Origin of the sequence: Clostridium tetani (genome assembly GCF_900167265.1) — a bacterium.
Classification (GTDB): domain Bacteria; phylum Bacillota; class Clostridia; order Clostridiales; family Clostridiaceae; genus Clostridium_G; species Clostridium_G tetani.
On sequence record NZ_FUWT01000019.1, the window covers coordinates 1 to 45,546 of the forward strand.

The following is a 45,546-nucleotide window of genomic DNA, read 5'->3' on the forward strand; positions in this document are numbered from 1 at the left end:
CCTCAAATTACTTATGTAGAAAAAGTTGAAGTAGATGGAGAAGAATTAAAAGTTAGAAGAGCTTGGGAAGATGGATACGAAAATATAAGAGTTAAAACACCAGTTCTTTTAACAGCAATAAAAGAACTTAATGAACCAAGATATATGCACGTAGCTCATATATTTGGAGCGTTTGATAAAGAAATAAAAACTTGGAATGCAGACTTTTTAGAAGTAGATAAATCCCTTCTTGGACTAAAAGGATCTCCAACAAAAGTTAAGAGATCAACAACAAAAGAAGCAAAGGGAAAAGGCGAAGTTATAAGCCTAACTCCAAAGGAAGCAGCACAATGTGCAGTAGCAAAACTAAAGGAAAAGCACTACATCTAATAAAATAGGAGGGATAAAGAATGAATATAGCAGATTACAAAGGTGTTTGGGTATTCGCTGAACAAAGAGATGGCGAACTTCAAAAAGTTTCACTTGAACTTTTAGGAAAAGGAAGAGAAATTGCAGACAAACTAGGAGTAGAGTTAACAGCTCTTCTTTTAGGAAATAAAATAGATAGCATAGCAGAAGAATTAGTAGCATATGGAGCTGACAAAGTAATATATGCACAAAATCCACTACTAAGTCACTATACAACAGACGGATATACAAAAGTTATATGTGATCTTGTAGCTGAAGAAAAACCTGAAATAATTCTTGTAGGGGCAACATATATAGGAAGAGATTTAGGACCAAGAGTTGCAGCAAGACTAAGAACAGGACTTACAGCAGATTGTACAGCACTTGACGTAGAAGAAGGAACTAACAATCTACTAATGACAAGACCAGCTTTTGGTGGAAATCTTATGGCCACAATAGTTTGTGGAGAACATAGACCACAAATGTCTACAGTTAGACCTGGGGTTTTTGAAAAACTTAAAAAGGATGCAGGAAGAAAAGGCGAAATCAAAAAGATAGAAGCTAAATTAGAAATGTCAGATATAAGAACAAAGGTAGAAGACGTTGTAAAAATAACTAAGAATGTTATGGATATAGGAGAAGCTGAATTCCTAGTAGCAGGTGGTAGAGGAATAGGTTCAAAAGAAAACTTTAAAATGTTAGAAGAACTTGCAGAACTTCTTGGGGGAAATGTAGCAGGATCAAGAGCTGCTATAGACAACGGATGGATAGATAAAGATTACCAAGTAGGACAAACAGGAAAAACTGTAAGACCAATGGTTTATATAGCAGTAGGTATATCTGGAGCAATCCAACATTTAGCTGGAATGCAAGACTCAGATTATATAATTGCTATAAATAAAGATGAAGCAGCTCCAATAATGCAAATTGCTGATTTAGGATTAGTTGGGGATTATAACAAAATAGTACCTGAATTAATAGCTAAGTTAAAGGAAGAAAAAGAAGAAAATTAAAGTAAATGACCTCTTTAAAAGGGGTCATTTTTATATATAATTGTTAGTTGTGGTAAAATACATGTAAAGAGTTTTTAAAGGGGTGCAAGAATTATGAAGTGGACAGATGAACAGAAAAAAGCCATAACAACAAAAGATTGCAATCTTTTAGTAGCTGCAGCAGCAGGATCAGGAAAGACAGCTGTACTAGTACAAAGAATAATAGAAAAAATAATGGATGAAAAAAATCCAGTAGACATAGATAGACTTTTGATCGTTACCTTTACAAAGGCTGCGGCATCTGAAATGAAAGAAAGAATAGGGGATGCAATATCAGAAGAATTGGATAAAAATCCAGATTCTAAAATTTTACAAAGACAGTTAACACTATTAAATAGATCCAATATAACTACTATACATTCATTTTGTCTAAAAGTGATAAGAAACAATTTTCATATTATAGATATAGATCCTACTTTTAGAGTAGCAGATGAAACCGAAACAATACTATTAAAGCAAGAAGCATTAGAAGAAGTTTTTGAAAATGTTTATTATGATGGGAATTATACAGATGAATTTAAAGAATTACTTAATTCATTTGGAGGTAAAGATGATAGAAAACTTTCGGAATTAGTCCAAAATCTTTATAATTTTTCTCAAAGTCTTTCTTGGCCATTTAAATGGTTAAATGAAAAGGTTGAAGGTTTTAATATAGAAAAGGATTATGATTTTGGAAAATCTATCTGGGGTACTACGTTAAAAGAAAATATTAAAATAGAGTTAGAGGGAGTAAAAAATCAATTTCAAAGATCTTTAAATATATTAAAAGAATATGAAGAGGAATTAGTAGATTACATAGAAGTAATAGAAGAGGAATTAAATTATATAAAAAAATTACTAGGTGAGCATGAAGACAATAATATTATAGATGGTTTACTATGTTTTGATTTATCTAGACTTCCTGGGAAAAGGCTAAAAGGAGAAGTAAAAGATACGAAAGACAAAGCAATAAAAGTAAGAGATAAAGCTAAAGAAAGTATAAATAAATTAAAAGAAGATATTGGATTGGGATATGAAAATGTAGAAAAAAATATGAAAGATCTATATCCTAGAATGAAATGTTTAATAGAATTAGTTATGAAATTTACCATGGAATATGACAAAAGAAAAAGAGAAAAAAATATAATAGATTTCAATGACATAGAGCATTTTGCTTTGGAGATATTAACAGATTTTGATAAAGAAGAAAAAGTAAATCCATCATCTGTAGCATTAGAATATAGAAATAAATTTGAAGAAGTATTAGTGGATGAATATCAAGATAGTAACTTTGTACAAGAGGCCATATTAAATTCTATATCAAGACAAAATAATCTTCAGAGCAAAATTGAAGATGAAAAATTGATTATTCCTAATCTATTTATGGTTGGTGATATAAAGCAAAGTATCTACAGATTTAGACAGGCAAAACCAGAACTATTCTTAAGGAAATATAATAATTATTCAGAGGAAGTAAGTAGTAAGTATAGAAAGATCAAGCTATTTAAAAATTTTAGAAGCAGAAAAAACATAATAGAAGGTGTAAATTTTATATTTAAACAAATAATGAGTAAAAATGTAGGAGAACTAGAATATGGAGAAGAAGAAAAATTAAACTATGGAGCAGATTTTAAAGAGCTAGAAGAGGGTAAAGATTTAGAAAGAGATATAGAAATACATCTTATGGATAAGGAAGAAAATATAGAGCCCTACACTGAAGAACTAGGGTTAGAAGAGGAAGAAAATATAGATAATATACAACTAGAAGCTAGAATGGTGGGAAAAGTAATAAACAACCTCATAAAAGATGAAGAGAGTAATTCTTTTATGATTCAAGATAAATCTACTAAAGAATATAGGAAAGTACAATATAGAGATATTGTAATACTTATGAGAGCTACATCAGCTATGGCAAATGTATTTACAGAAGAGTTAAATAACGTGGGAATACCAGTTTTTGCAGATACTTCTTCAGGGTATTTTGAAACTATTGAAATAAAAACAATAATGTCAATACTACAAATAGTAGATAATCCAAGACAGGATATACCTATGCTATCTGTATTACGATGCCCTATATTTTCTTTTTCACCAGAAGATATTATAGATATAAGACTTATAAATAGGGATATAAGTATATATGAATGTTTAGAAAAAATAAAAAATAAAGAACCTTGCTTAGAAGAAGAAAAAGTATATATAGATGAAATAAATGAAGAATTAAAAGAAAGAATTATAAGTTTTCTAGAAAAATTAAATCTATGGAGAGATAACTCTATTCACATGAGTATAGATCAATTTATTTGGTATCTATATACGGAAACTGGATATTATGGATATGTAGGTGCTATGCCAGGAGGAGTCCAAAGACAAGCAAATCTAAGATTGCTATTTGAAAGAGCAAAACAATATGAAAATACAAGTTATAAAGGATTTTTTAATTTCATTAGTTTTATAAATAAGTTAAGAAATACTAGTGGAGATATGGGAAGTGCTAAAATATTAGGAGAAAATGAAAATGTAGTAAAAATTATGAGTATACATAAAAGTAAGGGATTAGAATTTCCAGTAGTTATTATGGCAGGAACAGGCAGAGGTTTCAATCTTCAAGATATAAGAAAAGATATATTATTTCACCATCAATTAGGATTTGGGCCAGAATATGTAGATTTAGATAAGAAAATAAAGTATCCAACTATTATGAAAAAAATTATAGCACAAAAGATAAAATTAGAAACTTTTTCAGAGGAAATGAGAATATTATATGTGGCTTTTACTAGAGCGAAAGAAAAACTTATAATAACAGGCTCTGTAAAAAACATAGAAAAATCCATGAGTGAATGGTGTTTTACAGGGGGAGAAGGAGGAAAAAGACTTCCAGAGTATGAGTTGATTAAAAGCAAAAATTACCTTGATTGGATTATGCCAACACTAACTAGACATATATGTTTTCAAAAGCATATAAGAAGGCAATTTCCTGAAATAGAAATAAAAAATGGAATAGAGGATAATTCATGTTGGAGTTTACAATTATGGCATAAAAAAGAATTGTTAGAAGATAAATTAGAAGAAACAAAAGAAAGAGATATAATAAAGGAAATAGAATGGAATAAAGAAAAAAGTTGTAAAAACATACATGAAGAAGAGGTAGAGAAAAGGTTAAATTGGAAGTATAAATATATAAAGGCTTCAGAAATACCTGCAAAACTATCTGTATCAGAAATAAAAAGTAGATTTGAACTACTAGATACAGGTAATTCTGACAACTTAATAGAAGAAAATATTTTTTTTAGAAAACCTCAATTTTTAGAAGAATTTAAAAAGTTTTCATCAGCAGAAATTGGAACTTTTACGCATTTAGTTATACAACATATAGATTTTCAAAGGACAAATTCCATAGAGGATATAGAAAATCAAATAGAAGAGCTTATTAAAAGAGAATTTTTAACAAAGGAGCAAGCTAAAGTAATTAATATCAAAAAAATATATAATTTTATAAAAAGCCCTATAGTAGATAGAATAAAGAAGTCGGATAATGTTAGAAGAGAAGAATCATTTTATATAGAAATGAGTAGCAAAGATTTAATTCCAAGTATATCAGAAGTATATAAGGATGAAAAAATATTAATACAAGGTGTTATAGATCTATATTTTCAAGAAGGAAACGACTTAATAATATTAGACTATAAAACGGATTATATAGAAGATATAGAAAAGACAAAAGAAAAATATTATTTACAGATAGATTATTATAAAAAAGCATTAGAAAAAATAACTGGGAAAAAGGTAAAAGAAAAATATTTATATTTGTTTAATATAGATAGATTGGAGAATATTTAGATTTAAAGGGATATTGTAACAAAAACTGCATATATTTATATAGAGATATGCAGTTTAATTTGTTTTAGAATGTAAAGAAGGTGATGAATTTATCATTAAACATTTTATTAGAAAAATAAAAATCTATATAGGGGAGGGAAGAAAATATTGAACTATACAGAAAAGATATTTCCTTTTACGAACATAGCTCATGATATAAAAACTCCTTTAAATATTATTAATAGTAGTATTCAGCTTATTGAACTTAATTTAAAAGAAGGAAAAATAATAGATGAAAAACTTATTTTAAATGAACAAATAAAAATATTACAACAAAGTTCTAAAAAATTAATAAAATTAATAAATAATTTTATTGATAATACAAACATAAAAGATTTTAATGAAATGAATATTGAATGCTGTAATATTGTTACTATAGTAGAAGAGAGTACATTATATTTTGCTGATTACTTAAAAAATAAGAACATAGAATTGATTTTTGATACTGATATAGAGGAAAAAGAAGTTGAATGTGACGTAGATAAAATAGAAAGTGTTATGTTCAATTTGATTTCTAATGCTACAAAGTTTACTCCAGAATACGGTAAAGTATGGGTAAATATACTAGGTAAAACAAACTTCATAGAAATTGTTGTAAAAGATACAGGCATTGGAATACCTAAAGATAAGATAGATAGAGTTTTTCAAAAATCCATACGGTTAGACAACTCTTTTAATGAAATTGAAGGTAGCGGAATAGGATTATATATAGTTAAGACAATAGTAGATATGCATGGTGGAAAGATTATTGTAAATAGTGAAATTGGCAAAGGAAGTGAATTTATTATAAAAATACCTGCAAAAATTAAAAGAAAAGAAGGTTTAAAACAGAAAATTATGTGATAATATTTTTCAATGTAAAGATTTGAAATAGTTAGCTTTGTAAAAAAGTTAATTAAAAATTAACAAAGAAAAATGCAAAGAAAAGGGTTACATAAATGCAAGTTTAGAAAATAAGCTTGCATTTGTTTGATTTACTGATATACTATTGTTATGTCAAAAACTAAGGTTTGGAATATGCTATATATTATAAGGAGGTGAAGTGTATATGAATAAGGATAAAGTATTTAAAATAACTGAAGACGTAATAGAAGAATGTTTAGAAGAAAGTATTGAAGCACCTAAGAAAGAAAACAAAGACTGTAGCTCAAATAAGAATTATATAGCTTTAGCATAAAGCTAATAAGGAAAAGGAGTGAAAAAAGTGCATGGAATATTTTTCTATGCCTAAAGTTTTTATGGATGAAGGATGTAATTTACAAAAGCTAAAACTATTATAAAAATCCCTGTGCAAAATTAAAAGCCAGGGATTTTTATTATTATATTTATATTCTATAAAATTATTTAAAACCCTGTGCATGGATAGCACAGGGAGTATATAGTATTAGCAACAATGATGGTGATGGTGCTTATGGCAACAGAAATGGTGATCATTACAGCAACAATGGCTAAGACATCTTATTATTGTACAAAGTACACAGAATGCAACTAAGATGCATATAATCCATGATATCCAAGGCCATATAAAACAACAACCAAACATTATCTCACCCCCTAAAGGCATGTAAACTATTTTATTGTCTTTTGTTGAGTATAGTATATTATATGAATATATACCATTACTGTTAATACTTTTTTTATTATCTTGGACAATATTAATCAAATAGCAACTAATTTTTTACAAGGCTTTTCTATAAGAAAGAAAGGTAATTCAATCATTATTTTTGTACCTTTATTTGGTTTACTATAAACATATATTTTACCATCTAAAATTTTTACAAATTTGTTTACGATAAAAAGACCTGCTCCCATGCCCTTATCCATTTCAGAAATGGAAGTAGATCCTTGGAAAAACTTATCAAAAATTTTGGGGAGTTCATCTGATGGTATTCCAATTCCAGTATCTTCTACGCATATATATATTTTATTATCTTTTTCCTTTATGGAAATTATTATTTTATCATTCTTATTAGTATATTTTACAGAATTATATATTAGGTTAAAAACTATTTTTTGTAATTTCTCTTCATCGCAGGCAATAAAACTTTTATCCATATGGTTAATAAATTCTAAGGAAACTTCTTTGCTTCTAATGGCGTTTTCAAAAGAATCTACAACATTTTTTACAGAAGAAACTAAATTAATGTTTGATAAATTTAAAGTGAAACAACAGGATTCTAACTTATTCAAATCCAATGTATTATCAATTATCTTCTTAAACACAAGGGAATTTCTATAAAAGTTTTCAAAGTATTCAGTTGCTTTTTCATAAGAAACACTGTTTTTATCCCTGGATTCAGCTTTTAAAAATTTAGAAAGCCCTACTAATGTATCTATGGTAGGATTAAGCTCATTTATCATATTTAATAACTCATTTGGATTATATCTACCTATTAGATTATAAAATTTAAGTATATCTAAATCTTCATGAAGTTCAGGGAATTTCATAAAGGACATTTTTATTACCTCCCAAATTATTTTGATTTAAATTAAGGAATATATGTTATATTCCACAAAATTGTGAAAATTCCTTCTATTATTGTAAGAATTTTATAAAAAATGGAAGGAATTTTTGTATATGTACATAAAAGGCTTTATTATATATAAAATTTTGTGTTATCATAAATAATTAGATAGAAGGAGGATTGAAATGAATATATATTTAGTAAGACATGGTGAAACAGAAAAAAATACACTAAAAAAGTATTATGGAAACTTAGATGTTGGCCTTAACGAAAAAGGAAAGATGCAATGTGAGTATTTAAGAGAAAAACTAAGAAATATAGAGTTAGATAAAGTTTATACAAGTGAAATGAAACGAGCCATAGAAACTGCTAATATAATACTTCAGGATAGGGAGTATAAAATAACAAAAGATAATAGGTTAAACGAAATGAATATGGGGGATTTTGAAGGGAAAGACCATAAAGAGTTAGAAAAATTATATCCGAAAGAATGGAACGCTTGGTGTGAGGATTGGAAGGAATGTTCACCGCCTAAGGGGGAAAGTTATAAAACATTTTATTATAGAGTAAAAGAATTTATAGAAGATGTTTTGAAAGAAGAGGTCGAGAATATATTAATTGTAGCCCACGGAGGAGTGATAAAAAGTATATATACTTATATACTAGGAGAGGATTTTGATATTTTTTGGAAAGTATCAAGTAGAAATGGAGAACTATCTTTGATAAAATATGAATATGGGAATTTATATTTAGAATTTAAAATTCCAGCAGGATTTTAAATGTAAAAAATAGTATTTAGGAGGAGTATAAGAAAATGAATTCAGGTAAAGTCGTATTAGTAACTGGAGGCTCTAGAAGTGGTAAAAGTTCTTTTGCTGAAGAACTTTTAAAAGATAAAGATGACGTTTTATACATAGCAACCTCCATAGTAACAGATGAAGAAATGGAGGATAGAGTAAAAAAACACAGGGAAAGAAGAAATTCATCCTGGGAAACCTATGAAGGATATTTGAATTTAGATAAGGCGATAGAAAATAGTGACAAAAAATATATCCTGTTAGATTGTATTACCATAATGACGACTAATATAATGTTTAAAGATGAAAAGGACCTAGAAAAGGTATCTATGGAGGAAATAGATAAAATAACTGGAAACATAAAAAAAGAATTCGATAAATTAATAGCTAAAGTAAGAGAAGAAGATAAAACTATTATAATGGTTACTAATGAAGTGGGTCTTGGATTAGTTCCTTCCTATAAGATAGGAAGAATATTTAGGGACATTGCAGGATTTGTAAATCAGCACATAGGTAAAAAAGCAGATGAAATTTATTTAGTTTGTTGCGGACAACCGATGAAAATAAAATAGGGAGATGACATTGTGAAATACATATATAATTTTTTATTAATGATACAATTTTTAACAAGAATTCCTGTAAAAAGGAGTTTACCCTGTGAAAAAGAGGATTTCAGAAGAGGAGCAGCCATGCTACCGCTAATAGGACTAATTGTAGGCTGCATTCAATGGGTAGTTTTTTATATTTTATCTAAAATATTCCCAGCAAATATAACAGCTATATTTATAATATTAGTAGGAATGGTGTTAATAGGAGGACTTCATCAAGATGGATTAGGAGACATATTTGATGGATTTTTCTCTTTTAAAGGTGACAAAGAAAAGATAATAGAAATAATGAAAGATAGTAGAGTTGGAACTTTTGCTGTACTAGCATTAATATTTGATATACTAATAAAATATTCAGCATTAAGTTTTATTATAGAAAATAACATGTCCTATGCAATAATAATTACACCTATAATGAGTAGATGTACACTAGTTTTTCTTTTCTTAATAGGTAAGAATGCTAAAAAAAATGGCACTGGAAATCTATTCATAGAAAATGTGTCAGTTAAAGAATTTATTATTAGTTTTATCTTTATGATAGTACCATCTGTATTATTAATAGGATATAAATATTCTGTAATAATAATTGTTGTAAGTTTTATAATAACTTTAGCGTTTTTAAATTTATGTAATAGGAAAATAGGGGGAATTACAGGGGATTGTTTAGGTGCTAATAATGAGATTGTGGAAATGTTTACTATGCTAGTTTTTGTTGCTTTGCTTTACATAAATTAAATATAAAAAAATGTTGACAAAATCAAATTCATATATTAGACTTATATTTGAAAAGTGAATATGAAAATATTCAGGTGCCATTTTAGGTTTAAAAGGGAATGTGGTTTAATTCCACAGCAGCCCCCGCTACTGTAATTGAGGACGAATCTTTCACAAACCACTCTTTCAAAAAGGGAAGGGGAAGGGAAAGACAAGGGTGAATCATGAGCCAGGAGACCTGCCTGTATATGAAAGATAAACTTTCGGCGGGAAAGTCTTTAGTAAATACGTAAAAAATCCGGTCTTTAGGCCGGTTTTATTTATAATGTTTATAAAGCAGGCTGAAAGGCCTGCTTGTTTTATTAAAAGCTGTGTTCTTCTAAAAGATCTAAAGAATGAATTGTCAACCTCCTAGAAGACAACCTTCTATCAAACTCAAGAACACAGCTAATTTTTTTACTAAAGATTAATAGAGAGGTGTTTAAATTGGCAAAAATAATGATACAGGGGACAGGTTCCTCAGTAGGTAAAAGTATTTTAGTAACAGCATTATGTAGAATATTTAAGCAAGATGGATATACTGTTTGTCCATATAAATCACAGAACATGGCTTTAAATTCATATATAACGTATGATGGAAAAGAAATGGGAAGAGCACAAGTATTACAGGCTCACGCTGCAGGACTAGAACCAGAAGCATATATGAATCCTATACTTTTAAAACCTACAGGGGATAAAAAATGTCAAATAATATTTAACGGCGAAGTTTATGGAAACAGTACAGCCATGGAATATCATAATATGAAAACTAAATTTGGTGAGAAGTTAAAAGATCAATTTAAAAATATAGAAGAAAAATTTGATATCGTAGTAATAGAAGGTGCAGGTAGTCCAGCGGAAATAAATTTAAGGGATAAAGATATTGTAAATATGGGCTTTGCAGAAATGGTAGATGCACCAGTACTATTAGCAGGAGATATAGATAGAGGTGGAGTTTTTGCATCTTTAGCGGGAACTATGCTTCTTTTAACTGAAGAAGAGAGGAATAGAGTTAAGGGAACTATAATAAATAAATTTAGAGGAGATATAGAAATTTTAAAGCCAGGCTTAAAAATGCTAGAAGATATTATAAAAATACCTACAGTAGGAGTAGTTCCTTATTTAAAATTTCAGCTAGAAGATGAAGATGGAGCTATTGATTTTAATAGAAATATTAATGCTCCTATAGATATAGCAGTAATAAAACTTCCACGTATATCTAATTTTACTGATTTTGATGCTTTAAAAGTAGAAGAAGATGTTTCAATTAGATATATAACTTCAAAAGAAGATTTTGGAAAACCTGATTTATTAATAGTGCCAGGAAGTAAAAATACTATAGAAGATTTATTGGCACTAAGAAAATGTGGACTAGAGGAAAAAATAAAAGAATATAGTAAAACAGGCACTATTATAGGAATTTGTGGAGGATATCAAATGCTTGGTAAAACTCTAAAGGATCCTTATAAAGTTGAATCAGAAGAATTAGAAACACAAGGTATGGGACTTTTAAATGTGGATACAGTTTTTGAAAAAGAAAAAGTAACTACTAGAGTAAAAGCTAATTCAGAGGATACAGAAGTTTATGGATATGAAATACATATGGGAATATGCAACTATAAAGAAGGAGCTAAGCCTTTATTTAATATATATGATGAAAATGGTAAAAAGGTTAATAGAAATGATGGTGCTATTAATGAAAAAGGAAATGTAATGGGAACATATATTCATGGAGTATTTGATGGAGTAGAGTTCAGAGAAAAAGTATTAAATAATATAAGAAAATCTAAAAATATGGAAGAAAGAAATGCAATAAATTATGAAAATCTAAGAGAAAAGAATTTAGATATGCTAGCTGATTTAGTTAGAGAAAATATAGATATGGATTACATATATAAAATAATTGGCATGTAAGAAAGAGGTGGTTTCCATTAAAACTCCAATTTTAATGGGATTAATTGATATAATAGTTGCAGTTTTATTAGACTTTGCAATAGGCGACCCGTATTGGTTTCCACATCCTGTAATATATATAGGGAAACTTATAAGCTATTTGGAAGAAGTGGGAAGAAAGCATTTTAAAAGTAATAAAGGACTTAAAACTTTAGGAGGATTAGTTGTTCTCACTATAGCTATTACATCCTTTGGAATACCATTTTTAATTCTTTGGATGGTAAAGGATAGTTTTTGGATATTCCATTTTTTAAATATAATTTTAATCTGGACAACTTTAGCAGCAAAGTCCTTAAAAGTAGAAGGAAAAAGGGTATATTACGCTTTGAAAAATGAAGATATTCAAGAGGCAAGGGAAAAGCTGTCTTACATAGTGGGAAGAGATACAAGAAATCTTACGGAAGAGGAAATAATAAGGGCTGATATAGAAACTATAATGGAAAATACTGCAGATGGTGTAATAGCTCCACTATTTTATGCAATGATAGGAGGAGCACCTTTTGCAATGATGTATAAAGGTATAAACACTATGGATTCAATGCTTGGATATATGAATGATAAATATATTCATTTAGGATTTTTCCCAGCTAAGGTAGATGATGTATTTAATTTTATACCAGCTAGGATTTCTGGTGTTTTAATATGCCTATCTGCACCAATAGTAAAGGGAAATATAATAAGAAGTTTTAAAGTAATGTTAAGGGATAGAAAAAACCATAAAAGCCCTAACTGTGCTTATCCGGAGGGAGCAGGTGCTGGGGTTATGGGTATACAGCTTGGTGGTACAAATGTTTATTTTGGTAAAGCAGTATATAAACCCACTATAGGAGATAGAATTAAAGATTTACACCATGAACTTATAAACGACAGTGTAAAGCTTATGTATGCTTCAGAGACGCTTATGGTTATTATATATGCTCTTACAGTTACTAGTTATAATTTGAGGTGATGACATTGAGACATGGAGGAGATATATACACTGATGGAATATTAAAAGGAAGGAAACTTATAGATTTTAGCTCTAATATAAACCCCCTTGGTATACCAAAAAGTTTTACGGAGAATATACAAGAAGCAATAGATAATTTAAATAAATACCCTGATATAAAATATAGAACCTTAAAAGGAAATATAGTAGAATATATAAATAAAAGTAAAGTTTTGTTTCAAAGAGATGAAAAAGTTATAGAAAATGGTTATATTGAAATAGTGGATGAAAATTCTATAGTTTTGGGAAATGGAGCAGCAGAAATTATAGATTTAGTTATTTCTACCTTAAAGAGAATAATGATAATAACACCATCCTTTGGTGAATATGAAGAAAACGCAGAAAAATATGGATGTGAAATACTTTATGTAAATTCTACAAAAAATATGGACTATGATTATGAAAGTATACTAAACAACCTAAATAGAGTAGATGGAATTATATTAGGAAATCCCAACAATCCAGATGGAAGGATTTTAAAAGAGGAAGAATTTAAACCTATATTAGATTACTGTGAAAAAAATAATAAGTTGGTTATTATAGATGAGGCTTTTATAGAATTCGTAGGAGATATGAGTAAAAGTTATGTAGAAAAAATAAAAAATTATAAATGCTTATTTATAATAAGAGCTTTGACAAAATTTTATTCTATGCCTGGAATAAGATTTGGATTTGGGATTAGCAGAGATAAAAAAGTTATAGAAGAGATTAAATCTCTGCAAAATCCTTGGAATATAAATGCTTTTGCAGAAGTGGCAGCAAAATATGTATTAAAGGATAAAGAGTATATAAAAAAATCCCTACAATGGATAACAGAAGAAAGAGAAACTCTTTTAGAAGAAATAAGAAAGCTAGGTTTTATAGAAAAAGCTTATAATAGCAATGGAAATTTTATACTTTGTAAATTAAAAAATATAGATTGTGAAGAATTATATGATCTTTGCCTAAAAGAAGATATTGTCATAAGAAAATGTGATAATTACAAGGGATTAGATAAGTCTTTTGTAAGAGTTGCAATAAAAGATAGACAAACCAATAAAATTTTAATAGATAAATTAAATAAAATATGGAGGGATTTTAAATGAAAAAGAATCTAACTTTTTTCATGGTGATTGCACTACTATTTACAATTACCCCAAATGTTTATGCTATGCATATAGCGGAAGGATTTTTACCACCTATGTGGAGTGGAGTATACTTTGTAATTTCCGCACCATTTATAATTATAGGTCTTAAACAAATAAGAGAAAGGGCAAAGGATAATAAAGATATTAAAATGCTTTTAGGATTAGTGGCAGCATATGCATTTATACTTTCTGCTATGAAAATTCCATCAGTAACTGGAAGTTGTTCTCACCCGACAGGTACAGGTCTTTCAGCAATAATTTTTGGGCCTTTTATATCAGCAATTGTAGGACTTATAGTATTAATTTTTCAAGCTATCTTACTAGCTCATGGTGGAATAACAACCTTAGGTGCTAATACATTATCAATGGGAATTATGGGACCTATAGTATCATATTTAATTTACAGAGGATTTAAAAATAAAAATCAAAAGGTTGCAGTATTTTTAGCAGCAACTTTAGGGGACTTATTTACGTATTTTATTACCTCAGTACAACTTGCTTTAGCATTCCCAGCTCAACAAGGAGGAATAGCAGCATCCTTTGCAAAATTTTTCTCAATATTTTCTATAACACAAATTCCTTTAGCTATAATGGAAGGAATATTAACGGTTATAATATTTGAATTTGTAATGAAATACGCATCAAAGGAAATAGAAGTATTAGGTGGTGTTAGAAAATGAAAAAAAGAACAATAAGTCTTTTATTAGTCTGTTTACTTTTAGTGGCTGGTTCTTATTTAGTTGGAAGCAGTAGAGGTGGAGAATTTGGTGGAGCAGACGATCAAATAGAAGATACAATAGCAGAAGTAAATGGAGACTATGAACCTTGGTTTGAAAGTTTTTGGGAACCTCCATCAGGAGAAATAGAAAGTCTTTTATTTGCATTGCAAGCAGCTATAGGTGCTGGATTTATAGGTTATTATGTAGGAAAGAAAAAAAATGCTAAAATTAATAATGGCGCTCTCCAAAAGGAGTAAGTTAACCCATAGACATCCAATTGAAAAAGTGATTATATCTATTATGCCAATAATAATAATTGGATTTACAAAAAATCCGATTATTATTGTTGGCAATATAATCTTTTTTGTGATAATGCATAAAATGGCAGAAAATAACATAAAAATAGTATTCAAGTTTACATCACATATAGCAGCCTTTGCTGCATTTTCATCTATAACCTTTATATTTGACTATGGTATTGCATATGTGGGTATAATACTTCTTAAAAGTTTATCTGCGGGATTATGTTTATCTTTTTTATCATTAACCACACCTATAGATCAATTATTATATCTAATTTCCAGAAATGAACATTTAAAAGATATATGCGATATAGCAAAATCTATGGAAAGATTTTTAGTCCTTATAAATGAAGAGTATAATATAATGTATCTATCTATGAAATCTAGAGGCGGATTTGGGAATTTTTCATCTAAAATAAAGGATACTGGAAAACTTGCAGCATTATTATTTGTAAATACAATGGAAAGATGGAAAAGTATAAAAGAAGGTATAAATAGCAGATGTTACATGGGATATATGCCTTATTTTGGAGAAGACTTTATCCTATCTAAGAAAAACTTGTACTTAGCATGTTCATATAATTTATTTTTAATAATTTCGATTTTATTATTTAACAATAGATTATAGATAGAGTATTATTTAATATAGAGTAATTTTATGGAGATGATAATTTTATGATAGGCGTTTTAGGAGTAAAAACTGAAGTAAAATTAGATATAAGAGAAAAACTTTCAATAATTCCTAAAAGATATGAAAGTTCACTGATGAAATTGAAAGAAAAGTGTGATGAAGTTGTAATTTTGAGTACTTGTAATAGAACAGAAGTATATTATAGCTATAAAAAACATAATGAAAATATAATTTCACACATATTTAAATGCTTAAATTGGGATGAAAACTATAAAAAATACACTTTTCACTATAAAGACGATGAAGCTATAAATCATCTTATGAGGGTTATTTGTGGATTTGATTCCTTAATATTGGGAGAGGATCAAATATTAAGTCAAATTAAACAGGCTTATGAAATAGCACTAAGTAGTAAGAGTGTAAACAGGGATTTAAATAAATTATTTCAAATGGCCATAACCTGTGGCAAAGAATTTAGAAATAAATCTCAATTATATAAAATACCTGTATCCTCTGCTTCAATAGCAGTAAATGAAGGAAGAAAACATGGAGGAAAAAACTTCATGGTACTAGGATATGGGGCAGTTGGAAGCCTAGCTGTTAAATACATATTGTCAGGTGAATTTGATAAATTGTACATAGTAGTGAGAAACCCTTCTGTTGTAGATTTAAGGGATGATAGAATGACTATAATAAATTTTAATGAAAGAGGAAAATATTATAAAGATGTAGATTGTATAATAAGTTGTACTTCAGCGCCCCACGTAGTAGTAGATGCCTTTGAACTTCCAAAACATAAAAATATAGTGGTATATGATTTAGCAGTACCAAGGGATGTAGACGAGGAAGTTAGATATATGAAAAATGTAAAATTATATGATATAGATAATATAAGCTGTATAAATGACGAAAATTGTAGCAAAAGAGAGGACATCATGAATAACAATTTATTTGTAATAGAAAAATATGAAAGAGAATTTGAGAAGTGGAGAAAAACTTCAGAAATATCTCCTCATATAGTTAATTTAAAGAAAAAAGGTGATGAAGTTTATAAAAAAAGATTAACCACCTTTAAAAATAAAAAGTATACGAAAGATGTAGACGCTTTAGCAGAAATTATGCTCAAAAGTACATCTAATGCGTATATAAATAAGGCTATTGAAGTATTAAAAGAAGAACAGTTGAAGGGAAGAGGAGAGGAGTGCTTGAGAATAATAGAAAAGATATTTTACTCCGCCCAATAGAATATTCTTTTATATCCTTACTATCTAATAAAATAAAAGTATTAATAGTAGGTGGAGGAAGAGCAGGTTTTATAAAAGCTAAGACTCTTAGTAATAATGGATGTAGGGTAAAAGTAATAAGCAAAAATTTCTCAAAAGAATTTGAGGAATTAAAAAAGCTTTCCAATGTGCAATTAATAAAAGATGAATATAAAAAGGATTATATATCAGAAAATCATCTAATAATAATTGCAGTTGAAGATGAGACCACTAATGAAATTATAAGGAAGCATTGTGATGAACAATGCAAACTATATTTGGATTGTTCACATTTTGAAAGAGGACTTTTTGTAGTACCTTGTCAAAGAAGTAGTAAAACAGCAACTTTTGGTATAAATACTAAAGGTGGAAGCCCAAAGACTGCTATATATTTAGCAGAGGAAATAAAGGATAATTTAATAAAAAAAGATTCCTTTATAGAATATAGTTATAAATTAAGAAATATCATAAATAAATCTGAAGATAAGGCTACTATAATGGATTTTGTAGCCACAGAGGATTTTTACTTTTTTTACAATAAAAATAAGCACAAAATTATATTAGAAATGTTTTTTGGAGGTAATTATTTTGAAGTTAATAGTAGCCACAAGAAGGAGTATTTTAGCACAAACTCAAACAGATTTAGTAATAAAGAAAATAGAGGAAGATAATGAGGTAAAATGTGAAAAACTTTTAATTCAAACTCTAGGGGATAAAATATTAGATAGAACCCTAGATAAAATAGGAGGGAAGGGACTATTTATAAAAGAAATAGAGAAGGCCTTATTAGATGGAAAAGCTCATATGGCAGTACATAGCATGAAGGATGTTCCCTATGAAGTACCTTCTATGTTTTATATAGGAGCAATTCCTAGAAGAGAAGATGTAAGAGATGCATTTGTATCAAGAGATGGTACAAAATTTATGGAGCTACCATCAGGTTCTAAAATAGGAACAAGTAGCAGAAGAAGATCAAGTCAGATTAAAATTCTAAGACCTGACGTGGAAGTTGTACCTATAAGGGGTAATGTTCAGACTAGATTAAGAAAAATAGAGGAAATGAATTTAGCAGGCACTATTTTAGCGGTAGCTGGACTAAAGAGACTAAATATGGAAGAAGTTATTACAGATTATTTTAGTCCAGAGGAAATGGTACCAGCTATAGGACAAGGAGCTTTAGGAATAGAAATAAAAAAATACGAGGATGTTATTGATTATATAAAAGGTATAGATCATGAAGAAACTAGAATATGTGTAGAGGGCGAAAGAAGTTTTATGGAAGCTTTAAAGGGAGACTGTCATTCAACTATAGGAGCTCATGCTATAGTTGAGAATGATTTAATGTATATGACAGGAATATTTGAAGTTAATGGAAAAATTGTAAAGAAAGATATTGAAGGTAAGAAAGAAAATTATAAACAACTAGGAAAAACATTAGCAGATAGAATAATGAAGGCTTAAGGAGGTAAAAGTATGGGTAAGGTATATCTAATAGGGGCAGGACCAGGAGATGAAGAACTTATAACATTAAAAGCCACTAGAATGTTGCAAAAGTGCACTGCTGTTATGTATGACAGATTAGCAGGGCCAGGATTCTTAAAATATTTAAATGAGGATTGTGAGATTTATTACTGTGGTAAGGAACCAGGTTGTCATTATAAAACTCAAGATGAGATAAATGAAATGCTTGCAAAGCTAGCTAAAAAAGGTCACGTAGTTGGAAGAGTAAAAGGTGGAGATCCTTTTATATTTGGACGTGGAGGAGAAGAAATATTAAGACTTTTAGAAGATAATATAGAGTTTGAAGTAATACCAGGAATAACTTCAGCAATATCCGTTCCAAGCTATGCTGGAATTCCAGTAACTCATAGAGCTATTGCTCAAGGTTTTCATGTATTTACAGGAATGACAGCAGAAAAACTTGATATAGATTGGAAAGCTGTTGCAAATGTAGGGGGAACTTTAATATTTTTAATGGGTTATAGAAATTTAGATATAATTCGCAATAGATTAATGGAAAATGGAATGAATGAAAATACTCCTTGTGCAATTATAATGAGAGGAACTACTTCTAATCAAAAAAAGGTAGTGGGTACTTTAAAAGATATTTCAGAAAAAGCAGAGAAACAAGGTGTAACTTCTCCTTGTATAATACTAATTGGAGATGTAGTACAATTTAATGATAAATTTAATTGGTATGAAAAGAAAAGACTTTTTGGCAAAAATATATGTGTAACTCGTTCAAGAGTTCAGGCAAAAGAATTAAGAGAAAAGTTATCAGATTTAGGAGCACAGGTTACAGAGATAAATGCTATCAAAATAAAAAGTAGAGACGATGAGTTAGAAAAATATGTAGAAAGATTAAAAGATTATAAATTTATAGTTTTAACAAGTGTAAATGCGGTAAATATACTTTTCGATTATCTAGTAAAAAAAGAATATGATATAAGAAATATAAAAGGAAGATTTGCAGTAATAGGGCCTGCAACAGAAAAAGCATTATTAAAAAGAGGTATAAAAGCGGATATAATTGCTAAAGAGTTTGTAGCGGAAGATTTATTTAATGAATTAAAACCTTATTTAAATAAGGATGATAAAATATTTGTACCTCATTCTAAACAAGCTAGACAGTATTTAGTAGAAGCCCTAAAAGATAAAGGGTGCCATGTAGAAGAAGTCTATAGTTATGAAGTGGTTAAAGGAGAAGTTCCTAATTTAGAAATATTTGATGATGTAGATATAGTTTTATATACTAGTCCAAGTATAGTTAGAAACATGATAGATATGATAGGTTTAGAAAAACTTAAGAAAAAGACTTCAATATCCATAGGACCTATAACAGCCAAGGAACTAGATAAAAATGGTATAGATTATATTATCTGTGATGAATATACTACAGATGGAATGATAGAAAAACTTTTAACTTTATAAAGAGGATGTGAAAATTATGAATTTTAGAAGACAAAGAAGACTTAGAAAAAATGAAGCTATAAGAAGTATGGTAAGGGAAACTATATTAACTACAAATGACTTTATATATCCTATATTTGTAACAGAAGGAAATAATATAAAAAATGAAATAAGTTCTCTACCAGGTAATTATCACTATTCTATAGATAGATTAAATGAAGTTATTGAAGAGGTAATAAAAGCTAAAATAAAAGGAGTAATACTATTTGGAATACCAAATGAAAAAGATGAAATAGGTAGTGAAGGTTTTAGTGATGATGGTATTATTCAAAAAGCTATAAGAAAAATAAAAGAACTATCCCCAGAACTTTATGTAATTACAGATGTATGTATGTGTGAGTATACAAGCCATGGACATTGTGGAATAATTCATGGAAATGATGTAGATAATGATGAAACATTAGAATACTTAGGCAGGATTGCTCTATCACATGTAAAGGCAGGGGCAGATATGGTAGCTCCTTCTGATATGATGGATGGAAGAATTGCATTTATGAGGGATGTATTGGATAAAAGTGGATATAAGGACATACCAATAATGAGTTATAGTGCAAAATATTGCTCAGCTTTTTATGGGCCATTTAGGGAAGCAGCAGATTCAGCACCACAATTTGGAGATAGAAAAACCTATCAAATGGATCCTGCTAACGTAAGAGAAGCCATGATAGAGGTTGAAAATGACCTAGAAGAAGGAGCGGACATTATAATGGTTAAACCAGCTCTTCCTTATTTAGATGTTATAAGATGGGCAAGGGATAAAACTAATGTACCAATAGCTGCTTATAATGTAAGTGGAGAATATGCAATGGTTAAAGCAGCAGCGAAAATGGGATGGATAGATGAAAAAAGAGTAGCTTTAGAAATGCTTCTTTCTATAAAAAGAGCGGGAGCAGATATGATAATAACTTATTATGCTCTACAAGCATCAAAATGGTTAGGAGAGGATAAATGTGAATAATTTAGAAATATTTAAGGAATCTGAAAAATATATGCCAGGTGGAGTTAATAGTCCTGTAAGAGCTTTTAGCAATGCATCTATAAATCCACCAATAATAAAAAAAGGCTTAGGTTCTAGAATAGTTGATGAGGAAGGAAAAGAGTACATAGATTTTGTAGCTTCCTGGGGACCTATGATATTAGGACATAATGATCCTGAAGTAGTAGAGGCTATACAAAATACTGTAGAAGATGCTATAAGTTTTGGTGCACCAACTGAATTAGAACTTAAACTAGCAAAGCACATGGTTGAAACCTTAGATAATATAGATATGGTTAGAATGGTAAACTCCGGCACAGAGGCTACTATGAGTGCTATAAAACTAGCAAGAGGATATACTAGAAGGGATAGAATAATAAAATTTGCTGGATGTTATCATGGGCACTTTGATGGATTTTTAGTTGAAGCGGGGTCAGGGGTATTAACAGAAAGAATACCAGGGTCACCAGGGGTGCCAAAAGGCAGTATAGAAAATACATTAATAGCTGAGTACAATCACATAGATACTGTAGAGGCACTTTTTGAAAAATATCCAGAAGAAATAGCAGCAATAATAATAGAGCCTATTGCTGGAAATATGGGAACAATTCCAGCTAAAACAGAATTTTTACAAAGACTTAGAGAAATTTGTACAAAATATGGAGCACTTTTAATATTCGATGAAGTTATGACTGGATTTAGAGTGGCCTATAAAGGGGCACAAAGTAGATATGGAGTTAAACCAGATTTAACAACTTATGCAAAGATAATGGGTGGTGGACTACCAAGCGGTGCCTATGGTGGAAGAAGAGATATTATGGAAAAGCTTTCACCAATAGGACCTGTATATCAAGCGGGAACTATGTCAGGAAATCCAGTAGTTATGGCAGCAGGATATACTACTTTAAGGAAGCTTTATAATAATCCTTCCTACTATGAGCATATGGAGAAAATAGGTGCAGAACTTCAAAAGGGTATAGAAATAGTTGCAAAGGAAAAGGGACTTCCTGTAGTGGTAAATAGATGTGGTGCTATGTTAACACCTTTCTTTAGCAAAAGAGATAAAGTAGCAGATTATGAAGATGCCAAGTCTTCTGATACAGAGCTTTATGGAAGATTTTTTGAACACATGATAAAAAGCGGAATATATATAGCTCCATCACAATTTGAAGCTATGTTTATAGGAGTTAAACATGATATATATGAAGTTGAAAGATTCCTAGAAGCTATGAGAAAGTTTTAATAGGTGTAGATTATGAAAAGTATAGTTATATCATCTAATAGTAGTGGTGGAGGTAAAACCACCATTGCTGTTGGAATTATGAAAGCTTTAATGAAAAAAGGGTTTGATGTTCAAGGATATAAGGTTGGACCAGACTATATAGATCCAGCTTTTCATAGCCAAATAACTGGAAAACCTTCTAGAAATTTAGATATATACCTTACGGGAGAAGAAGGAGTAAAAGCTTCTTATTCCAGAGGGAAAGGAAATTTAGGTGTTGTAGAAGGAGTTATGGGCCTATATGATGGAAAAGGCATAGATTCTAAATATTCTACAGCTCATGTAGCAAAAACACTAGGGTTGCCTGTGGTTTTAGTATTATCGCCTAAAGCTCAAAGTGCAACTTTATGTGCAGAAATAAATGGACTTATAAATTTTGATAAAGTTGAAATAGGTGGAATAATCTTAAACAATATATCAGAAAGTTATTATAATCTTTTAAAAGCTGCTATAGAATATAACTGCAATGCTAAGGTTTTAGGATATATTCCAAAAGACGAAAGATTAAAAATAGGAAGTAGACATTTAGGACTTATACAAAGTAGTGAAATAGAAGACTTAGAAGAAAAAATAGATATATGTAGTGAACATATATTAAAAAATATAGATTTAGAGGAACTTTTTAAAATATTTAAAAAAACTCCTGAATATGAAGATAACTTTCACTTGGAAAATAAAAATTTAAAAATAGCAGTAGCTTATGATAAGGCTTTCTCATTTTATTATAGAGATAATATAGAGCTTTTAGAGGAGTTAGGAGAAATTACTTATTTTAGTCCATTGATGGATAAAGAACTGCCTAAAGATATAGATTTTCTTTATATAGGTGGAGGATATCCAGAAGTATTTATAGAAGAGCTTTCTAAAAATGAATCTATGTTAAAAAGTATAAAAGAAGAATTAGATAAAGGACTTAAATGTTATGCAGAATGTGGAGGTCTTATGTACCTTACAGAAGCTATAGAAAATGAAGATTTAAAAGGAAATGCCGTAGGATATTTTGAAGGATTTTCCAAAATGACAAAAAGACTTCAAAACTTTGGATATGCTCAGTTAGAAGTTTATAAGGAAAATGAAATACTTCCTAAAGGTCTTAAAATAAATTGTCATGAATTTCATAAATCCACTGTGGAATTAGATGAAGATAAAATATTTAAAATAAATAAAACTATGTATAATGGTGACACAAAACATTGGAATTGCGGATATATAAAGGGTAATACCATAGCAGCCTATGCCCATGTAAATTTCCTAGGAAATATAGAATTTTTAAAAGCTTTATTAGAAAAATAAAAATGGTTATGAAAGAAGGGATTAAAGTGATTGAATATATAAAAAAACCTATGGCAATAGAAGAAAAAAGTTTTGAAATAATAGGAAGCGAAATGAAAAGAAAAGATTTTACAAAAGAAGAATTAAAAATAGTTAAAAGAACCATACATACGACAGGGGACTTTGATTATGAAAATATAGTTTATATAAGAGAAGATGCAATAGAAGAAGCTTTAAAGATACTGAAAAAGGGAGTAACTATTTATACTGATACTAATATGGCTAAATCAGGAATTAACAAAGCAGCTTTAAAAAAATTAAACTGTACAGTAGAGTGTTTTGTTTCCAATGAAGAAGTAGCCCAAATTGCTAAGGAAAGAGGAATAACTCGTTCTATGGCAGGAGTTGAAAAGGCAGTAGAAGATGGTGTAGAGTTTTTCGTTTTTGGAAATGCACCTACAGCATTATTTAAACTTATAGAATTAACTAAAGAGGGGAAAGCTAATCCTAAATTTATAATAGGCTCTCCAGTAGGATTTGTTGGGGCAGCAGAATCAAAAGAAGAATTAGAAAAATCATTAGATCTACCAATAATTACAGTAAGAGGCAGAAAAGGAGGAAGTAATGTAGCAGCAGCTATTGTAAATGCTCTTATGTATATGATAGTAGACAGAGATTAAGTAGGTGGAATTTATGTTAGATATGTACGTAATGGTTGATGGTAAAAAATTAAGATGTGGATATACAACAGGATCTTGTGCTACAGCAGCAGCAAAGGCTGCAACTATTATGCTTTATAATAAAGAAAAATTAAAAACTATAGATATAGATACTCCAAAAGGAGTAAGACTCCATTTGGATATAGAAAAAATAAATATTGGAGAAAATTATGTGGAATGTTGCATTATAAAAGATGGGGGAGATGACCCAGATGCAACTCATGGCATGGAAATATGGGCAAGAGCGGAGAAAAAAGATGATGGATATACTCTAAAAGGTGGAAAAGGTGTAGGAGTAGTAATGGGAGAAGGATTATATGTGGCTAAAGGAGAGCCTGCTATAAATCCTGTTCCTAGAACTATGATAGAAAGCGAAGTGAAATCTGTATTACCTAAAGATAGGGGAGTGGAGATAACAATTTTCGCTCCAGAAGGAAAGAAAGTAGCTAAAAAAACCTTTAATCCTAGATTGAATATAATAGGAGGAATATCTATTCTAGGAACTTCAGGAATTGTAATGCCTATGTCTGAAGAGTCGTTAAAACAATCTGTAGAATTAGAAATAAGACAAAAGATAGCTAATGGACATAAGGATTTAATATTAGTTTTTGGAAATATAGGCGAGAGAAAAGGAATGGAAATGGGATTAGATCAAAGCAAGATGGTATCAATATCTAACTACGTAGGATTTGCACTGGATTGTTGTAGAGGAAATGGTGTAAAAGATATAACCCTTGTAGGTCATATAGGAAAAATGTGTAAAATAGCAGCAGGATGTTTTAATACCCATAGCAGAGTAGCAGATGTTAGATTAGAAGTATTAGCATTGGAGTTAGCTTTAATGGGATATGACATAGATTTAGTGAAAGATGTTTATAACCAAAAAACCACTGAAGGAGCAGTAAAATTCTTAGGAGAAGGCTATGACGAGCTTTATAAGAGAATAGCTGAAAAAATAGCTAAAAGAATAGAAATATATAGTTATGGAGAAATCTCTCCAAAGATTTTAATGTTCTCCATGGAAAAAATTTTATTTAGTGAATAACTAACAGTGAACAATGAATAATTTAGGAGGTGAAGAAATGGTTTATATAGTTGGAATAGGACCAGGTCATAAAGATTATATAATGCCTAAAGCTATAGAGATATTAGAAAAAGTAGATATAATAGTAGGCTTTGGCAGAGCTATGGAAAGTATAGATTTTTTACCAACCAAGAAAATAAAAGTGGGTAAAATAAAAGAGGTAGTAGAAGTATTAAATGAAAATTTAAATAAAAACATAGCGGTAGTGGCATCAGGAGATCCTCTGTTTTTTGGTATTACAGAATATATAAAAAGAGAATATAAAAAAGATATAGAGATAATACCGGGTATTAGTTCCTTTCAATATCTTATGGGAAAATTAAATAAAAGTTGGAATAATGCTTATTTAGGTAGCCTTCATGGAAGAGAAGATGAATTTTTAAAAGTGGTAAAGAAAAATCCTATATCTATATGGCTTACAGATAGTAAAAATAGTCCAGATAAGCTAGCTAAATCATTGCTTGCAAATGGATTAAATCCATATATGTATGTGGGTGAGGAACTATCTTATGAAGGTGAAAGAATAGTGAAAGGACAAGCAGAGAAAATAAAGGATGAAAAATTCTTAAAACTTTCTGTGGTAATTATTGAAAATAATAATTTTATAGCAAAAGAAGATATTCATTTTATAAAGGACAATGAATTCATAAGAGGAGATTGTCCTATGACAAAGGAAGAAGTAAGAATGCTTACTGCTATTAAAATGGATATAAAAGAAGAAGATAAAGTTTTAGATATAGGAGCAGGAACTGGCTCTGTAAGTATTCAAGCATGTAAACTATGTCCCTTAGGAAAAGTTATAGCAATAGAAAAAGAAGAAGAGGCCCTAAGGGTTATAAGAGAAAATAAGAAAAAGTTTAATGCAAATAATTTAGAAATAGTAGAGGGTGAAGCTTTATCCATAAAAGACACAATACAGGAAAGCTTTAATTCTATATTTATAGGTGGAAGTGGCGGAAACCTAGAAGAGTTAATAAAAGAATATAGTAAAAAATTAAAAGATAATGGGAAAATAGTGCTTAATTTTATAACTATAAATAATTTATATAAGGCCATGGATACTTTAAAAGAACTAGGATTTAAGGTAAAGTGTACTCAAGTGTCCATAAGTAAGACTAGAGGGCAAACTTATATGTTAATGGGATATAATCCAATATTTATAATAGAAGGAGAAAAGACAAATGGCTAAATTATATGGAATAGGTGTAGGACCAGGAAGTGAAGAACTTTTAACAGTAAAAGCTGTTAATATATTGAAAAATGCAAAGGTAGTTATTGCTCCATCTTCAAAAAATGGAGGAGACAGTATAGCACTACAAGCTTGTGAAAAATACATAAATAAAGATGCAGAAAAAATAGTAAAACATTTTCCAATGGGGAAATCAGATAGGGAAGAAAAAATATACAATGCTTTTAAAACTATAGAAGAATATTTACAAAAGGACCAGGATGTAGTTTTTCTAACTATAGGAGATCCTTTTGTATATAGCACTTATATATATCTTCTAGAACATATAAATGAAAAGGGATATGAAACAGAAACAGTGCCAGGTATAACTTCCTTTTGTGCTGCTGCAAGCTTAGCAGGAGAGGAATTAGTAATAGGAGATGAACCATTATTAATATTACCTTCTACTAGATTAGATAGTATAAAAGATGAAAAATATGTAGTTATAATGAAACTATATAATAATGAAGAAAAAGTTTTAAACTTTTTAGAAGAAAGAAATTTTAAATATATATGTGTAAGAAGGGCTTATAGAGAAGGACAACAAATACTTAGAAATAGAGAAGAAATAATAGAAAATAAAGATTATATGTCTCTTATAATTGCAAATAGAGAGTAAAGAAAGGAAGATATAGTATGAGTAAAATTGCTTCAAAAGTATATTTCATAGGTGCAGGACCTGGAGATGTGGATTTAATTACAGTAAAAGGAAGAGATATATTATCTGTAGCAGATGTAGTTATATATGCAGGTTCCCTAGTAAGTAAAGAACATTTAGATTTTTGTAAAGAAGATGTAGAAAAACATAATTCAGCTTCCATGACTTTAGAAGATGTTATAGAAGTTATGAAAAAGGCTAAGGATGAAGGTAAATCAGTAGTTAGACTTCATACAGGAGATCCATCTATGTATGGAGCAATAAAAGAACAAATGGATGAACTAGATAAGTTTAATATAGAATATGAAGTTGTTCCAGGAGTTAGTTCTTGTTTTGCAGCAGCAGCAGCTATAAAAAGAGAATTTACGTTACCCAATGTAACTCAAACGCTAATACTTACAAGAGTTGAAGGAAGAACTCCAGTACCAGAGGGAGAAGATTTAGAAAAACTAGCATCCGTTGGAGCATCTATGGCAATTTTTCTATCCATTAGCATGATAGAGAAAGTAGTAGAGAAATTAAGAAAAGGTTATGGAAAAAATGTACCTATTGCTGTAATAGAAAGAGCTACTTGGGAAGATCAAAGAGTTATTATAGGTACTTTAGACGATATAGCAGGGAAAGTAAAAGAAGCTAATATAACTAAATGTGCACAAATATTAGTTGGAGATTTTATAGATTGTGAATATGATAAAAGTCTTCTATATGATAAAAGCTTTTCACATATGTTTAGAAAGGCAGAAAAATAATATATGAAAATAGCTATTATAACTATTACTGAAAACGGAGATAAAATTGCATCTATTATAAAAAAGTTTTTGAGAGCTAACGTAACTATATTTTCTAAAAATAATAATAGAAATTTTATATTTAAGGATGCAGTCAGAAAGGCTTTTCAAGAATTTGAAGGTGTAGTATTTATAACTTCTACAGGTATAGCTGTAAGGTCTATAGCATCTTATATAGAAGCTAAAGATAGAGATCCTGCGGTGATAGTTATAGATAATTCAGGAAACTTTGTTATTAGTCTTTTAAGTGGCCATCTAGGAGGAGCAAATGAAATAAGTTTAAAAATAGCAGAAATAATAAAAGCAATACCTGTTATAACCACTGCTACAGATAACTTAGGAGTTATTGCACCAGATATGATTGCAAAAGAGAACAATCTCGTAATAGATAGCTTAAAAGATGCAAAGGAAATAGCATCCCTTTTAGTAAAAGGAGAGAAAATTGTATTCTTAGATGAAGAGAATATAATACCTATACCCAAAGGATATACAAAAGATTTTAAAGATTGTATGGGAGTGGTTTATGTAACTAACAAAATTGATTATAAACTACCCTCTGAATTATCAAATTTAAAAAAATTAAAACTCATAAGAAAAAATGTAGTACTTGGAATAGGTTGCAAAAAGGATTATCCACCAAAATACATGGAGGATAATGTTATTACTACATTAAAGGAACATAATATAGACAAAAGAGCGGTAAAATCTATTGGTACAGTAGAAATAAAAAAAGAAGAAGGAGCTATTATTAATTTATCAGATAAACTTCAAGTTCCTATGAAGATATTTACCATAGATGAAATAGGAAAAGTTCATCATGAATTTGAAGGAAGTGACTTTGTAGAAAAAACTATAGGGGTTAGATCAGTATCGGAACCCTGCGTTAAATTACAAGGTGGCAAAAATATAAGTGGTAAATTAAAATTAAATGGAATGACATTATCCATAGGAATTTTATAAGATAAATAAGATATAGGAAGGTGATTATTTTGGGAAAATTATATGTAATAGGAATTGGTCCAGGAGGACTTGATCATATGACTTTAAAAGCTGTAAAGGCTATACAAGAAAGTGAAATAATTGTTGGGTATACAAAATATATAGATATGGTAAAAAGTTTGATAGAAAATAAAGAAGTAGTTTCTACTGGTATGAAAGGTGAAGTAGAAAGATGCAAAAAAGCATTAGAGCTTTCTAAAGATAAAATTGTATCCATAATAAGCACAGGAGATGCAGGAATATATGGTATGGCAGGATTAATACTAGAACTTAAAAAAGATGAAGAAGTAGAAATAATTCCAGGAGTAACAGCTTCATCTTCAGCAGCATCTGTGTTGGGTTCTCCAATAATGCATGATAATTGCAATATAAGTTTAAGTGATTTAATGACCCCTTATGAATTAATAAAAAGTAGAGTAGAACTTGCCTCTAAAGGAGATTTTGTAATTTCCCTATACAATCCTAGAAGTAAGGGAAGACCTCATTATTTAAGGGAATGTATAGATATAATAAAAAAACATAGAAAAGGTAATACTCCAATTGGAGTGGTAAAAAATGCTTTAAGGGATGGAGAAGAAGTTACTATAACAGATTTAGATAATTTTGATGATGAAATTGTAGATATGTTTTCTATTGTAATTATAGGTAACAGCCAAAGTTATATAAAAGAAGGTAAACTTATAACACCAAGAGGTTATTCTTTATAAAATCTGGAGGATTTTTTATGATTGGTTTAATTAGCGGAACATCCGAAGGAAAAGAACTTCTTTCAAATTTAAACAATTATACAGATGACATATTAGTATCCACAGCTACATCCTATGGTGGAGATTTATTAAAGGATTATAAATATAAATATTTAAACATAACTCCATTAGATAGGGAAAATATGATAAAACTTTTTAAAGAAAAGAAGGTAGAAGTTTTAATAGATGCTTCTCATCCTTATGCTTTAGAAGTAAGTAAAAATGCTATGGAAGTTTGTAATCATACGGATATAGAATATATTAGATTTGAAAGAGAAAAAGTTATTGAAAAATTTTTAGAAAAAGAAAAAGTATTAGTAGTGGAAAATTATGAAGATTTGTACTCAAAATTAAAAGATATAAAAGGAAATATACTAAACACCACAGGTAGTAGAAATATAGAAAAGATTATAAGATTAAGTTTGGAAAATAGAATAATTCATAGAGTTCTTCCATCTTTAAAAGTTATAGAAGAATGTTTTCATTTAGGTCTAGAACTACACAATATTATAGCCGTTAAAGGACCTATTAGTTATGATTTAAATAGGGCTTTTATAAGAGAATATGATGCTAAGGCCATATTACTTAAAGATAGCGGCAAAGAAGGCGGAACAGAAGAAAAAATAAAAGCTGCTATAGATGAAAATATATGTGCAATTGTAGTAGATAGAAAAAGCTTAGATTATAAAAATAAATTTAATAACAAAGAAGAGGTCATTAAATATTTAAAAAAATTACAATACATATAAAAGGAGTATCAATATAATATGTGTGGTAACTCAGTGGAATAACTCTCCTAATAAATTAAAATAAATATTAATAATTAGGAGAGGATAATATTATGAAAACAAATAAAATGGTAATAACAGCTCTTTTTATAGCTCTATCTTTTATAGGAGCAAACATAAAAATTATGGGAACTGTAGCCTTTGATGCAATGCCAGGATTTTTAGGAGCACTTCTTTTAGGACCAGTATATGGTGGAATAATTGGTGGAGTAGGACACTTTTTAACAGCACTTACTAGCGGCTTTCCACTTTCTCTACCAGTTCATTTAGTAATAACGGTGATTATGGCAGCTACTATGGCAATATTTGCTTTAGTATATAAGGTATTAGTAAAGAAAAATAAAGTTTTAGCCATGATCTTAGCTATTATAGTAGGTGTAACTGTAAATGGACCAATTAATTTATTGGTACTAACACCTCTTTTGATGCCTATAATGGGTAAAGCAGGAATATTTGCATTAGTGCCTGTACTTTCAGGAGTAGCTGCGATAAATGCAGTAGTTGCAGTATTAATTTATAAATTTTTACCAAGGAGCTTAAAGAAATATGAGAATAAGTAAAGTTAGAGATCTTACATTAATTAAGTTAACAGAGGATAAAAATTTAGTAGTTGCCTGTGATAGTTGTGGAGGTATTGGTAGTAAACCTGAAGATGCATTAAAAGTACCAGCATATATTGTTGGAAAACTAACAGCAAGGGTAGCTTTAATGGAGGTTTTATGTACAGGAGCAGAAATAGTTACTATAACGGATGCTGTTTGCAATGAAATGGAGCCTACAGGAAAAGAAATAATAAGAGGAATAAAAGAAGAATTAAAAGAAGCAAAAATAAATGAGGTAACTTTAAATGGTAGTACAGAAGAAAATTTTCCTACTAAGGCTACAGGTCTTGGAGTAACTGTAGTTGGCATTGTAGATAATAATAATATGAAAGTAAACAATATAACAAAAGATTGTTTACTCATATCTATTGGAATTCCAAAGGTGGGAAAGGAAATAGATATATTTGGATATGATGAAGAAATAGCAAGTTATAATAATATATCTACAATATTAAATAATCAAGAAGCTTATGAAATAGTTCCAGTAGGATCTAAAGGTATATTATTTGAAGCTGAAGAACTAGCTAAAAATAATAGATGTGAATTTTATCTAAATAAAGATAAAATTGATGTAGATATAAGAAGAAGTGCAGGACCTGCTACAGTTATAATTGCAGCGGTTTCAAAAAAAGCCTATGAAAATCTAAAGGATATACAAAATATAAATCTTTTAGGAGAAATAAAAAAAGGAACTTAAATATTATAAAGTCAAAAGAAAGGAAAGATGTTTTTATGTCAAAGAAAGGTATCTTAGTAGTAAGTTTTGGGACAAGTTATGAGGAAACAAGAAAGGTTACAATTGAAGCTATAGAAGATAGAATAAGAGAAACTTATAAGGATTATGAAATTAGAAGAGCATTCACTTCCGGAATGATAATTAATAAATTAAAAAAGAGAGATAATATACATATAGATAATCCTGAAGAGGCTTTAGAGAAAATGGCTAAAGATGGGTTCGAAGAAGTTATAGTTCAATCTCTACATATAATTCCAGGGGATGAATATGATGAAATAAAAGTAGCTGTTCATAGATTTAGAAATAAAAAAGTATTTAAAAAACTTACACTAGGAAGACCTCTACTTTATAGAATAGAGGATTATTTCAATGTAGTAGAAGCTTTAAAACCACAAATACCTGAAACTAGAGAAGATTCTGCTGTGTTATTTATGGGACATGGAAGTGTACATTCTTCTAATTCATGTTATTCACAATTTCAATATGTGTTAAATGAAAGCGGACTAAAAAATATTTTTGTAGCTAATGTAGAAGGATTTCCAGAAATAGATGTAATTATATCTAAACTAAAAGAAGAAAATATAAAAGAAGTAACACTAATGCCTTTTATGATAGTAGCAGGAGATCATGCAACAAATGATATGGCAGGAGAAGATGAAGATTCTTGGAAGAATATATTAGAAAATGAAGGTTTTAAAATAAATATATATCTTCATGGATTAGGAGAAAATAAGGGAATACAAGATATCTATATCCAATATGTTCAAGATTGTATAGATGATAATCCTTTAAAAAAATAAATATAAACATTTAAACCTTTAATTTTTGACTAGGGAAAATAGTATTAAAAGTATTTAGAAATAATAGATATAAGTATTTATTTATGTTATATTAAGAGTAAATATATAAATAAATTTAAACATATGAAAGAAGGGATTTATATGTCAAATAAAGGATATGTTCAAGTATATACTGGCAATGGTAAAGGTAAAACTACAGCGGCTTTAGGTTTATCTCTAAGAGCTACTTGTGCTGGTAAAAAAGTATTTTTTGGGCAATTTACAAAGGGAATGAATTATAGTGAGTTAAAGGCTCCAGAAATACTGCCTAACTTTACATTAGAACAGTTTGGAAGAAATGCTTTTATATTTGGAACACCTTCAAAAGCTGACATAGAAGAAGCAAAAAAAGGTTTAAAAAGAGCAGAGGAAGTTTTAACATCAGGTGAATATGATGTTGTAGTTTTCGATGAAATAAATATAGCGTTATTTTATGAATTATTCTCAGTTCAAGAGGTTCTAGATTTAATAGATAGAAAAGCAGAACATACTGAGTTAATTTTAACAGGAAGATATGCACCACAAGAAATAATAGATAGAGCAGATTTAGTTACAGAAATGAGAGAAATAAAACATTATTATACTCAAGGAGTTCCTTGTAGAAAAGGAATTGAAAACTAATAATTAAAATAGAATAATATGAATAAAAAAGGTGAAATAGTTATTTCTTAAAAGGGAAGCATGGTGAAAATCCATCACGGTCCCGCCACTGTAATCAGGGAGTTAGGTTTTACCACTGTTAATTAACGGGAAGGAGAATCTATAAAAACTATGAACTGTAAGTCAGGAGACCTGCCTTTTTTTAATTAAACATTCCTACGAGGATGGGAGATGTGATAGTTTTATGAAGCTAAAAACATCTTTTCCTAGGAAAAGATGTTTTTTTTGTTAATTTAAAAGGGGGAGTTAATTTGCCAAAAGATTTATCCACCATGGAAGCTTTGTTTGAAGCTATGACAGATGATTTAAAATCAAATGTAGAAAAATTATTTAATGTAGCAGAAAAAGATAAAGAAAAGACTGCTCAACTTATAGAGTTAGTAAAAGATAGAATAAAATTTGTATCAGAAGAAAGTAAAAAATACTGGAAACCATCCATAAACTATAAGAAATGCGAAAACTGCAAAGAATGTATGAATTTTTGTAGTAAGGTATATTGTTTTAATAATAAGAAAAATAAAATAGAAATAAAAGGTGAAAACTGCGAACTATTATGTAAAAGTTGCCAAACTGTATGTAAACATAATGCTATAGATTTACCAAATAGGAAGGATATGTTAGAATATTTTTATATAGAATAATAATTGTTTGGGGGAAAAAACATGGAACAAAAAGGATATATTCAAGTTTATACAGGGAATGGAAAAGGGAAAACTACTGCGGCATTGGGATTGGCATTAAGAGCAACTTGTACAGGGAAAAAGGTTTTCATGGGTCAATTTGTAAAGGGTATGAAATATAGTGAATTAAACGCCATGGATTATTTACCATATTTTATTATAGAAAGATTTGGAAAGAAATGTTTTATATACAATGATCCTACTCAAGATGATATAGATAGAGCAGTTAAAGGATTAAAAAGATGTGAAGAAATAATAAACTCTGAAGAATATGACATAGTAATTTTAGATGAAATAAATATAGCGTTATACTATAAATTATTTTCAGCAGAAGATGTTATAAAAATTTTAGATAAAAAACCTGAAAAAACAGAAATTATTTTAACAGGAAGATATGCACCACAAGAAATAATAGATAGAGCAGATCTAGTTACTGAAATGGGAGAAATAAAACATTACTATTATAAAGGAGTAAAATGTAGGAAGGGTATAGAAAATTAAAACATGTTAATTTAAAAGTTAAAAAGTGCCACATTATAATTAGTTATAATGTGGTATTTTTTATAATAGTATAATTAAACAGTATTAAAACATTTAATTATTAATAAATAGTTAATAAAATGTTGAATTTTTAATAATTTTGTAATATAATTTAATACGGACAATTTAATATTATTTTATTAGGTGCTTTACAAGTTAAAAGGGAAAGTGGTGAAAATCCACTGCAGCCCACCGTTACTGTAATGCTGACGAAATCTTATAAAATCCACTAGATATATTTTATCTGGGAAGGTTAGAAATTAGGAAGAAGCTAAGCCAGGAAACCTGCCTAATAAGTGTTAATTCTTTCGGAGGGGGAGATATAAACTTTTTTAATATGTAAATGTTTTATGTTATATATAAAAAGAACTTCCATGGAAGTTCTTTTTTATTTTATAGAAAAAAAGATATAGTATAAATTTAAGAAAGGATGTCATGTTGATGATAAATAAAAAAAGAAGTATATCATTTATATTAAGTTTAATGATGATAGTTTCTATGTTGAATTTTTTTAATCCAATTTATGTAAAGGCACTTAGTAAGTCAATAAAGGTAAAGATACGGGTAGAAGCAAATGATCATACAATAATTCCTGAAAAAGAAGTAGAAGTTTCTAATTTTAATTTAAATACTTATGATGATAAATTAAAAGATGTACAAGGTGTAAAGGCACTACATGGACTTATAAAAGTTTTAGAAAGTGAAAATATAGATTGTAAAGATAAAAATAAATTTAATTGTAGCGGTGGATATATAAATAATATAGCAGGGGTTAAAGAAGGAGATGTATCTTCAAAAGATGGGTGGATGTATTATATAAATAATAAATATATTGATGAATATGTAAGTTATAAAGACATAAATGAGGGAGATAGTATAGTATTTTTCTTTCTAGAAGATTATGAAAAAAATACATATTCTTATTTTAATGAAACTTATTTAGAAACTAAAATTGGGAAAGATATAAATTTAAATTTATTAGGAATTAAGAGAGAATTTACAACAGGAAAAGAGAAAAAAGAGGGAATATCAAATGCTAAAATAATTGTAAATGATAAAGAACTTGTAAGTAATGGAAAATATGTAATTACTGATTCAAAAGGGAATGTTAATTTAAAATTTGAAAAAGAAGGAACTTATGAAGTTTCAGCAGTGAAATTTGATGAATCAGGAAAAACAAGAGTTATATCAAGACCTTATTGTAAAGTTGTAGTAAAAGGTGGAAGTATAGAAGTAGATAAAACTCCTTTAAAAAAATCTATACGTGAAGCTGAGGAAATTTTAGGTAAAGCTAAAGTAGGAGAAGCGATAGGACAATATCCTAAAAAGGCTGTAGATAGTTTAAATAAACAAATAGATGAAACTAAAGTTTTGTTAAATAAAAATAATTTAACGTTAGATGAAGTTAACAATGCTGATACAAAACTTCAAAATGCTATATTTAAATTCAAACAATCTATAAATAAAGATGAAAATTTGGGAAAAGTTATATCAGATGTAGTAAGTTACTATGAAGGAATATTAGATAATAATTTTAAGAGCTTTGATTTTATAACGACTATGGCATTAAGAAGAGCTGGAATAAACACAGATATATTAGCAAAGAAAATTAATATTTATGGAATGGATAATATATCAAATAATGGAAGAAATGTAATGACATTAATTGCAGCAGGAAAAAATCCTAAAAATTATAATGGAAAAGATTATACAAAATTGTTAATAGATTATGACTATAATGAAGAAAATGATGCAGCAGTTATAGCTAAAGCAATAATAGCCATGGATATGGCAGGAGTTTCTTATAATCAGGAAAAAGTAGTAGAGGAACTTTTAAGCAAAGTTCATGATGAAGGTAATGGAAAATTGTCATTTGGGAAAATAATAGAAGGTGATCTTGACGACTGGGGAGAATGGGAAGATGACGAATATATACCATACACAGACACTATTGGTTGGGCTTTGATTGCATTATCAAATCATAAAGATTTTAAAAATGTTAGTAATACTATAGAAGGAGTTAAAAAGTATGTAAAGTCTATTCAAAGAACTGATGGACTTATAGATAATGCTGCTGATACATCTCTAGTAATACAAGCACTTATATCTATGAAAGAGAATCCTAAGGATGCTTATTGGTGTATTGAAAATAATGGAGCTAAAATATCTATGATAGATGGAATATTAAAATGTAGGAAAGATAATCAATTTATGAATAATCCACAATCAGGCATGGTATCAGATATATCAACACCTCATGTGCTTGCAGCATTGGTAGATTTAAATACAATGTCATCTATGTATAGAAAACTTAAATATGAAGATATAAGCACTCCAGTTAAGGTGAGTATATTTGGTGATAAAGAAGTTTATAATGGTGGAATATTAAAATTAGAGGCAAAGGCTTTTGATTATAATAATTTAGTTATAAAAAATGCGGCTATGATGTGGAAAAGTTCTAACGAAAAAATTGCAACTGTAGAAAATGGAGTGATAAAAGCCCTAAATGAAGGTGAGGTAGAGATTACTGCACATATTGTAGGAAATGAAAGTATAAAAGATACTAAAAAAGTTAAAGTAGTGGCTCCACCTAAAATTGATTATAGTAATAAATTAAAAGAAGAAATTAAATTTTTGATAGATCATTATGATGCATATGGTGCATATGAATTTTTAGCAGCCCCATCTGCGGTTATTTCAGGAGTGGATAAAGAAAAAGTTGCTAATAATATTTATAGATATACTAAAAATAACACAGCACTTCAAAATGCAAAAACTATTATAGCATTATTAGGCTCAGGACTTGATCCTAGAGAAGATAAGTCTAAAAATACTACAATAAATTATGTAGATACTTTAGAGAAAGCTCAAGTTAGAGATGAAGAAAATAAGGGTAAATTTATAGTGAATAAACAATCAGATGAAAATTGTATAGAAACTCAAGCATATTCAATAATAGCTATGGACTTAGCAAAGGGGAATTATAACAAAGAAGAAGCAGTTAAATCACTTTTAAATATGTTAAATGATTCTAATTATAAAAACTCAAGTTCATATAAATTTATAAAAACAGAAGCTGTAGCAGCAACTGCTTTAGCCAACTATAAAAATGTACCAGGTGTGGAAGTTAAAATAAATGAATTAATAGAATTCTTTAAAGTGAACCAAAATAAAGATGGGGCTTTTGATATGAAGGCAGGAAGTACATTTGTAAATAGCCCTATAGCTACAGGAGCTGTAGTACAAGCTCTTTTATCAAATGGAATAGACCCTCTTTCATGGCAATGGTGTAAAAATGGAAACAGTATGTTAGATGGTATGATTAAGAGTAAATTTATAGGAAGAGATGCTTCTACTTCTGGATATTGTCAAGGAGAAGGTCTTAATTTTGAAAATACTGAAGCAAGTTATTATGCTTTTTCAGCTTTAGTGCAAATGTTAAATAAAGAATCTATTTTTGTAGTAATGGAGAGAGATGCCATAAATAATAAAAAAATTAAAGTAGAAGAAATATCCTTAGATAAAAGTTTAATAGAATTAAAAGAGGAAGATACTATAAAGCTTAATGTAACAATCACACCAGAAAGTGCAACAAATAAAAATATAATATGGACAAGTAGTAATGAAAAAGTATCAACAGTAGACAATAAAGGAAATGTAAAAGCATTAAAAGCGGGAGAAGTAATTATAAAAGTTGCAACAGAAGATGGACAAAAATTTGCAGAATGTAGGATTGTAATAAAGGATGAAAAAGAAGAAAAACTAGAACCAAAGCCAGAAGAACCAAAGGAAATTAAAGTAGAAAAAGTATTCCTAGATAGAAGTTTAATAGAATTAGAAGAGGAAGATACTATAAAGCTTAATACAACAATAACACCAGATAATGCAACAAATAAGAATGTAATATGGACAAGTAGTGATGAAAAAATAGCAACAATAGATAATGAAGGAAATATAAAAGCATTAAAATCAGGAGAAGTAGTTATAAAAGTTGCAACGGAAGATGGACAAAAATTTGCGGAATGTAAAGTCGTGGTAAAGGATGAAAAAGAAGAAAAACCAGAACCAAAACCAGAAGTACCAAATAAAGTTAAAGTAGAAAAAGTATTCCTAGATAAAAGTTTAATAGAATTAAAAGAAGAAGATACTATAAAGCTTAATGTAACAATCACACCAGATAATGCAATAAATAAAAATGTAATATGGACAAGTAGTGATAAAAATATAGCAACAGTAGATAATGAAGGAAATATAAAAGCACTAAAAGCAGGAGAAGTAGTTATAAAAGTTGCAACAGAAGATAGGCAAAAATTTGCAGAATGTAGAATTGTAATAAAGGATGAAAAAGAGGTTGATCCAAACTCAGATAAAAAGAAAATTAAAATTAAAAATTTAACTACAGATAAAGAACTTAAATTAGGATCTGATGCAAAAATAACTATAAAGGCTACTAATAATACTAATGAAGCTGAAGATGCGGCATTAATAGTAGGGCTATTTAACAAGGAAGGAGAACTTATGAATTATGGAGCAGTAGAGCAGAAAATAGATATAAAAAAGGATGTTGATCTAAAAGTTAGTTTGAGGATTCCTAATAAAGGGGAATATATTGTAAAAGCTTTTGTATGGGATAGCTTAGATGGAATGAATTCTGTTTCAAAGTTTATAAAAATTCCTGTGAAATAAAAATATTAAATACAATGAAAATTTAATAATATTTTATTAGGTACTTTATAGTTTAAAAAGGGAGTATAAACTTTTTTAAATATGTGAATATTTTAGTATATATTAAAGGGGCTGTGGCGCTAAGGAATTTACATACAATATATTGATTTGCAAACTTAAAATTAGAACAATATATTGTAGTATTTATTCTTAATGCGACAGCCCATTATTTTTATTACAAAAATGGAGGAAAGATATGAAAAAAAAATTATTAAGTAAAATAGTATTAACTTTATTTACGACAACAGCATGTACACTAATAGTATCGACCAATACTTTTGCTAAAAATCGTCATGAAAGAATTTATGGACAAAACAGAATAGAAACTTCAATCAAAATAAGTGAGAAAGGATGGAAAGATGGATCAAAAGTAGCAATTATTGTTCAAGGATACAATTATGCAGATGCATTATGTGCGTCTCCCATTGCAAAAAAATATAATGCACCAATTATACTTACAGCTTCATCAAAATTGGATGAAAGTGCTATAAAAGAACTTAAAAGATTAAATGTTGAAAAGGTGTTTATTGCAGGTGGTAAGGCTGTTGTATCAGAAGAAGTTGAGAAACAATTAAGGTCTTTAAATGTAAAGGATATTAAACGTTTATATGGACAAAATAGGTATGAAACATCATTAGAAGTTGCCAAAGAATTAGGAAATCCTAAAGAGATATTTATAACGTCAGGAAATGGATATGCTGACAGTTTATCAATAGCACCTATAGCAGCTAAAAAAGGAGCCCCTATTCTATTTTCAGATAAGAATTCTTTGAAGGATTCGGTAAAAAAATATATAGATACCGTAAATTCCAGTAAAATATATGTAATAGGTGGACAAGGTGTAATTACAGATAATGCTGTAAAGAATATAAAAAATTTAGAAAGGATTAGTGGACAAGATAGATTTGAAACAAATGAAAATGTTCTTTCAAAATTTAAAGATGAATTAAAGTTTAATAATATTTACATAGTTCAAGGAGCAGGGTCTAAAGGAAATGAATTTGCAGATGCACTTTCTTGTTCTGCATTAGCAGCACAAAACAGTGCACCAATAGTTTTAACTTATAAAAATATAAATAGAAACTTAAAGAATTTTGTAAGAGAAAACTTAAAGGACTCAAGTAAGATAACTACTATTGGAGGAGAAGCAAATGTTCCTTCAAGTATAATGTATGAAATAACAAAATCAGATAGTAATAAAGATGATAAAAAAGAAAAAGATAAAAAGACAAATGTTTCATCAGGTGGAGGATCTTCGAGTGGGAGAGGATCAAAACCTGTTAAACCAGAACAACCGTCAAAATCAGATAAAGAAGATAAAGTTTTTGTTGTTAAATCTGATAAGAATAAAGTTAATATAGTTATAAACAATAAATTAGCGAAAGAAGTTACACTTACAATCTATGACAAAAATAACTCTCTAACTTATATAGGGCAATCTAAATTGAAAAATGGAAAAGTATCATTCGATACAAAATTAGATGATGGAAAATACTATGGATATTATAAGTTTTTAGGAATAGAAAAAGTAAAGATAGAATTTGAAGTGGAAAGTGGTACTACAGGGGGAAATATTTATGAATAAAAAAAGCAAAGAATTAGTGTCATTTATAGTAACTTTCTTAATGATTTTCTCAACATTTAATTTTGGAGCTTTAAACTCAAAAGTATTTTCAAAAGAAAAAGAAATAAATGTACAAGCAACAATATCACCACAATCGATAGAAGTCTCTCCAGGAGAAAGTTTTACTTTGAATGTAAAATCAGAAGATGGAAATTATTTTGTTTATAAATCTAAAATTCCAGGAATTAGATATGGAAAAATTAAAATAGTCGATGGGATAAAAATCACAATTCCTAAAAATACAAAATTAGGAGAGTATAAGCTTACTAATTTAGAAATATATAATGTAAATGAAAGAGTATTGATGTCATTTCCAGAAGCTCTTAGATCTCAAAAGATAGATCAACAAATAAAATTTAAAACTGGTAAGGTTTGTGATCTATCTGATGTTACTATTGTTATAAAAGATAAAACTGGAAATGAAAAGGAGACTGACAAGAGTAAAGTTATTATCGGGGAAAAAGAAGATGGAAAGATAGATTCAGGAAATAAAAATAACTCAAATATAAAAATTAGAGTTGAAGGAGAAAAAAATACCTTATTCAATAAGGGATTTGATATAAAAAATGAAGTTTATGTAAAAGAGTTAATATCAAATGCAGTAGGAAAAGAAAATATAAAGGGATTGGACTCAAATTTTATAGACAGTATACTGGGAGAAGAGAAGACAGATTCTTCAGGATGGATGTATTATCTTGTAGACAATAATGGAGAGGTATTATTGGGAAATTCCATAGATATACAAAAAATAAAAGACATTAAAGAAAATTATTATAAAGAAATGGTATGGTTTATGACAAAATGGATTGGTGGAATTACATGTATACCGAAAATAGATATACAACATACGGGAAATACATATAAATTAAAAATAACTGAACAAAATATTATGTTAGGAATTGATCCAAGACTTGCAAAGGATGTTAATGTAAAAGTTGAAGGAATAGGAGAATATAAAACAGATGAAAAAGGAGAAGTATCTTTTAAAGTAACTGGTGGAAAGCACAAAGTTGACATTTATAAAAATGATAAAGATTTAGATGGGAACGATTATCCTGCTATAGTAAGACAATGTTTTTCAGTAGTAGGAGAAGCATCAGAATCAGAAACTAAACTTCAAAATGTAATAAAAGATATAAAAAAGTATTATAAAAGTAATCCTAATGATAGCTATTTAAATGCCATTTCTTTTAATCATATAAATTTTGGAGAAAAGAAGAGTTTTAAATTAGAAGAATCAGAGAATGTATCTGCAATAGCAGATAATATAATAGGAATAATTGCAATAAGTAAAAATCCTTATAATTATGAAGGTGTAAACTATGTTGAAAAACTTAGTAAAGTTCAAAGAGATAATGGTAGTTTCGTTATAGGAGATAATGATAGTAATTCAGTTACTGCACAATCAGAAGCTGTTATAGCAATGGATATGGCGTCTGCTAAGTATAATGTTGATAAAGCTTTAAAATATCTTATAGATTTAGCTAATGATGGAAAGTATGAAGACATAGATAACACCACAAGAGCTTTAGTAGCATTATCTAAGCATAAAGAGATTAGAGGAGTTAAGGAATTAATTAACTCTTGTCTTAATGATTTAAAAGATAAACAAATAGAAGGTGGAGGATTTGATTATTATGAATTAGGAAATAGCCCTTATTCTACCGCCCCAACAATACAGGCTTTAATTGCAGTAGGAGAGAATCCGATATCTGATAAATGGAAAAAAGGTGGAAGGACACCTGTAGATGCATTACTAGCTTGTAAAATATCAGATAATGGTTTTGAAATGGCAGAAGGTATGGGTGGTGGAATTTCAGATATTATGGCAACAAATCTTGCCTTTGCAGCTATTGCAGATTTATATAAACAAGAATCCATGTATAATAGCTTTTTATTTAAGGTAGAAGAAAAGCAGGATAATAGCAAAACAATAAAGGATGAGATAGAAGGTATAAAAAGCTATTATGAAAAAGCATTAAGCTATGATTATAATATCATATTAGGATTAAATGCCGCAGGAGTAGATACTAAAAAACTTGAAGAAAAAATATCTTTAAAAAATAAAGAATCTATTAAGTTTCTAGCAGAGGATGTTATTTCAATAGTTGGAGCTGGAAAAAACCCAAGAAATTATAATGGTAAAAACTATGTACAAAAACTTATAGATGCTTTAAATGATCCTAAACATTCCAAAAGTAAGTACACTTTAAATAAGAACTATTTTTATGGATTAATAGCAATTAACATAGCTTCAGCAAGTAAAGAAGATATTAATATGCTTATAGAAAAGATAAAAAATCAATATAAAGTAGACGGATTTAAAAACATAGGGGATGCACCTTTAGCTATAATTTCTCTTTCACCATATAAAGATAAGGTAGAGATAAATGAAATAATAAAATCTTGTATTAACTACTTAAAAGAAGAACAATTAGATAACGGAGCCTTTACATTAGATAAGAAACAATTTAAGAATGGAGATAGTCAAGATACTGCTTTAGTTATAGAGGCACTAGTTGCAGCAGGTGACGATCCATTATCAGGTGAATGGATTAAGAATGGCAAGAACTTATTGGATGTGTTGTTATCCTTTAAAGTTGGTAATGGTTATATATATGATAGTATGTTTGGAACTCTTGACCAAGATATGTATACAGGATTTGCTTTTAGAGCATTGTTAGCTTTGAAAAACAAAAAAACAATTTTTGAAAAATTAAAAATTAAATATGAACCAGAAAAGGACAAAACTAGTATTATAAAGAAGATTATAGATGATTTAAGAAAACAGTATAAATCTAAAGAAAATTATGATTTTAGTGAAGCGTTAGCGCTTAACCATTCAAGTGATAATAGTGCACAATACTTACAAGATGTAAGTAAGAAATATAAGAATATAGAAGAATGCAAAAAAGCATCTGATGTTGCCAAAAATATTATGGGAATAATAGCTAGCGGAAATAATCCTAAAAAATTTAATGAGAAAAACTATATTGAAATGCTTAGTACACATCAAGTGAAAGATGGTAAAGATAAAGGTAGATTTATACTTTCAGAAGAAGATAGATTAGATCCATCTATACAAGCATATTCAATTATAGCCTTAGATATGGCAAATGCAAAATATAATAAGGAAAGTGCTATAAAAGCTTTACTTGAAATGAATAAAGATGGAGCATATTTGGATACTGACACAACTGCAATAGTAATTACTGCACTTTCAAATCATAATAACAACGAAGAGATAAATAAGATAATAAATTCTTCTATAGAGTTTATAAAAGATAAACAAAATAGTAATGCGGGATTTAGTAAAGACGGAAATAATAGCTTGGTAAGTACAGCTATTGTAATACAAGGTTTAATTGCAAATAAAATAGATCCGCTAGGAAATGAATGGACTAAAAATGGGAACACTATGTTAGATGTAATTTTAAATGCTAAAGTCGAAAATAGTTTTGGAACTCCAAAAGAAGATGCTCAAGTATTTATGGCTTTATCAGATTTATATAAAGGATCATCAATGTTTAAATCCATTAAAGTAGCAGGAAGTGTGGATTTTGATAGCATATTCAATGAATTAAAAGATTATTATGAAACTAAAGATAATAATTATAACTATATACAAGCTCTAGCTTTAAATAAATTAGGAATATCTAAGGAAATAATTGCATCTAGACTTCAATTAAGAGAAAAGGAACCAGAGTATTTAAATTATGATTTTCCAACTGTTAGTCATGCTAAAAATATAATAGCTATATTAAGTGCTGGATTAAATCCTAAAGATTATAAAGGTGAAAATTATATTAAGAAATTAAAAAATGCTCAAAATGATAAAGGGGAGTTTAAATTAACAAAAGATGAAAGATATTCTTCAATATCTCAGGCATATGCAATTATAGCATTGGATATGTGCAAAGAAAGTTATGATGTAGAAAAAGCAGTAAAGGTGTTAAAGGAATCACTAAAAGATAAAAGAAGTTACAGATTGAAACGTTTAGCACCAACTATGATAGCATTATCAAACCATAGAGATATAAGTGAAGTTAATATAATCCTTAAAAATTGTACTTTGTCATTAAAAAATCTTCAACAAGATAATGGTGAATTTTCATCAAGTGGAAGACCAGGTGATGAAATGTGTTCAGAAGATACAGCATTAGCTATACAAGCATTAGTGGCAGTAGGGGAGGATGTATTAAGTCCTAGATGGCAACAAAATGGGAAAACACCAATAGATGCTCTTATGCATTATAAAGTAGAAAATCATTTTATATATGATAATATAAAAGCTAGCTACGATGAATATACAGATGAAGCTACTGGTATGGCGCTTGCGGCATTAGTGGACGTTTATAATAGTGAGTCCATGTTTAAGGCTTTAACCTCAAATAAAGTAGATAAAGAAAAACCAGAAGAATCAAAGACAACTAAAGTAGAAAAGATATCCTTAGATAAAAGTTTAATAGAATTAAAAAAGAAAGATAATATAAAGCTTATTGCAACAATTACACCAAATAATGTAACAAATAAGAATGTAATATGGATAAGTGGTGATGAAAATATAGCAATAGTGGATAATAAAGGAAATGTAAGAGCATTAAGGGCAGGAGAAGTAGTTATAAAAGTTGTAACAGAAGATGGGCAAAAATTTGCAGAATGTAAAGTTGTGGTAAAGGATAAAAAAGAAGAAAAATCAGAGCCAAAGCCAGAAGAACCAAAGAAAAT

General features: G+C 28.9%; 38 protein-coding genes, 2 pseudogenes and 3 riboswitches. Of the genes and pseudogenes, 39 read left to right on the forward strand and 1 reads right to left on the reverse strand.

Features of this window, described 5'->3' with window-relative positions:
• From B5D21_RS12105 to B5D21_RS14430, 5 genes and pseudogenes are all read left to right on the forward strand, one after another.
• A pseudogene (locus B5D21_RS12105) lies at positions 1-369 on the forward strand (electron transfer flavoprotein subunit beta); the annotation flags it as partial.
• A gap of 20 nt (positions 370-389) precedes the next feature.
• Positions 390-1,400 (forward strand): electron transfer flavoprotein subunit alpha/FixB family protein, encoded by a 1,011-nt coding sequence (locus tag B5D21_RS12110; protein WP_011098981.1) that lies wholly within the window; start codon positions 390-392, stop codon positions 1,398-1,400.
• Between the two features lie 93 nt (positions 1,401-1,493).
• Positions 1,494-5,258 (forward strand): helicase-exonuclease AddAB subunit AddA, encoded by a 3,765-nt coding sequence (addA, locus tag B5D21_RS12115; RefSeq protein ID WP_035110310.1) that lies wholly within the window; start codon positions 1,494-1,496, stop codon positions 5,256-5,258.
• A gap of 147 nt (positions 5,259-5,405) precedes the next feature.
• Entirely contained in the window at positions 5,406-6,140 is a 735-nt protein-coding gene (locus tag B5D21_RS12120) for a sensor histidine kinase (protein WP_011098983.1), read from the forward strand.
• A gap of 205 nt (positions 6,141-6,345) precedes the next feature.
• Positions 6,346-6,474, forward strand: coding sequence for a hypothetical protein (locus B5D21_RS14430; protein WP_023437553.1), 129 nt, complete (start codon positions 6,346-6,348; stop codon positions 6,472-6,474).
• Positions 6,475-6,956: 482 nt separating this feature from the next.
• Here the strand turns inward: B5D21_RS14430 and B5D21_RS12125 are convergent, their stop codons facing one another.
• Positions 6,957-7,754, reverse strand: a complete 798-nt coding sequence (locus B5D21_RS12125; RefSeq protein ID WP_011098984.1) for a sensor histidine kinase — start codon at positions 7,752-7,754, stop codon at positions 6,957-6,959.
• Between the two features lie 193 nt (positions 7,755-7,947).
• On the opposite strand from B5D21_RS12125, the gene cobC reads away from it, so the two are divergent.
• The 34 genes and pseudogenes from cobC to B5D21_RS12295 form a co-directional block, all read left to right on the forward strand.
• Positions 7,948-8,541 (forward strand): alpha-ribazole phosphatase, encoded by a 594-nt coding sequence (cobC, locus tag B5D21_RS12130; RefSeq protein WP_011098985.1) that lies wholly within the window; start codon positions 7,948-7,950, stop codon positions 8,539-8,541.
• Between the two features lie 35 nt (positions 8,542-8,576).
• Positions 8,577-9,131: a bifunctional adenosylcobinamide kinase/adenosylcobinamide-phosphate guanylyltransferase gene (gene cobU / locus B5D21_RS12135; protein ID WP_011098986.1), complete on the forward strand. Its 555-nt coding sequence runs from the start codon at positions 8,577-8,579 to the stop codon at positions 9,129-9,131.
• A gap of 12 nt (positions 9,132-9,143) precedes the next feature.
• Complete coding sequence (gene cobS, locus B5D21_RS12140) at positions 9,144-9,902, forward strand: adenosylcobinamide-GDP ribazoletransferase (RefSeq protein ID WP_011098987.1); 759 nt, start codon at positions 9,144-9,146, stop codon at positions 9,900-9,902.
• A gap of 55 nt (positions 9,903-9,957) precedes the next feature.
• Positions 9,958-10,141: riboswitch (cobalamin riboswitch) on the forward strand.
• A gap of 226 nt (positions 10,142-10,367) precedes the next feature.
• Complete coding sequence (locus B5D21_RS12145) at positions 10,368-11,834, forward strand: cobyric acid synthase (RefSeq protein ID WP_035110306.1); 1,467 nt, start codon at positions 10,368-10,370, stop codon at positions 11,832-11,834.
• A 34-nt stretch (positions 11,835-11,868) separates the two neighbouring features.
• Entirely contained in the window at positions 11,869-12,822 is a 954-nt protein-coding gene (cbiB, locus tag B5D21_RS12150) for an adenosylcobinamide-phosphate synthase CbiB (RefSeq protein WP_035110304.1), read from the forward strand.
• Between the two features lie 5 nt (positions 12,823-12,827).
• Positions 12,828-13,946, forward strand: coding sequence for a pyridoxal phosphate-dependent aminotransferase (locus B5D21_RS12155; protein WP_035110302.1), 1,119 nt, complete (start codon positions 12,828-12,830; stop codon positions 13,944-13,946).
• Positions 13,943-14,668: an energy-coupling factor ABC transporter permease gene (locus B5D21_RS12160; protein WP_035110300.1), complete on the forward strand. Its 726-nt coding sequence runs from the start codon at positions 13,943-13,945 to the stop codon at positions 14,666-14,668. Before B5D21_RS12155 ends, B5D21_RS12160 begins: the two co-directional genes overlap by 4 nt.
• Positions 14,665-14,964: an energy-coupling factor ABC transporter substrate-binding protein gene (locus B5D21_RS12165; RefSeq protein WP_023437564.1), complete on the forward strand. Its 300-nt coding sequence runs from the start codon at positions 14,665-14,667 to the stop codon at positions 14,962-14,964. The genes B5D21_RS12160 and B5D21_RS12165 overlap by 4 nt, the downstream gene beginning before the upstream one ends.
• Entirely contained in the window at positions 14,942-15,637 is a 696-nt protein-coding gene (gene cbiQ / locus B5D21_RS12170; protein ID WP_035110563.1) for a cobalt ECF transporter T component CbiQ, read from the forward strand. The genes B5D21_RS12165 and cbiQ overlap by 23 nt, the downstream gene beginning before the upstream one ends.
• Positions 15,638-15,684: 47 nt before the next feature.
• Positions 15,685-16,884 carry a glutamyl-tRNA reductase gene (hemA, locus tag B5D21_RS12175; protein WP_011098993.1) on the forward strand — a complete coding sequence of 400 codons (1,200 nt, stop codon included), beginning with the start codon at positions 15,685-15,687 and terminating at the stop codon, positions 16,882-16,884.
• Positions 16,842-17,573 (forward strand): NAD(P)-dependent oxidoreductase, encoded by a 732-nt coding sequence (locus B5D21_RS12180; RefSeq protein WP_011098994.1) that lies wholly within the window; start codon positions 16,842-16,844, stop codon positions 17,571-17,573. Before hemA ends, B5D21_RS12180 begins: the two co-directional genes overlap by 43 nt.
• Positions 17,491-18,363, forward strand: coding sequence for a hydroxymethylbilane synthase (hemC, locus tag B5D21_RS12185; protein ID WP_011098995.1), 873 nt, complete (start codon positions 17,491-17,493; stop codon positions 18,361-18,363). The genes B5D21_RS12180 and hemC overlap by 83 nt, the downstream gene beginning before the upstream one ends.
• 12 nt (positions 18,364-18,375) lie before the next feature.
• The gene (gene cobA, locus B5D21_RS12190; RefSeq protein ID WP_011098996.1) at positions 18,376-19,833 is read left to right on the forward strand and encodes a uroporphyrinogen-III C-methyltransferase; all 1,458 of its coding nucleotides are present in this window, start codon (positions 18,376-18,378) and stop codon (positions 19,831-19,833) included.
• Positions 19,834-19,849: 16 nt separating this feature from the next.
• Positions 19,850-20,830 carry a porphobilinogen synthase gene (gene hemB / locus B5D21_RS12195; protein WP_035110296.1) on the forward strand — a complete coding sequence of 327 codons (981 nt, stop codon included), beginning with the start codon at positions 19,850-19,852 and terminating at the stop codon, positions 20,828-20,830.
• On the forward strand, positions 20,823-22,091 hold the full coding sequence (hemL, locus tag B5D21_RS12200; protein WP_011098998.1) for a glutamate-1-semialdehyde 2,1-aminomutase: 1,269 nt from the start codon (positions 20,823-20,825) through the stop codon (positions 22,089-22,091). The genes hemB and hemL overlap by 8 nt, the downstream gene beginning before the upstream one ends.
• Before the next feature lie 12 nt (positions 22,092-22,103).
• Positions 22,104-23,423, forward strand: a complete 1,320-nt coding sequence (locus tag B5D21_RS12205; RefSeq protein ID WP_011098999.1) for a cobyrinic acid a,c-diamide synthase CobB — start codon at positions 22,104-22,106, stop codon at positions 23,421-23,423.
• A 26-nt stretch (positions 23,424-23,449) separates the two neighbouring features.
• Positions 23,450-24,082 (forward strand): precorrin-8X methylmutase, encoded by a 633-nt coding sequence (locus tag B5D21_RS12210; protein ID WP_115604404.1) that lies wholly within the window; start codon positions 23,450-23,452, stop codon positions 24,080-24,082.
• Between the two features lie 13 nt (positions 24,083-24,095).
• Positions 24,096-25,166, forward strand: a complete 1,071-nt coding sequence (gene cbiD, locus B5D21_RS12215; protein WP_035110292.1) for a cobalt-precorrin-5B (C(1))-methyltransferase CbiD — start codon at positions 24,096-24,098, stop codon at positions 25,164-25,166.
• A 37-nt stretch (positions 25,167-25,203) separates the two neighbouring features.
• Positions 25,204-25,776 (forward strand): annotated as a pseudogene (gene cbiE / locus B5D21_RS12220) (precorrin-6y C5,15-methyltransferase (decarboxylating) subunit CbiE); the annotation flags it as partial.
• Positions 25,777-25,824: 48 nt separating this feature from the next.
• Positions 25,825-26,394 (forward strand): precorrin-6Y C5,15-methyltransferase (decarboxylating) subunit CbiT, encoded by a 570-nt coding sequence (gene cbiT, locus B5D21_RS12225; RefSeq protein WP_035110558.1) that lies wholly within the window; start codon positions 25,825-25,827, stop codon positions 26,392-26,394.
• Positions 26,387-27,052: a cobalt-factor II C(20)-methyltransferase gene (locus B5D21_RS12230; protein WP_011099003.1), complete on the forward strand. Its 666-nt coding sequence runs from the start codon at positions 26,387-26,389 to the stop codon at positions 27,050-27,052. Before cbiT ends, B5D21_RS12230 begins: the two co-directional genes overlap by 8 nt.
• Positions 27,053-27,078: 26 nt before the next feature.
• The gene (gene cobM / locus B5D21_RS12235) at positions 27,079-27,840 is read left to right on the forward strand and encodes a precorrin-4 C(11)-methyltransferase (RefSeq protein WP_128993746.1); all 762 of its coding nucleotides are present in this window, start codon (positions 27,079-27,081) and stop codon (positions 27,838-27,840) included.
• A gap of 3 nt (positions 27,841-27,843) precedes the next feature.
• Positions 27,844-28,839, forward strand: coding sequence for a cobalt-precorrin 5A hydrolase (gene cbiG / locus B5D21_RS12240; RefSeq protein WP_011099005.1), 996 nt, complete (start codon positions 27,844-27,846; stop codon positions 28,837-28,839).
• 29 nt (positions 28,840-28,868) lie between these two features.
• A complete protein-coding gene (gene cobJ, locus B5D21_RS12245) occupies positions 28,869-29,585 on the forward strand; it encodes a precorrin-3B C(17)-methyltransferase (RefSeq protein ID WP_035110290.1) in 717 nt (238 codons plus the stop codon).
• Positions 29,586-29,602: 17 nt separating this feature from the next.
• The gene (locus tag B5D21_RS12250; RefSeq protein WP_011099007.1) at positions 29,603-30,373 is read left to right on the forward strand and encodes a cobalt-precorrin-6A reductase; all 771 of its coding nucleotides are present in this window, start codon (positions 29,603-29,605) and stop codon (positions 30,371-30,373) included.
• Between the two features lie 92 nt (positions 30,374-30,465).
• Positions 30,466-30,972 (forward strand): ECF transporter S component, encoded by a 507-nt coding sequence (locus B5D21_RS12255; RefSeq protein WP_011099008.1) that lies wholly within the window; start codon positions 30,466-30,468, stop codon positions 30,970-30,972.
• A complete protein-coding gene (locus B5D21_RS12260; RefSeq protein WP_011099009.1) occupies positions 30,959-31,711 on the forward strand; it encodes an AIR synthase related protein in 753 nt (250 codons plus the stop codon). Before B5D21_RS12255 ends, B5D21_RS12260 begins: the two co-directional genes overlap by 14 nt.
• Positions 31,712-31,746: 35 nt before the next feature.
• The gene (locus B5D21_RS12265; protein ID WP_011099010.1) at positions 31,747-32,550 is read left to right on the forward strand and encodes a sirohydrochlorin cobaltochelatase; all 804 of its coding nucleotides are present in this window, start codon (positions 31,747-31,749) and stop codon (positions 32,548-32,550) included.
• Positions 32,551-32,691: 141 nt separating this feature from the next.
• The gene (locus B5D21_RS12270) at positions 32,692-33,210 is read left to right on the forward strand and encodes a cob(I)yrinic acid a,c-diamide adenosyltransferase (protein ID WP_023437584.1); all 519 of its coding nucleotides are present in this window, start codon (positions 32,692-32,694) and stop codon (positions 33,208-33,210) included.
• Positions 33,211-33,222: 12 nt separating this feature from the next.
• Positions 33,223-33,403, forward strand: a riboswitch (cobalamin riboswitch).
• A 97-nt stretch (positions 33,404-33,500) separates the two neighbouring features.
• Positions 33,501-33,890 carry a 4Fe-4S dicluster domain-containing protein gene (locus B5D21_RS12275; protein WP_011099012.1) on the forward strand — a complete coding sequence of 130 codons (390 nt, stop codon included), beginning with the start codon at positions 33,501-33,503 and terminating at the stop codon, positions 33,888-33,890.
• A gap of 21 nt (positions 33,891-33,911) precedes the next feature.
• On the forward strand, positions 33,912-34,430 hold the full coding sequence (gene cobO / locus B5D21_RS12280) for a cob(I)yrinic acid a,c-diamide adenosyltransferase (RefSeq protein ID WP_035110287.1): 519 nt from the start codon (positions 33,912-33,914) through the stop codon (positions 34,428-34,430).
• Between the two features lie 164 nt (positions 34,431-34,594).
• Positions 34,595-34,776: riboswitch (cobalamin riboswitch) on the forward strand.
• 134 nt (positions 34,777-34,910) lie between these two features.
• Positions 34,911-39,155: an Ig-like domain-containing protein gene (locus tag B5D21_RS12285; protein WP_052040402.1), complete on the forward strand. Its 4,245-nt coding sequence runs from the start codon at positions 34,911-34,913 to the stop codon at positions 39,153-39,155.
• Positions 39,156-39,390: 235 nt separating this feature from the next.
• On the forward strand, positions 39,391-40,779 hold the full coding sequence (locus tag B5D21_RS12290; RefSeq protein ID WP_011099015.1) for a cell wall-binding repeat-containing protein: 1,389 nt from the start codon (positions 39,391-39,393) through the stop codon (positions 40,777-40,779).
• The coding region (locus B5D21_RS12295; RefSeq protein WP_078688119.1) for an Ig-like domain-containing protein at positions 40,772-45,546 on the forward strand (4,775 nt) is incomplete at its 3' end. The genes B5D21_RS12290 and B5D21_RS12295, both read left to right, overlap by 8 nt.

What these genes read in the sequence shown, in the direction of transcription:
- B5D21_RS12110 (WP_011098981.1), top strand. Translation starts at nt 390, where the DNA reads ATGAATATAGCAGATTACAAAGGTGTTTGGGTATTCGCTGAACAAAGA.
- addA (WP_035110310.1), top strand. Translation starts at nt 1,494, where the DNA reads ATGAAGTGGACAGATGAACAGAAAAAAGCCATAACAACAAAAGATTGC.
- B5D21_RS14430 (WP_023437553.1), top strand. Translation starts at nt 6,346, where the DNA reads ATGAATAAGGATAAAGTATTTAAAATAACTGAAGACGTAATAGAAGAA.
- B5D21_RS12125 (WP_011098984.1), bottom strand. Translation starts at nt 7,754, where the DNA reads ATGTCCTTTATGAAATTCCCTGAACTTCATGAAGATTTAGATATACTT.
- cobC (WP_011098985.1), top strand. Translation starts at nt 7,948, where the DNA reads ATGAATATATATTTAGTAAGACATGGTGAAACAGAAAAAAATACACTA.
- cobU (WP_011098986.1), top strand. Translation starts at nt 8,577, where the DNA reads ATGAATTCAGGTAAAGTCGTATTAGTAACTGGAGGCTCTAGAAGTGGT.
- cbiB (WP_035110304.1), top strand. Translation starts at nt 11,869, where the DNA reads ATGGGATTAATTGATATAATAGTTGCAGTTTTATTAGACTTTGCAATA.
- B5D21_RS12160 (WP_035110300.1), top strand. Translation starts at nt 13,943, where the DNA reads ATGAAAAAGAATCTAACTTTTTTCATGGTGATTGCACTACTATTTACA.
- B5D21_RS12165 (WP_023437564.1), top strand. Translation starts at nt 14,665, where the DNA reads ATGAAAAAAAGAACAATAAGTCTTTTATTAGTCTGTTTACTTTTAGTG.
- cbiQ (WP_035110563.1), top strand. Translation starts at nt 14,942, where the DNA reads ATGGCGCTCTCCAAAAGGAGTAAGTTAACCCATAGACATCCAATTGAA.
- hemA (WP_011098993.1), top strand. Translation starts at nt 15,685, where the DNA reads ATGATAGGCGTTTTAGGAGTAAAAACTGAAGTAAAATTAGATATAAGA.
- cobA (WP_011098996.1), top strand. Translation starts at nt 18,376, where the DNA reads ATGGGTAAGGTATATCTAATAGGGGCAGGACCAGGAGATGAAGAACTT.
- hemB (WP_035110296.1), top strand. Translation starts at nt 19,850, where the DNA reads ATGAATTTTAGAAGACAAAGAAGACTTAGAAAAAATGAAGCTATAAGA.
- B5D21_RS12205 (WP_011098999.1), top strand. Translation starts at nt 22,104, where the DNA reads ATGAAAAGTATAGTTATATCATCTAATAGTAGTGGTGGAGGTAAAACC.
- cbiD (WP_035110292.1), top strand. Translation starts at nt 24,096, where the DNA reads ATGTTAGATATGTACGTAATGGTTGATGGTAAAAAATTAAGATGTGGA.
- B5D21_RS12230 (WP_011099003.1), top strand. Translation starts at nt 26,387, where the DNA reads ATGGCTAAATTATATGGAATAGGTGTAGGACCAGGAAGTGAAGAACTT.
- cbiG (WP_011099005.1), top strand. Translation starts at nt 27,844, where the DNA reads ATGAAAATAGCTATTATAACTATTACTGAAAACGGAGATAAAATTGCA.
- B5D21_RS12250 (WP_011099007.1), top strand. Translation starts at nt 29,603, where the DNA reads ATGATTGGTTTAATTAGCGGAACATCCGAAGGAAAAGAACTTCTTTCA.
- B5D21_RS12255 (WP_011099008.1), top strand. Translation starts at nt 30,466, where the DNA reads ATGAAAACAAATAAAATGGTAATAACAGCTCTTTTTATAGCTCTATCT.
- B5D21_RS12260 (WP_011099009.1), top strand. Translation starts at nt 30,959, where the DNA reads ATGAGAATAAGTAAAGTTAGAGATCTTACATTAATTAAGTTAACAGAG.
- B5D21_RS12265 (WP_011099010.1), top strand. Translation starts at nt 31,747, where the DNA reads ATGTCAAAGAAAGGTATCTTAGTAGTAAGTTTTGGGACAAGTTATGAG.
- B5D21_RS12270 (WP_023437584.1), top strand. Translation starts at nt 32,692, where the DNA reads ATGTCAAATAAAGGATATGTTCAAGTATATACTGGCAATGGTAAAGGT.
- cobO (WP_035110287.1), top strand. Translation starts at nt 33,912, where the DNA reads ATGGAACAAAAAGGATATATTCAAGTTTATACAGGGAATGGAAAAGGG.
- B5D21_RS12285 (WP_052040402.1), top strand. Translation starts at nt 34,911, where the DNA reads ATGATAAATAAAAAAAGAAGTATATCATTTATATTAAGTTTAATGATG.
- B5D21_RS12290 (WP_011099015.1), top strand. Translation starts at nt 39,391, where the DNA reads ATGAAAAAAAAATTATTAAGTAAAATAGTATTAACTTTATTTACGACA.